A 57,671-nucleotide genomic window follows, 5' to 3' on the forward strand; every position below is an offset into this window, starting at 1 on the left:
TTCAAGGATAAAGACATGTCTGCAAGCACAAAGGACAAGTTATTATTCAAATCGGGTCTGCAGCTTGTGGAAACCTGGTCGGTCTATGAGCAAAATAAAGCGGAAAGAGCGAAGACCATTCCACCCAAAGAGTCGCCAAAGCGCAATATTCCTGAGAAAAATGAACAAGCTTCACCCCATGCAGCTTCCATTGAAGACAAACTTCAGCGTTTAATTGCTGCACTGCCTCCCTACCCTTCCTTGCCGAGTGAGAGCTGCGAAATTCAAACCGGCGATAAAGAAAGCTTTCTGCGGGACGTTGATCAGCTTATCGAGAATCTGGAAAAGCATGCGGAGAAATGGAGAAAGATCAAAGACTTGGCGATGGCTAAAATTTAAGCGAGAGTAGGATGTACGGGAATGTCCAAAATGATGCATGCAATCATGTTAAACGATTATAACGGGAGCTCAGGACTCGACTACAGGGAAATCCCGGTTCCATCGATCAACAACGATGAAGTGCTAATTCAAGTTCATGCCGCTTCGATTAACCCGGCCGACTTGCTTTTCATCAACGGGAATTATGGAATTAAACGCGATCTTCCTTGTGTCGGTGGCATGGAGGGATGCGGGACGGTTATTGCGACCGGAAACAGCCTGGTAGCAAGGATGCTGAAAGGTAAACGCGTAGCATTCGTATCTGAGAACTACGGTTCATGGGCACAGTATGCGAAAGCAAGCGCGATGACCTGCATGGTTCTTCCTGATGGCGTCACAGACGAGCAGGGAGCCGTTTTCTTCGTCAATCCGGCAAGCGCCTTGGCGATGATCCGAATTGCCAAAAAACATAAATCCAAAGCGATCGTTCAAACAGCCGGGGCAAGCGCGCTTGGCCGAATTTTAGTAAAGCTGGGTCAAGAATACGGTATACATATCATCAGTATCGTGAGAAAAGATGAGCACGTAGAACTCCTTCGGAGCAGCGGAGCCGCTCATATTGTGAATACACAATCCGCAACATTGGACAGGGACTTGCAAGCGTTATGCCACAATCTTGGGGCAACCGTATGCTTCGACGCTGTAGGCGGCGATTTAACAGGAGTGGTTCTTTCCGCAATGCCCAATGGCTCTACCTTGTATCAGTACGGAAGATTGGGCGGGAGTACTACGACAGTGAACGCGGATGATCTCGTTTTCCACAGAAAAAGAATCGATGGCTTCTGGGCGTCCGACTGGGTGAAAACACAATCGATCTTCAAGCTCTTGTCATTGCAAACCTCGATGAAGAAATTCATCGGCTCCAGTATTCAAACGGAGATCAGCCAGACCTTTCCGTTAGAACAGACGGCTTCCGCGATCAGCCAGTATCAAACTCAAATGACTGCGGGAAAAGTACTTCTTTATCCTTCTAAAAGCTAGAACCAACAATAAGGCCCTGAGGCAGCATCTCAGGTCCTTTTTAATGTTCACTTTGTTCGAAAATGTTCGTATAATCAACGCCAGGCAAATCCATACTATGGGAAATAAAGATCAATGCGAGGCTAGTATGCTCATCTCTTTTTATATTTCCCTGGTTTGGTTTCTTTTTGCAAGTACAGTTGCCACGCATAAAAAATTTCCTCACAAGGATCTTGCCTTTATGTTTTTGAGCGTCGATTTCTTAAATACCAATTTATATTATTTATTCGACGATGCTTTCCACGTCTTCGATCTTTCGAAAGATCCCTCGCGTTATGTATCCTTTGCATTGCTTCAAAGTTTGATCATACCGAATGTTATTGCGATTTTGGTTAATCTTTCCATTCAATCTCAGGCTGTTACAAGAAAACTGGTTGTTCAATTAGCTGCAATTGGTGTTCTGGTTGGCTTGGAGCTGATGAGTCACCTTTTACTGTTAATTACTTATCATGGATTCCTTAAGGCGATTTGGTTAAGCTTATACCGAGTGGCGCTCTTTTACATGGCTTATTTTGCTTTGAAATGCTTCAAAAGGATGTGCAGCCATGCTCATTTATGAAGGCAACTTTGGTTTAAAAGACTATTTTCTGCTTTCAAGTATTGCCATAATATATGGGATCGTCTATATAATGCCAAAGCGTTTTTCAATTTCCACATCGTTGCTCCTGTTTATTTACAGTTCCAACGCTGCTTCCATGTTGGATAACTCAATTGGGGGTGGTCCTATTGACCTTTACGATATTATGGGCGGTCCTGCTTATTCCGTGATGGACTTCGTCGTTTATTTTCTTTATGCACCCTTTGGGTACTTTTTTATTTACTTTTATGACAAGTTCCATTTCAAGGGAATGAAAACCGCCGGTTATATCGTACTTTGTTCATTGATTGCATTAGCTTTTGAATGGATTTGCATCCAAGTCGGAATATTTCAATACAAAGACTCTTACTTGATTTATTATTCATTTTGTATCTACCTGTTCTCACAAACTAGCATCATTTTATTTTACCGCTATATATCGAAAACAGAAAACGACCGCTAATGATATGCGGTCGCGGTCGTTTCGATACTGAGCCTTGTGTTTATTTGCCTCCAAATTGCTTGTAAAAGGTTTGAAAAAGCGAAGGAACTCATGATCTACAGCCGGCTATCCCTGACGTCCATCGCCGAAAAGATCGGCTACAGCAGTGTCTTCGCCTTCAGCAAAGCATTCAAACAGTCGGAAGGCGTGTCTCCGAGACAGTTCATGCAGACGTTCCCAGGTGTCTAGCCGAGTGTCCTTGAACACAACTAAGGCCGTCCTTTAGATCTGAAAAGATCTGACGGACAGCCTTAGACGGTTGATTGTATGAATGAAATTCCTTACGTATATTTAATGATATTGGCGAAGATGACAAAGATCGCTCCCAGAACAAGCCACATGCACATTAGCGGCCAGAAGAACCTCACCCATTTTTGATAAGTAATTCCCGAAACGGCCAAGCTGCCCATTAATGCAGAGGAGGTCGGAAGGATCATGTTCGTAATGCCGTCACCTAGCTGAAATGCGAGCACGGATGTTTGCCTGGTTACACCGAGCAAATCGGACAACGGCGCCATGATCGGCATTGTTGTCACAGCCATTCCGGTTCCCGAAGTAATAAAGATGTTCATGACGTTCTGGAAGACGTACATCCCGAGTACCTGAACGGATGCAGGCAAGTCGCCCACAAGAATCGACAAGCTGCTTACAATCGTATCGATGACATTGCCTTGCTCCAGCACGACCATAATGCCTCTGGCGAAGCCGATAATGAATGCTCCATATGTAATCGAACTGGCGCCTTTAATAAATTCCTTGGCCATTCGACTGGGACCGAACCCTGCGCAGAAGCCGGCGGCAACCCCCATTGTCAAGAATAGTGCGCCTAGCTCCTCCATCCACCAGCCTTTTTTGGATACGCCCCATATCAACAAAGCGAACCCGATAATGATCGCCGTAATGGTCAGATAGTGCTTGAGCTGCATCGTCGGCAGCTTGGATAAATCCAATTTCTCCCCAGCAGCGCTTTGCTCCAGATCGTATATCTGTCCTTGCGTAGGGTCCTTCTTCACTCTGCCGGCATAACGAACCAAATAAAGACTTGTCACCGTGATCAAGCAAATTAACAAAATAACGCGCAGCCAAGCTCCTGAGAACATTGGGACTTGAGCGATCGCTTGCGCGAGCCCAACATTAAACGGATTCAAGATGCCGGCTGTAAAACCGCAGGATGCCCCTAATGAAATCATGGCCGTACCCGTCAGGGCATCGAAGCCGAGTGCACGGGCAATGGCGATTCCGATCGGTACGAACACCATGACTTCCGTCGACATCCCCATCGTGAAGCCGCCGACCGAAAATAAGGTGATGAAAATCGGGATCACCCATCTCCCTTTATTGGAAAATGTCTTCGCCACCCTCGATGTAACCGCTTCAATCGTACCTGTGGCCGTGATGATTTGAAACGTTCCGCCAATAATAAAGATGAAGAAGACCACGTCCGCCGATGCAATCAATCCGTGCACGATCGATTTTGGAATTTCGAGCAGACTAACCGGACTCGGGTCAACATGATGATAGGAGCCCGTGACCAAAAGGGATTTTCCCGTCACCTTATCTTTCACGCGTTCGAACTTTCCTGACGGAATCGCATAAGTGAGCGCCGCCGCTACGAAGACTAGTATAATTAAAATAACTAAAGTATGCGGCATTTTGAACCATTTGCGTGAATTCGTTTTTACTGTGCTATCCATGTCCGTTGCCCCCGTTTCTATTCTGCTTCCATTGAACAAATTCGCTGCGTACATGCTGTATGGCATCTTTATCTGTGCACAGGTCGAATACGGTCATCGCCAATGCCTTGGCCGCCCTATTCAGCTCCACCATGCCCTCTTCCGCTCCTGCTAACCGCGCAAATTCCGGTGTATGCGTCGTTGCATCGCCTAGCCGGATATAAGGGTGAATCGCTGCCGTAATCTGGCTTACATTGCCGATATCAGAGGAGCCGACGCCTCCTTTTTGCGGCGGTTCGGACACTTCGATGCCAAGCAGCTCCAGGTTGCGTTGAAAATATCCGGCCAATGCCTTGTTGTTATTGCGCTCTGCGTAAATAAGCCCTTCCGTAATATCCACTTCAGCTCCGACGCCTTCAGCGGCATGCCGTACGGCTCGATACACTTTTTCCCTAACCATCTCAAGCTCTTCTACAGTTGATGCCCTCAAAATAAATACCGCTTCGCACAGCTCTGGCACAACATTTGGCGCATCCCCGCCTTTGGTTATGATCCCGTGAATTCTCACGTCTTCTTTGAAAAATTGCCTTAGCGAATTGATCGCCACGTAAGCGTTTACTAGAGCATCCAGCGCACTGATCCCTTTCTCAGGGGACGAAGAAGCATGAGCTTGTTTGCCATGGAATGTGAAAGTCGCGTCAACACAGGCGAGCGCTCCTCGCAACACCATCGTTTTGCTTTGCGGATGGCACATCATGACGGCATCGATATCGTCAAAGACGCCAGCGCTACACATGATGATTTTGCCTCCGCCTTCTTCTTCTGCAGGCGTGCCCAATACGACGATCTTACCCGGCAGCTCCGGGAAGGCATCTTTTAATGCGAGTGCTGCTCCGACCGAAGCAGTGCCAATCAGGTTGTGCCCGCAAGCGTGGCCGATCGCCGGAAGCGCATCGTATTCGGCAAGTAAAGCCAAAGTAGGCCCTCCTGCTTGGCCTTCCCATGTAGCGTGGAACGAGGTTGCCAGCCCTGCTATGCCTTGCTCCATCTTGAATCCGGCTTCCCGCAAAGGTTCCATCAGCCACCGCTGGGCTTGATGCTCCTGGAAGCTGAGCTCGGGATGAGCGTGGATTTGCAAGGCGATGCGCCGCAATTGTTCGTCACGCTTATCAACGGCTTGTTCAATTTGCCTTTTAGGCAGCCTTAAATCTTCTTTGCTCAATCAATTCCCCACCTTTAAATACTCTGAATATTTAAGTAACTTTACGAATCATTCTATCGGCCTTGCCGTGATAAGTACAATCAATTGTTTTTTGGGCTTCCCTTAAATTTTTTTTATAACCAAAATGAAGAAAGCCCTGGCCGAAGGCCAGAACCTAATTTAAAATCGTACGTTTGGAAACGAATTTGTCTTTGTTCAACCCTCCATCGCCTCATGCAGTTCCCCTATTGGTGCTCGGATTTCATAAAATGAACAAACCGATTCACGATCGCAAGTTCCAGCGACGGTTCCCGATAGAGCATCCACGTATTCCTTTTGATATACTCCCCGTTCTTTCGGACTAGCTCCAAGGTATGCAATCTATCCTGCGGCGACACAAAAACACCCGGTACGATCGAATAGCCGAGCCCCTGTTTCACCATTTCCTTGCAAGTTTCGTAGGTATCAACTCGCATCGTAATCGTAGGCGGGCTACTAAACCGCTCATGCCACCAAGATTGAATTGTCTCACTTAATGGGGAATTCGTAGAACTCGCCGCCTTAATCTTAGGCTCTTTATAGTGGATATGAGGCAGTTCCGGAAGCCGTTCCAACACGATCTCTTCTTTGGAAATGATGTAAATATGTTCATCATGCAAAAGGTGTTTGGAGCCGAACCAAGGGTACTCTCCCCTAATGACGCCAACATGGATCTCCTCTTGATGCAGCAAATCGAGAATCTCCGGACTTAGAGCGGAAGTTACATTGATTTGGACATCAGGACAGTATTCCTTAAACTTTTTCAGCAAAGGGGGAAGTTTATATAAGCCAAAATAACTGGATACTCCCAAGCGGAGCGTACCTTTGACCTCATTTCGCATATTCGTGATGTAATCTTTCATTTTATTCAGATCGATAAGTGTCTTTTTCGCAAATGCGACCAAATAGTTTCCTTCCGGGGTAAGCCTTGTTCCTTTGGCTGTTTTTACAATAATGGGCACGCCGTATTCTTTTTCCATCTGCTGCAGCCTATAGGTTAATGCGGGTTGAGTGATATATAGACGCTCTGCCGCTTTCGTCAGACTTTGTTCTTCTGCTAGGTACAGCAGCATCATGCAATCCTTCTCGTTCAAGCTTCCCCCTCCATTCCGTATGAGAATGAATCCCTCTGTTTTGTATAATAATAACATGAATTGTTCTTGCCAAATGAATAATGGAGGAATTTCTATGGATCAAAATGAATTGCATAAAAAACTGGGACGACCTTTGAGCTGGGCATTGACTGCGAATACGTCTGAAGAAGAGACTGCCTCGGGACAGGTGGAACATACAGATGAGGGAATCCCTTCCAACTATCAGTCTATGGGTGAAAGCTACAGTGACACGACCAACTTTGAAGTGAATAAGGAACCCGGCCGTTTAAACTAAGGTGAAATTGTACAAAAGCACGTATTATCGGTCCTCCCCATACAATAGGAAAAATCACCTTACCGATTTTTTAAAAATGGGGAGATATCGATGATCGTAATCGCCGATAACAGCGGGGAGGCCCTCTTCGTTGAAGGAATGTTAACCGCATTAGAACGAAACATTTATCAAAAAAAGAAAAACAGTTCCGCTCAGTACAGGTACGATTCCGTTAAAGACCTGTTATTTGAGCTGCGTATGCGGGCCCATATCATGGATTCCTCTCTGGCGTTGAGCAAGAGCGGCATCTATTTTGCAGGTTATAAAAACTCTCAATGCAACGAGGCCTATTGGTACCAAACCAATCAGGGAAAATTCCAGCTTAGGAACGGAGTTTCCCCGCAGGAAGCGATCCGGGATATTTTTAGGAACGGAAATTTATACGCATTTGAATGTGCTACAGCAGTCGTCGTCATTCTGTATAAAGCCATATTGGAGTCAATCGACTCCCAGCAATTTGATACGTTGTTTTCGGATCTATTATTATTTGATAGGAACTATAACAGGAGCTTGCATCTGATCGACCGATCAAATATAGAAGAAGCCGTAACCGGAGATGTACTCTATTTTGACAATCCCGAGTATTCACCCTTAACGCCTTGGTGGAGGGGACAAAACGCCATCCAGATTGAGGACGGCCTTTATTACGGACATGGCCATGGCAACGGAATCGTATCCGCCGATGAAATCATTACGGTCCTGAATACGTTCAGAAAGCCGAATAGTATACAATCTGCGTTCCTAACGCAACCGCTGGTTCATCTTGATTTTTCCTTCTTCTCGAGGTTTCAGGCTAATAATCCGAATACGCCTATGATTGCGAAAATTGGAACCTGGACTTATGTCGATTAAGCCCATTTTTCCTAGACATGTGCCTTTCTTTCCCAGATTTGCATAGGATGGGGGGAAGCCTATTCCAGAAAGGGGAAAGAACATGATACAAGAAATTTTATCGTCGGTGGAAAACAACAATGTGCAAGTAATGCCTTCAAGAACTGAGGGTATGATCAAGGTGCAACAAGCACCAACTCCTATTCTCCCGATTCAACAAGCTCCTGCTCCAGCGTATACGGAGGATAACCTCCCTATCCATCAAGCTCCAATCCAACCATCTATGGGAGAATATGTCCCGATGCAGCAGCCGATGCAGCATGTTTATCATCCACATCATGCCTATCATCCGCACCATCACCATGCCTACCATCCGCTTGCCTATCATCCACACCATCACCATGCTTACCATCCGCACCATCACCATGCCATGCATCCACATCATCATCACGCATATCACGCCATGCATCATCATCCTATCGATCCACCTCCTTATCATGCTTACCATGCTATGCATCATCATGCCATCCATCCGTACCATCATCATCTTTTCCATCCACACCATCATCATGTTAGCCACCCTTACCACCATACGCACCATCATCACGATATGAAATAAAAAGCTTGCACAAAGAGGGTCAGCCAGATCGTCACTGGTTGACCTTCTTATACCGAACAGGAAATCTTGACTCAGACTACATAAAATCCGACTTCCGTATGATTTAGTCAGATTCTGGAAACATTAACTTTGCTCCCCATATCCCAAGACAGGTGGTGAAACTCGATGTCTGAACAACAATCCGAACAACAACAAACCGCAGAAATTCAAGCACATAACGCTGTAGCCGATGCATTGAGCGCATTGAATAAGGCACAGACTGCTAATAATAATCGCCGCCAAGCTATCCAGTCCGCGCATCAACAACTGGATCAAGCCCATGCCCAATTGGCAGAAGCCCGGACTTCAAATGCGGATAGCGCCGATGAAGAAACTCTGACGTAATTCATATCATTTGTATGGCCTTCAGCCCGAAACAACCCTCGATACAGCTCGAGGGTTGTTGCTTAATACCTATCGTATCCATAACGCCTGCTACACCTTTCACATTGGCTTCATGATAATATCCCACCCTCAGCCTTTGATTGATCCTGCCGCTACGCCTTTTATCATAAATTTTTGCAGAAGCAAATAAAAAATGAGCAGTGGAGCGACGGATAGCGCCAAGCCTGGGAACAGCAAAGACCAATCGGTTATATGTTCACCAACGAACGTATAGAGTTCGATCGTGATCGTACGATGGTTTTGGTCGTTTAAAAACAATAAAGGGACAATAAAATCGTTCCAAACACTTAGGGAGGTTAATACCGCAACCGTTGCTGTGACGGGTTTCATGAGCGGAAATATCGTCGTCCAGAACGAGCGGAAGATGGAGCAGCCGTCAATCATCGCCGCCTCTTCCAGCTCGCGGGGGGTAGATTTAAGAAAACCGGTATACAAAAAAACGGTAAACGGCAAATTCAAGGCGACATAAATGAGAATGACCCCGTGATAAGTATTCACCAGATGCAGTAGATATACAAGCTTATAGAGCGGCACCATCGCCGACTGGAAAGGGAGCATAATCCCGCAAATGAAAAACATGTACAGAAAGAAATAGGTTTTCTCCGATCTTCTGGCAAGCGGATAAGCTGCTGAAGCGCCTAAAATAATTAACAGCGCGATCGATAAAGCTGTGATCAGCAAATTGTTAGCAAACACCGTTGGAAAATGCATTTTGTGCCAAACTTGCATATAGTTGTCCAAGTTAGGCTGAGTCGGGAAACTTAGCGGCGAACGCGCCATCTCTTCATCAGACTTGAATGTCGTGGAGAAGATGAAGTAGATGGGATACGCGAATACAAGCGCAATGATCGCGGTGGCGGCTTCACTCCCGTGACGGATCCATGCGTCCCTTCGACCTGTCACTAGAACGCCACCTCCCTGCGTCTCAACAAAGACAATTGCAGCAAGGAAATGGCTAAAATAATGACAAAAATAACAACGCCGATAGCCGTTCCATAACCGAAACTGTCTTCGCCGAAAGCGGTGCTGAACATCAAGGTCGTCATTGTCTCCGTCGCATGATAAGGACCGCCTTTCGTCGTTACGTACACGATATCGAACGCTTTCAATGTCCCGATCGTTGAGAGCACGACGTTAATGGTCATTGCGGGCGCTAAGAGCGGGAAAGTGATGTGTCTGAACCTTTGCCATTTCCCTGCCCCGTCCATGCCGGCCGATTCGTACAAATCTTTCGGAATCGTTTGCAAATTGGCCAAATAGATCACCATGGAATAGCCGGTATATTGCCAGATCACAATGAAGACGATACTAAGCAGTGCGATCTGCGGATCGCCTAGCCAACTCTGCGTCCAAGAATCGAGGCCGAGCTCTCGCAAGACAGCATTCAATAAACCTTGATTCGGTTCATAAATATACAACCACGTGTAGCCTACGACGAGCGGGCTCAATACAGCTGGGGAAAAAAAGATAACGCGCAGCAAGTTTCGGCTTCGGATTCCTGTATCCAATACGATGGCCAAAGGGATGGCCATCGCATTTTGCAGAATCACAACCAGTACGGCGAACTTCAACGTATTTTTAAGCGCCGCCAAGAAAGCTTTGTCAGCCAGTAATTCTTGATAATTCCTTAAACCGACAAAGTCCATCGTTCGATCGATCCCGTTCCAATTCGTCAGGCTATAAAAAAGGCTGCTCAGAACAGGGCCGAGAAAAAGTACCGTATATACAATTACAGCCGGTGCGAGAAAACATGCATAGGCCAGGTGCAGCTTCTGCCGAAAATTGAGGCTTCTCATCTCCATATCACACCGTCGCTTTATTTTTGGTTTTTAGCCGCTTTATCCCAAGCGTCGTCCATATTTTTCAGCATTTGCTCAGGCGTCAATGCCTTCAAGTAAACCCCTTGTGCGGATTTCATCATTTCACTGTTAGCTGCCGTGCTCTGATCCCAGTCTGGAAAACGTTGGCTTTTTCCAGAAGCGAGCGAGTTGGCAATCAGATCAAAAACGGGGTCAACTTCACCTTTCTTGCCCTGCAGGGTAAGGAATGCGCCTTGGCTTTTCGTCCATGAAATCAACGTTTCTTCTTTCGCCCAGAAAGCCATATACTTCTTGGCAGCTTCTGCTTTCGTCGTTTTGGCATTAACGACCCATGTCGTTCCCGTGGATGCCGAGACAACAATAGGCTCTCCTTTTTTATTGGCCGGCATTGCGAACATGCCGAACTTCAGATTCGGGTTTTTGCTTTTAATGCCCCCCACGGACCAAGATCCGTCGATATACATGGCCGATTTTTCCTGAGCGAAATCTTGCTGCGCCTGTTCCAGGCTCACCCCAGTGCTTTTTGGCGTCAAGTAGCCTTTGTCGGCCAATGCATACCAGTTTTTCACCGATTCATCCCACGTTCCGGCAAACTTCACTTGGCGCGCATTCAATTTGGCGTCGAAATCAGCGTCTTTGCCGTAAACCATTGTAGCCGTCATTTCTAACAACGCAGCCAACGTCATCCAACCGTCATTATTGCCAATCGCGATCGGATTCACGCCAGAGGCTTTGATTTTTTCACAGGCAGCAAGAAACTCATCCCAATTCGTCGGCGGTTGGAGCGCTAATTTGTCAAAAATGGCTTTATTATAATAAATGCCAAGCAAAACCATGTCATTCGGTATCCCGTATGTTTTCGAGTCCGAGCTTGCCTCGCCAATGGTCGATTTGGTAAACGTTTGTACCCAAGGCTCGCCGCTTAAATCCATTAAATAGCCGGCTTTGGCATACTTGACGACTTCCGATCCGGGATGCAGCATGATGACGTCCGACGCATCTCCGGCTGCAAGCCTTGTCTTGATGTAATCGGCGAATTGCCCCCCGGGCATTCCTTCGTAAGTAACTTTGATTTCGGGGTTTTCCTTCATAAATTTGTCATTGATTTCCGGAATGGAGCCCAGCTCCGATCCTGATTTAAATCCGGATACTTTGAGTTCCACCACTTTCTTCGGTTGATCGGCCGGTTTAGAGGACGCTTCGGCTTTTTCCGATGATTTTGGGGTCGGCGTTGGCGTAGCTGCCTCCTTCTGTCCCCCGCATCCGCTTAACACTACGGTCAAACTGAACATGGCGGCCAGTAATATCATCATTGTCCTTCTCATTGATAAGACCTCCCTATAAAATTTATTTAGGTTACAAGCCTATCTTATCTAAAAGTAAAGCGCTCTCAAATGACATGAAACTCGTATTTCTTCCACTTTTTTCGGAAATATCAAATTGTCCGGTCGCGATATTCGGTTGGCGTCAGTCCATAAATCCGTCTGAATAACGTGCTAAAATATTTCGCACTTGTGTAACCGACCCGCTCGGCAACCTCGTACGTTTTGAGATTCGTTTCCCGCAGCAATTGTTTGGCGGCATTCATTCTCGTCTTCGTCAAATAATCGATAAAATTATCACCGGTAACCTGTTTGAACAGCTCGCTAATGTAATTGGTGTTCATGTATACTAATTGCGCAAGCGCTTCCAATTTAAGTTCCGGATCCTTATAGTGCTCGTTTATATAAACTTTGACGGTTTCAATCACCCTCCTCGTTTCCACCTTTTGTTCCAAAGGCTCCAGATTCAGCTTAGCAACAAATTCCTCCATCGTTGCGGTAAGCGAGGCAAGTGAATACGGAGGTGAAAGCTTGGCCAGCAGCCAAGGAATTTCACGTTGAAAGATTAGGCTCAGCTTCGTATCGATGTGGGATAAAACACGGCTTCGAACAAAGGAGAAAAAATAAAAAAGCTGAAACGAGGCTGCCGCTATATGGCTGTGCGGAGATTTGTTCAAATCGCCCGCCCATTGCCGGAGCAACGATTGGGTCAGCGTCATATCGTTCGTCTCGATCGCAGTGATTAACCGCTCCTCCATTTCACTAATCCGGATTTCTTCCCATGCGACTTCGTCTCGCATTCGTCCCATATCTCCGTTCTTCGCCCTCTGTTCCAATCTACTTTCAATTTTGCGCAGAGCTGCAACCAATTCATTGCGTTCCAGCGGTTTCAATAAATAATCGGCAACGTCATAGCGCAGCGCGCTTTGTGCAAAAGCAAATTTGTCGTGGCCGGTCAATATGATTTTGTATATATCCGGATAGTGTTCGAATAAATATCGGGCCAATTCCAAGCCCCCCATACCTGGCATCGAAATGTCGATGATCATCAGATCGGGCTGCTTTTCCTTCAACAGTTGAACTGCCTGCTCGCCATCCTCCAGACGGGCGATCACTTCCCAGTTAGGAGACAGCCGTTCAATAATTAGCGCCAATCCTTGACGAATCGTTTCCTCATCGTCAACAATCATCAGTGTTGGCATGGTGATCACTCCCGTTATCCACGTATTGTACAATCAGTTCAGCGACGGTTCCCGCTCCCGGTGCGCTGCTAAGCATTAACCCGCAGGCGTCACCGAAGTAGATTCGAATGCGTTCGTGGACATTCCTCAGTCCTATATGGGAAGTCTCGACCGCCGACTCTTTTAACACCTTGCTATGGATGCGCTGAAGCTTTTCCGGTTCGATGCCAACCCCATTATCCGTGACACGAATTCGGACGTGCTGCCCGTCCCTTACGCCCTCGATCCGGATGAAACCGATCCCCTTCTTGGGAGCAAGTCCATGAATAAACGCGTTTTCCACAAGCGGTTGAATAATCCATGGGAGCGTCCGCGAATCTAACAGTTCCTCAGACATTTCGATATGAGCACTCATTTTCGGATAACGCAATTTTTGCAGGTTGATGTAAACCTGGATAAACTCCATTTCTTTGGCGAACGTAATCAGTTCCGAACTTCGATTTACCGACATGCGGAACAGTCTTCCGAGCAAAGAAATCATGTCCGCCACTTCGTAATCCCCATTCACTTCCGCCTTCATATTGATCGATTCGAGCGTATTGTAAAGAAAATGGGGATTGATTTGACTTTGCAGCGCCTTAAAATCAGCTTCTTTCTTCAAAATGTTCATGGTCAATTCGTTATAGACCAATTCATTAATTTTTTGCACCATGATATTAAAACTATGCCCGACCTGACCGATTTCATCATTTGCGGGCGAGCGGTACTGAACTTTATAGTCGCCCTCTTCGACCCGGCGCATCAAGGCCCTGATTTTTTTCAGTGGCTTCATCATGTTCGACGTTAGAACAGCCGATATGCTGATCGAGATCAACAGAGTAACCCCCGCTAACGTCCATAGGAGATTCAACAATATCGTAGAATCCTCGGTCAATTCCCGAATCGGAACGAGGCCGACGATTTTCCAACCTGAGAAGGAAGAAGTCACATAATTGACCATCATGGTCTGTCCATTAACTTTCGTAATGAAAGAATCCTGCTGATTGGGCAAACTCAGCGGGAAGCTTTTGGTGATTCGATCTTTAATGGGATGATAAATAATCTGCCCCTCACTGTCGGTAATAAATAATTGCCCTTTTTGTCCATGCTCAACTTGCTGCAAGATGTCGGCTAAGCCTTCTATACTCACATCGATCAATAACACGCCAAACGATTGATGGTTGCTCACGTCAATCAGAGAGCGGGCGTAAGAAAATACGAACGGACCTGACTCCGAACCGTTGCGGATGGAATGAGTCGGCATCAGTAATCCCTTGCCGTCAGCCGCAAGCACATGCTCGAACCATGGATCCCTGGTAAAGCTGCTGTAATCAACGTTTGGCCCTGACCCATATTGCGAGAAAATTCGGCCGTCCTTAAATAAATAGGCACCCATGATGTCCTTTAAAGAAGCGCGCATCAAAATTTTCATCGCTTTATCAATGGAAACTTTCTCTTGAAACTCGCTTACGGAACCGAGATCGTTTTTGCGGCTTGATATTTCCGGCAGATCGTCTTCCAGATAAATGGATAGCGAAATCCGATCCAGTTCTTTCAAATAATTGTCTACATTTCTTCCGATCTGTGCCAATAATTGAAGGTCGAAGTCACCTACTTTTTTTTTCAGATTTTCATTGTATCTCTGAAATCCAAGCAGCGTCACAACCACAACCGGCAGTAAAATCATCAGCGTGTATAACGCGTTTAACTTTTTAACCATGCTCCAGTCCCGAAAAGCTCGCAATCCGGTCCGTTTTTTCATGGGCGTTCTCCTCATTTCATGAATGGGCATCGTAGTGATTTAAATGTAAATCATCGCCTCGCAGTCATCAATCACCTTACGTAAAAAAGAGAATGTTTCCGAATATTACAGTCTATGATCTTCCATGTTGCTGATATATAATGACGCTGTAAAACGCTTTCAAGTTAGATTTTATACAATTGTAGAGGAGTTGATAGAACCTTTTCCCAGTTTTAAAAACGAAAAGAGGAGGTATTGAGATGAAGATGAGTAAAAACATGCTGCGTGGATCACTATTATCGCTTGTTTGCGCCTTTGCTGTTATTTCTAATAGTATAACGGCTTCTGCAACCGGAACTGGAAGTTTTGAAATTGGAGGCTTCATTCAACCTGAGAACAACCCCGTGGATCAAAACACAGCCGCAAACTGGGCCAATATTGCTGCAACAGGAATTGATACCATTGCGGTTCACGGTCTTGGCGGACCTTACAGCAGCACGCTGAATAAATCGAATAACGAAACCGGAATCGCGAACAGCAGCGCAAACAATGTCAAGCTTCTGGTTACCGATTCGGGCATTTACGGCCACCCCATCTATACAGCGGCAGACTATGCGGCTCTAAACTCGGCTTTGACCCCCTATGTGAATGATGCCAGGGTTGCAGGCTTTAGTCTGAAAGACGAACCTTGGCAAACCGAATTTGAAGGGTATGCCAATGCATACAAGTATATCAAATCGCTTAAACCTGGCTGGCAAACGTACATGAATTTCATGTCTTGGGAGGGCAACGGCTACTTAATTCCCGGCAAACTGGTCTTGTCCAACTCCAAAGCAAAAGAAAACGGATCTTACGTAAGTTCTACCAATTCCATCGGACAAACGTTCAAGGTTCCGGCTAATGTGACGTATATTGACGGGATCGAAATGCTAATTGACAGCAGTCAGTGGTCTTCCAGCGAGATACTAACCTTAAAACTGTGGAACAGTCCTTCCAAGACAACTTTGCTTGGGCAAGCTGCGATCACGGGAACAGGTCAATCTGGCGAAGATCACAATTATCCTTATTTTCCCGTCCATGCAACTGTAACGTCCGGGACTACTTATTATATGGAATTGACACATAACGGCGGAGGTGATAACAGCGTAGGCTGGGTTGTCCGCTCCAATTCCGACGTGTACGCAGACGGCACCGGATATGAGGCCGGAGTTGCCAAGCCTTATGATTTCTTCTTCCGCTTGTACACCACTCGCTCCAACATCGGAACCAATTTTGAGAATATTTGGGATGACTGGCTTGGCATGAGCGGTGCCGATTATATTCTCCATGACATTTATCCGTTCAAGGCAGACAGTAATGGCAATCCTTATGATGATCCAAATTATTTCTCTATTTCCGAGATGGTGCGCGACCGAGCTTTAGCCAATGATGTGCCTTATGGCGCCTTTTTACAAAGTATACACATTAAGAACCCGACTACCGGTATGGATACTTACCCCGATCCTAATATGAACATGCTTCGGTGGAATGTGTACACATATTTGACTTACGGATATAAAAAAATGTATTGGTTTACCTATTGGAGGCCGAGAGCGAACAGCGGCGAAGCCTATTACGATACCCCTGTCGACTTTGACGGTACCAAGCTAACCAAATACGCCCAAATTCAGACGCTGGATTCAGAAATGAAAAATCTTAGCGGGACTTTAAAAAATTTGACTTCCAGAAAAGTTTACCATACCGGTTCATCCATTCCTTCCGGTACAACGGCTCTTCCTTCCACCTTCTTCGTGAAACCGGCAGATTTGACGCAGCCGATGATTATTGGACATTTTACAAATTCAAGCGGACGCTCGTATGTCATGCTCACAAACAGGGACTATAACAACAGCAGGACACTAGACTTTAACTTCAGCTCCAAACCGTCAGGCTTGACCGAAATCTCCAAAACGACCGGAGCAGAGGGTTCACTGGCACAGGGCACGTATAACGCAACAAACGGAATTCTCAATATAACGCTTCTTCCGGGCGAAGGCAGATTGATCGCACTGCCGGCAGGGTCTCAGCCTTATGCGAACCTGGCTGCAAATGCAGCCGTAACGGCAACCAGTTCTCTTGAAGCCACGGCTTGGGGATGGGCACTCAATCGGGTAAACGATGACTTAAGGAATTCGGCCAACCGTTCGTTTGGCTGGTCCAGCAACAGCAATACGTCGACCAATCATACCGAATCGGTTACGTTCGATCTTGGTTCAAGCAAAACGGTCAGCGAGGTAGATTTGTATCCGCGCAATGATACGTCGGGTCATATCGGAACGGGGTTCCCGCTCAATTTCAATATTCAAGTTGCAACCAGCCCGGGAGGTCCGTGGACGACGGTCATAACGAAAACAGGCTACTCGCTCAGCGGGAACTACGTCCAGCCCTTCACATTTAGTCCGCAGACAGCTAGATATGTGAAGGTAGAAGGCACAAGCTTGCGGCAAATTGCCGATGAATCCGGTCAGCCATACAGGATGCAGCTGGCCGAGGTTGAGATTTACGGTTCGAATCAACCGCAGCCGAATATGATCGCGAATCCTGATTTTCAAACGGGGACACTGGGGCCCTGGTCGGCAGAGTGGCATCCATCAAACGGCGGGGTCGAAGCCAACTACCCCCATAATACGATGAATGATGGCTACTTATGGCCGACAACATCAGGCGATGTTGCCATCTACCAGACTTTTACCGCTCCTGCAACAAAGAGCTATACACTGACCGCATACTGCGCTTCCAATATCACTAGCGGTGACGTACGATTAGGTGTTGATGCTGGGGGAACCCAAGTCGGACAACAAACGATTACTCCGAACGTCGGCTACGCTCCCTATACGATTACCTTCAATGCCACTGCAGGACAGATCGTTAAGCTATGGTATTACGGCAATGCGGCCGGAGGATGGGCAACCATAGACGATGTAGTACTGAATTAAGCTTTCCTATGTAGAATAAGTTGTCCCGTCAAGGCCTCGGATCGTGCAGTACCGGCCTTGACGGGCAGCACACGATAACCAATGGCTCTACTTTACGACTGATGCTCCTTCCAAACGGCCGAGTGTTTCCTAACCAGTTGAAGAAACATTTGAAAGGCGGAAGACTGCCACTTATTTTTATGAAACGCCAGCAACGTAAATACTTTATTACTTTGCTCCCAAACAGTTCCTGCCATCTTCCCTTCCTTCACTTCCTCCGCAACAGAAAAAGACGGTAAAATCGAAAGACCCAGACCGCACATTACGCTTTGTTTAATAGCCTCGATGCTCCAAAATTCTAAAGACGTTTTGGGCGCGACACCTTGCTCTTGCAAATAATAGTCAAAAAGCTTCCGATAACTGCACCCTTGCTGTGTAGATAAAAATGTTGAATTCGGTATTGCTTCCAGCAGTTGTAACCAGGGATAGGGATGTAAATTGGGAGGAGCAATAAGAACCAAATGTTCGTGCACCAAATTTTCCACATATAAATCAGGCTCGGCCCATTCTTCATCCAACAAAAAAACCATGTCATATTCACCATTACGCAACAGTCTCAGCGCCTCGGTATTGGAGTAGGACGGTTTCAGAATCAGTTGAACCCTAGGATATAAATGGATGAATTCTTTTATTATAGGTGGCAATCGGTATATGGTTAAAGATTCGGGAGCGGCAATCGTTAACGTGCCGGCGGGGACATGGCTGTTCGCAGAAATATTTTTTGCATTCGCATATAATTTTAACATTTCAATGGCATAGGGCATGAGCTGCTCGCCAGTTTGCGTTAGCAAGACTTTTTTCCCAAGCCGGTCAAATAAAGGGGCCCCAACCTCGTCTTCAAGCGCCTGAATGTGCGTAGTCACTGTGGATTGGGCGTAGCCGAGACTCTCTGCTGCTTTGGTAAAGCCACCTAAATCAAAAATGGTTTTAAACGTAACCAGATGCCGAAGTTCCAATTCCTATCGCCCCCTGCGTGCTTGATTTTTACAATCGTATCATAAATTTCGATGATTTCAATCATAACTATCAATTTTACTAATCGTATCTCCGAAGGTATTCTGTAAACATCACCGTTGCAGACTGCGATACGAGGAGTATGATGTAAATGAACAAATCATGGATGATTATTGTCGCCATTACAATAACATTATTGTTATGGGCATCTGCATTTGTAGGAATAAGGGCAGGCTTGAAAGTATACTCGCCGATACATTTGTCGTTGTTGAGGTATGCTACAGCTTCGGTTGTATTGCTTCTGTACGGCTTTATTGGAAAGCCTCGACTTCCAGAAAAGAGGGATCTGCCCAGAATCATATTAACGGGTTTTGTTGGATTTACTCTGTATAACCTGGCATTAAATGTTGGAGAATTAAGTGTTACAGCCGGAGTAGCGAGTTTTGTAGTCAACTCGGTTCCTATATTCACGGCCATACTAGCCGTGTTGATTTTGAAGGAAAAGCTCACTTATTGGGGATGGGGCGCTATTTTAGTCAGTTTTATCGGGGTATGCATCATATCCTTGAATGATATTCGAAGCTTGCAGGTCAACAGAGGGGCGCTGCTGCTTTTAATTGCTGCAATCTCACAAGCCTCTTACTTTGTCTTGCAAAAACCTTTGCTGCAAAAATATCGGCCTATTGAAGTTACAACCTACGCTGTATTATCGGGAACCGTGTTTATGCTTCCTTTTTCGAATCATTTCATTGAAGGAATTCAGCATGCACCGATCGCGCACACCATGGTTATCATTTATTTAGGTGTATTTCCAGGTGCTTTGGCTTATTTGTCGTGGTCGTATGCTTTGTCAAACGTACAAGCTTCCAGCGTATCGAGTTTTCTTTTCCTCGTACCGTTATTGACTTTGGGCATCGCCTGGTTTTGGCTATCTGAAATTCCAACGGTGTATACGTGGATTGGAGGAATATTGATTTTGGCAGGCGTTGCAGGTATGAATACGGTTGGAAAATACGCTCCCAGAAGATAGTGATTAAGTATAAATGAGAAAAACCTGGCCTAAAATTAGAAAAACCCAAACCGCGGTTTCCCGCGATTCGGGCTATAAGTTGCCAGTATGTCAGTATCGTTACCTTACACTTGATTTACGGATCGCCATGAAGCATCGATATCCTGAATCAAATCATCCGGATTTTCCATCCCGATATATAGCCGGACGATCTGTCGTGAAGACTCGTTTGGTCCGCCAGGTTCGATCGGATTCACTGTGACCAGACTTTCGAAGCCGCCCCAACTGACGCCAATGCGGAAGTAGCGCAGCCGGCTCGCCCATTCGCGAAGCTTCGCGAGCGGCTCCTGCGATTCAAAGGAGAACAGGCTGCCGAAGCCGCTCATTTGCGTCCGCGCCAGCTCATGCTGCGGATGAGTGCCGAGTCCCGGATGGTTCACCCGGGCCACGTAAGGCTGTGTCTGAAGGTGCAGCGCTACCTTCAGGCCGCTGCTCTCATGCCGCTGCATCCGCAGTGGCAGCGTCCGCAGCCCGCGGATAACGAGCGCTGCGGTTTGCGGCGTCATGATGCCGCCAAACAGCATGTACTCGTTCTGGCTAAGCCGATCGACAAGCGTCCCCGCGCCGATCACGACGCCGCCGAGGCAATCGCTGTGCCCGGAGATGTATTTGGTGATCGAATGCACGACCAAATCGACGCCGAGCTCGAGCGGCTTTTGAAAACAAGGCGTCGCCCAGGTGCCGTCGATGACCGTCGCCGCTCCGTTGCTGCGGGCAAGCCGAGCAACAGCTTGCAAATCCTGGAGCTCGAACTGCATCGTTGTCGGGCTCTCCAGATAAAATAGCTTCGTATCCGGGCGTAGAGCCGCCTCCCAATTCTCGATTCGGCTTCCGTCTATAAAGGTTGTTTCAATACCAAACCGTTCCAGGTAGCTCCCTAAAAATTCCCGGGTAGGTCCATAGGCTTGATGAACGCAAATAATGTGATCGCCATGCTTCACAAAAGAAAGGATGGAAGCCGTGATCGCTGCCATACCGGATGCGAAGCATTTGGCGGCTTCCCCGCCCTCTAATTCCGCGAGCTTATGCTCCAAGAATTCGACGGTCGGATTGTTTCCTCTCGAATAGACGTGATGAGCGAGCACTTCGCTCATCGCTTTGTCAAAATCATCATAATGTTCAAAGGCGAACAAGCTGTTCTGATAGATGGGGATCGTGATTGCACCATAGTGGCGGGCATCGTACGGATCATCCGCTGTCATCGTAAATTGGAGTTCTCGATTCTCCTTGCTGCTCATGTGCACCCACCCTTTCTGCTCCGGAGTCTGGATCATCCTTTCACTGCCCCCTGTGTCAAGCCTTCAACAATAAACCGTTGTGCGAACATAAAAAGCAGCACGGTAGGAATGACGGATAGCACCGTTCCCGCCGACATCGCTCCCCAGTCTACATCGAATTTCAAAATGAAAGAATTCATCGCGACAGGCAGCGTCTTTAAGGACTCTTGGTCGACGAACATGACGGCCAAAAACAGTTCATTCCAATTTTGAACAAAGGCAAAAATAAACGTCGAAGCGATGCCGGGAAGCATAACGGGAATAATAACCCGCAGCAGTGCGGCAAGCCGTGAGCATCCGTCGATCATTGCAGCTTCCTCTAAGCTGGAAGGAATACGTTGAAAGAACCCCCGCAAAATAATGGATGAAAACGGGATTAACCCGACGGTATACATAAGAACCAACGCGATGCGGCTATTGATCAAATGCATGTGTGTCATCATCAAATATAGCGGAGCCAGTGATACGAATCCCGGAAGCATTTGGGTCGCGAAAAAGGCCAGCATGATCTGCTTATGCCCGCGAAAACGGAATCTGGCAAGCACATACGCGCTCATAATCGCGATGACGATCACGATCAATGCGGATAAAACCGAAATTAGAAGACTATTTCCGATGTAAACATGAAATTTGGAGATACGAAAGATATTCACGTAATTCTGAAAAGTAAAGTGTGCAGGCCAATACTGAAGCGGAAAGGAGAATATTTCGTTTTGCGGCTTGAACGAAGTCACGACAATCCAGTAAAGCGGGAACAGCATCACCAATAAATGAAGCGTAAGAAACAATAGTTTAGCGGTTTTTTGCAGATATACCTTCATGTTTTAGAAATCCCCCGCTTTCTCCGACTTCGTTACCGCCAAATAAAACACCGTATACAGCAGAAGGATGCCGATCATAATGACGCCTACCGCAGATGCAGCGCCGTAATCTCCTCCATAGATGATCTTATCCAACATAAACGACGATAAAATATGCGTGCTTCCTGCAGGTCCGCCGTTCGTCATCCCATATATGATTGTCGGGTCATTGAAAATCCAAATGACTCGAAGCAGCGTTGTCGTTATGATCGTAGGCATAATATAAGGCAGCGTGATGCTCAGTAACTTACGTGTCCCGCTCGCGCCGTCCATTTCTCCAGCTTCATATAATTCGCTCGGTACAGACTGCAAGGCGGCTAGCAGCATGATCGCAAAAAAGGCGATGCCATACCACACATTCGCAACGATAACCGATACCATCGCCCACTTGGGGTCCGACAAAAAACCGATTCGCTGATCGATCAACCCGATTCGAAGCAGCAGGTCGTTGATCACGCCGATTTGCGAGTTGAACAGCCATTTCCAGATCATCCCGATCAGAAAGCCGGATAACGCCCACGAGTAAAAAACAAGCCCTTGATATAAGCCTCTTCCACGGAATCGTTTGTTAAGAAGCAGGGCAAGCGTCAACCCCAGAAGAAATTGAAACAGGAGAGAAAAGAAAACCCAGTAGCCGCTGTTCGTTAAAGCCATGATAAAGTTTGGATCCTTGAAAATGTCAGCGAAATTGCGAAATCCAACGAAGTGAACATTCCTCAGATTGAACAATTTGTAGTCCTGGAAAGCCATCACAACGCCCTGTAGAAAGGGATAGTAGGTAAAAATCAGAATGAGTACTAGGGCAGGCAACAAGCTGAGTAAAATAAATGTTTTCCAATTCTTCATGGTACACCGCCATATTTAGGGATCTTTGTTTGGAGAACAAAGTCTCTCCTTTTCCAGATAAACTGCGGATGGACAGCTTATGGCCGTCCATCCGCTCACTTGCCTCATTTTTTCATTTGCGCTTTCTGATCTGCCCAGTAGGCGTCCCATTTCTTCAACATCTCATCGCCGTTCGATTTGCCCAGCAGATACATTTGCTGCGACTCCATCGATACCTTGTTCCACTGCCCGGTTCCCGGATATTGGAACGGAGGTTTATAGTTGACGAAAGTATCCGGCTTGTTGGTCATATCCAGCAGCGTTTTGTATGGACCTGTTTTAAAGAAATCATCGTTAGCTGCGCTGGAATGCACCGGTACGAGGCCGTAGTTTTTGGAAAAGGCTGTGTTTTGCTGCGGACTGGACAAGAACGCGATTAATTTCCAAGCTTCTTCTTTATTTTGCGAATAAGAGGTGATTCCCCAACCCGCTCCGCCGGCGGAAATGAGCGCTTTACCGCTAGGTCCGGTCGGCATAGGCGCCGTGGACCAAGTATCCGGTTTCATTTTCTCCTGCAGAGATTGAATAACGTCCGGATCTTGCAGCAGAATCCCGGTTACGCCTGAAGTAAACGCTTGCACTTGCTCTTGAAAAGCCCAGTTAACAGCATCAGGCGGTGAAGCTTCTTTATATAATTTAAAATATAAGTCCATGGCTTGCTTTGCTTCAGGCGTGGAATAGATCGTCTTCCCGCTTTTCAGAAATTGGGAATCTTCCAGATTTACCTGATCCGCATTGTAAGAAAGAACCATCGCATCCGTGATTCCCGCCGAACCCATCCCTCCTCGGAAAGAGAAGCCGTATCGGTTCTTAGCCGGGTCGGTTAATGCTTTCGCAGTATCGAAAAGCTCCTGCCAATTCGTCGGCACCTTCAGCCCTTTTTCTGCAAACCAGTCCTTGCGGTAAAACATTTGTCTCTCATAAAGTCCGTTGGCGATGAAGTACAACTTGTTGTTAATCGAGCCTACTGACTTAGGTACGGCGCCGAATGTAGCCATATCGCTCCATTTACCAGTAAAAGCGTCAAGCGGTTCGACATAACCGTTGTTGACCATTTCCGCCACATTCAGATCGCGAACCTCCAAAACATCGAGATCCTGTTTGGCCGCCAGCATCGTTTTAATTTTGTTGTCCGCCTGATCGAACGGCGGCGAGATAAGCTCTACTTTGATGTTTGGGTTCTGGCTTTCAAACTGCGTAATCATCCCTTTCAGCAAATCGGTTCTCTTTGGACTTGTTAAGCTTTCGATCATGTGAAGGGTGACTTTTTTTTCTGTTTTGTTCCCGCCTGCAGCATTTGTTGCTGCCGGTGTCTGATCGTCCTTCCCACTGCTGCCGCAACCGGCTATAACGCCTGTAAGCAAGACTAGTGAAAGAAAAGAACCCCATGATTTTTTAGACCCAATACCGCTCATGAACGTTACCCCCTCAAAGTGATTGTTATCATCCAGTCTCCCTGTCTGATAGGTTAATCATAAGGGAAGCGCTTCCCTTCGTCAAGAAAAATTAGTTCAATTTTCAAACGATTTGATCAATTCTTCGATGCAATCCATATGCTTGTTGAATTCCGCCATCGCGCTAACGGGATCGTGGCTGACAATGGCCTCATACATTGTCAAATGAAAGGGATACGTCGCATCGAACAGACGCTTGTTCCCCAGCGGTTCGTTAAAAAACTTCTCATATAAGCCCGAAATGGATCCAAGAACGCTTTCCAAAATCGGATTCGACGCCGCTTTCATAATGTGCCGATGGAAGGTCAGGTCAATCTTGGAAGTATCCTGTCCGGAATCTTTCAACCTGCGGTATTCCCCGACGATTTCGCCGAGTTCCGCTATTTGTTTGGAGGTAATATGCCTCGCTGCAAGCTCGACCGCTTTGCCCTCCAAAGCTCGCCGCACATCTAGAATCGACAGCAAGAACCGTTTCTCATTTTCGATCTTCACACTTCCGGTAAATCGGAATGTACCGACTTCACTGACAAAAATTCCTTTTCCGTTCTCCACCTTGACCACAGTGACAGCTTCCAGATAACGCAGCGCTTCCCGCAAGGATGAACGGCCAACTCCAAACATTTGCGTTAATTCCTCAACCGAAGGCAGTTTATCGCCTTCTTTCAACTGTTTCTCTTCGATATATTTCTGAATTTCTTGAGCCACCAATTCGTGCAAATGCACCTTTTGTATTTTTTTTGTCACGCCAGATCCTCCAACCTTTTCACCTATCAGATAGGATGAATCATAGTTGATCTCCAGCCAACTGTCAAGTACAGCAAGCGATTGGAACAGATCTCGATAGGTTTCAAGCGTGAGAAATTAGGCCACCGACAAGATCCCCTCAGTCTACAGCCAAAAGTATAAGTGTGACGACGCTAATGCTTACGATGAGTGGTTCGGTGCGGCTTTAGTCGCAAAGACTTCAGTTTTCACTGTATGATCGGACGCAGCCATACGAAACTTAAAGCGTTATTTATGAAAGCTCCTTCAGATTACCACAAGGCTAATCTATGAATCAGAACCAACAACGAGTTGACCCTATGTGAAACGAATGGGGTTATCATGAAGCGGTCAATAGGTGATCACAAGGCTTTAAGTGAATTTAAGAACAAAGGTCGTAATTAAGGCATATTGGAGACGCAAATGATGGTCAGATAGATTCGTTTCGGCTCCGAACGAACAAAAGTCCATAAACAGAGAACAATGTTCGCTGTTTTTGGACTTTTATTCTTTAACCACCTCTCAGATCAAATCTCCCAATTATTAGCGTCACAAGGTTCTTTATTAGAGCACTGTGGGACGCAAATGGGCAAAAACTTTCAACTACTCGGCAGAAGCCGCTGTTCCCAGAAGATCACTGACTACCTATTACTCTAAATAAATGGGGCTGCCCCGTAGATTTATCTGCTTATGGGACAGCTCCCGTACACAAGCCTTTTATTGCTCCACCAATATGCAGGCGCCTTCCGGCACGCCGGGATAGCGAATGAGCAGCGTGCGGGAATCGGGATCCCAGCTTCGCGAGCTCACATTTTTCCCGTCCACGGTTATGCGCCGGGGCTCTCTTGACAGGAAAAGCCTGGTGCTAACGGTTATGCCTGTCGGTGCCTCGGAGACAAATCGGAAAACTGGGTCTCGGTCTCGGTCTCGGTCTCGGTCTCGGTCTCCGACTCCGTCCCCGTCTCTGTCCCTGTCCCTGTCCCTGCCCTCGCCTCCGACCCCGCCCACCTCTTCCTCATCCCGAATCCGGGATGAACTCACAATAACAGCCGGCGCTTTCTGCGAATGCGCAGTCATATCATACAGCAGACTGCCCGAGCCTTTAGCAACAACGGGGCTTTTAACAATGGATAGACTGGCATCGAATAGGTTGATAAATGTGCCAGGAATCGTAACAGCCTCCTCCGAGAGCGATTCCGTCATAACGCGGGTTGCGATGTAAGGGCCTCGGCGAATTTGGTGGTAATGCTTCTCGCGGAACGTTTCTGCCTCGCCACGAATGACGAGCGCACGTTTCACGGTCTCTCGCACCCAATGCGCTCCTTCTTCGGACTCAGCAAGGCTGGCCGGATGTACACGGCGAATGATGACGCTCCCATCCCCAACGCGGAATTCCCCGTCCTCAGGGCGCCGCCCAAGTCCTAATGCTTCAAAGAGATGATCGTCAGGCCGCTCGTAGACTTTAGTGCCTTTGTTCCACCATTCTTTCACGCTATGGAACGGATCGCTGCCGTCGCCTACATAGATCAAGATGCCTCCTTCGCGGATCCATTGTGCCAATACTTGATGCAGACCTGCATGTTCCGGTTTCATAAACTCGTAGCTTAACAGCAGGACCCGGTAGTCGTCGAGATACCCTGGGAAATGGAGCAAATTGTCCAGTTGAACGGGTCTCAGCGGAATGCCGTGTTTGACAAGCGGCAGGGCCATACCGTAAAAAGACGACCAGTTCAGCAAAGTTTCATAATGCTCCGAAGGCAAGATCAGCGAACTGATCGTTCCGTCATACCGGAAGTCGTCCTCGCCTGCCCCAGGCTCGTAATCACCCCGTTGGAACATAGCTGAATTAGCCAAAAGAAGTCCAATACCGTTCGTTTGTTCACCGGAATCCGTTTCTTCATGGCGGTGCATATCCCGCAGCACATGCATCACCGTCAGCAGTTCGGTTGCATAATCCGGCGGAATCATTTCTTTACCGCTTCCATCTTCCTTTGGATAGGCCACCTCGAACACTCTCCGGGGCCATGGGCAAATTTCGTAATGGCTTACATATGGATGCAGCAGTGAAGCTACGACCGTATCTTCATAATTAAATTTGTAATCGGACCAGGTATAATTCGGATTGTCTTCGATCGGGTCGTGCAAAAACCACATATCGCGGCCTGTGCCCCGCACCAGTTCCTGCATAACGCCGTATTCAAGAAAGGCGGTTTCGAACGTCCGCTCCTCCCTCACACCGCGATACACATTCCGGGTACGGGAGGTTCCCGTCCATATTTGAGCGATAAATCCGTCGCAGGCCGGCATATTCACAAGCAGCGCTTCCGGGCTTACGATGCGCCACTGCGTATAATTGATCAGACTGTGCGTCGGGACGTAAAATCGGACGGAGCGCCCATAGTTCACTTCGGCGTACTCTTTCATTTGCGCGCATAGTCGATCGAGCGCGCGATAGTAAAGGTACGCCTTCAGCTTGGATGCCCGGTACTGAGCATCCGGCGACTCATGCGGCGGAATCCAAGGCTCCTTGTAGAAGATGCGCCATTCCCGCTGAAAGGCCTCTGAATAGCCGCCGGCCGCCCAAAATTCCGGCTCTTCCAGATGAACAGCCTCTACGCCGCAGTCGATCGCCCTTTTAATGCCTGCTGCAAGGTATTCGCTGAGCGATATCGTTGGTACCATATACGGGACATCTTTGCCGTGAAGCAAATGGTCTCCCTCACGGTTCATCTGCGCTTCGTCCCAATGATCGCGTCCGTCATACCCTCCGTACAAGTAATCTTGGTATTCCCCCCAGGACACGCCGGTCATCAAGTGGATGATGTATCCTCTTTCTTTCCAACCGGCAATTCGCTCCTCCAGATCGTCCGAAATCCCGTAGACCATCACGAAGTCGCTGCGCAAATCATAGTTGACTCCATAGGGCCGTGATTCTTGAAAACCCGTCCATTCCTGCCGTTGCTTTGCCGTTCTTGACAAGGGAATCTCCTCCTTGAGGCCGCCAGGACTCTATCAATTAGTTAGGCATTTGGAACTTCACAACTTCTTTGCCTTTAAGCGTATCGTTTGTGAATTTCATTGCTTCCCGGTATCCCGTTTTTTCCATCTGTCCGCGTAAATCATTCAAGATCTTGATTGCGGCTTCATCGGATTTGGCGAAAATCGCTTCTTTCCATGCATCGGTTGCTTTGTCCATCGACGGCTTTAACGTTTCCCATTGCGGCGCCTTCGTTATCACATCCCAAGGATTGAAAGCCGAAATCACCTTGATGCCGTTCGGACGCAAAATTTTGCGCGCTTTCTCCAGCGCCGCCAAGCGGCTTTGATCCGCCCAAATATCGCCGTTGCCTTTGGAGTTGATACGATCCAGCCCAGTCAAATTTTCGTAGCCTACGCCGATTCCTTCGTTCTTTTTCAGCTTGCCTGTTTTATCATTCACAAATTTATCGAACCATTCCTTTTTGGCTGTCGGTTTTCCATTTTCCATATCCCAATGAACGCCTTGAACCCCGTAACGGGTAAGCAAGAACCCTTCATCGGAAGCGAGGAAATCCAGCAGACGCAGAGCGGCGTCAACATCTTTCGCTTGCTTCGTAATAACGGTTACGTTATTGCCTTGAACCCCCAGATCCACGGGACGGTTAGCCTCAGCACCGGCTCTTTCAAGAGGTCCGACCGGCACATAGTCACTGCCCGGGTGTGCCTGCACGTAATCTTTGGAAGCATCCAGGATCGCCGGATAGTGTGCGGCTAATACCGCTACACGGCCTTGTTTCACTTTTTCGTTAGCAATCGGATCCGTCTGAGTGAACGCTTCCGGATCGAGCAAGCCTTGTGAGATCAATTTGCGATAGTACAACGTGTAATCTTCATAGGCTTTGGTAAAGAAATTGTTCTCCAGCGTGCCGTCCCCTTTATCCAGGAACCCGGTTCCCATGAACATGGTATCCCCGATACTGACGGCCCATCCGTTATGAAATCCGCCAAGCGGGATCACGGGCTGTCCGCTCTCTTTGAGGCCTGCGTCTTTAATTTTCTTCAGGAAATTATAGAGATCGTCCTTGGTTTTAACGGATTGCGGATCGACGCCTATTTTATCTGCTATATCCTTACGCACATAGAATCCGTACAACCAGTCCATCGCATCTTTATCCGTTGCCGGATGGTTTTGATACAGCAAGTATTTTTTGCCGCCATAAGCGTCTATGGCTTTCTCATATAGGGCCGGCGGTACGTTTTCCTTGGCAATTTCTTTGGCGAGGTTGGGATAATTGGCCAATTTGCCGCTAATGTCGATGAGCTGGCCTTCTTTTGCGGCTTTAATAATGCCATCCAGCTCGCCGCCCCACGCCGGTCCGGTATATATGTCCGGCAGATCCTGAGTCGCAAAGATCGTATTGACCTTTTCAACTTCGCTTCCTTTGGTGTACTCCATTTGAACCGTTACGCCGGTTTTCTCTTTAATCACTTTGGCGACGGCATTCATGTCGTTTTCAGAGCCGCTGGAACCGTTCCAGTTATTCAAAATTTTAAGCGTAACTTCTTTCTTGGCCGGAGCTGCCGCTGTAGTATTCGGGCTTGTGTTTGAACTTGCGCTTGGACTTACAGACGGTTCTTCCTTCTGGGTACACCCGATTAAACTACCGGTAAGCGAAACGGCTACTAAGACAGAAGCACCTTTTGACCACAATTTTTTCATGAAAACCCTCCCTCAATTTTTTTATGATAAGCCCTCCGGATGGCGGGCAACTATCCGTTATCCCTTAACGGAACCTAGCAGGACGCCTTTGACGAAATATTTCTGCAAGAAAGGGTACACGCATAGTATCGGAAACACTGTGATAACGAGCAGCGCCATACGGAGCGATTCCGGCGTCGAGCCGGCGGGATTTGCACTGATCGTTTGTCCGCCTTGCTGCGCAGCACGCTGCATGGAGTTGGAAAGCGCTTCCGCTTCTGTGAGCATCTGCTGCAATAGCGTTTGAACGGGGATTAGATTTTTATTGGACACGTAGTAGGCACCCGAAAACCAGTCGTTCCAATGGGCCACTCCGATGAATAAGCTGATCGTGGCGAGTACCGGTCCCGATAACGGCAATATAATTTTCAGGAAAATCATGAAATCGCCGTACCCGTCGATACGGGCTGATTCATCCAGCTCCTCCGGGATCCCTTGCAAGAATGTCCGAATGATGACAATATGCATGAAATTAAACAGAATCGGAATGATGTACACCCAAAACGTATTGATCAAATGAAGCTTCTGCAAGGTGATGAAATAAGGAATGAAGCCCGCACTGAAAATCGTTGGCAGAAAGATGTAGAACGTGAAGAACGTTCTTCCCGGAAGCGATTTCTTTGCGAGTGCATACGCCATAAGCGTGCACAACAGGACATGGAGAAAAGTACCTAGGATCGTACGCATAAGCGTGATCTTGTAGGCTTGCCATATTCGCGGATTGTGGAAGACTTGCGCATAATTATCAAAAGTAAACTGACGAGGCCAAAAATACAGAGCGCCCTGCATAGAATCATTTCCATCGTTCAGCGAGTAAACGAGAATATAAATGAACGGGTAGATCATCGAAAATCCAATCAGCGCAAGGACGATATAGTTCAGGATGCTGAACAGGGAAACATCGCGCTTCATTTCATCACTTCCTTAGCCTTAAAATAAGGAAACATCGCTATATTTCCTCGCCAGCCGGTTGACAGCCAGAATCAGGACGAGGCCTATGAAGCTTTGGAACAATCCGACGGCTGCCGCATAACTGAGTCGGCCGCCATTAATGCCGGAGCTGATCACATGCACGTCGAGAACGCTGCCGATGCGTGCCGTTGCCGGACCGCTCAGGAGCAACAGCTGCTCGTACCCGGCACTCATCAAGCCTCCGACTGAGAGGATGAATAGAATAACGGCGATGTTGCGAATTCCCGGTATTGTCACATGCCACATTTGTTGAAACCGGTTCGCCCCGTCGATCTTCGCCGCTTCGTATAACTGCTGATCGATTCCGGCAATAGCGGCCATATAAATAATGGAGTTCCAGCCGATATTTTTCCAAATATCCGAACCGACGATCATTTGATAAAACCAGGTTGTGTTGTAAAGGAATTGGATCCGCCCTATACCGAGCGAGTCAAGCAAGTCATTCACAGGTCCGCCATACGGAGTCAAAAGACGCTGCATCAGCGTCACGACTACGACCCAGGAAACGAAATACGGCAAATAGGATAGTGTTTGGATCACTTTCTTAAATCTTCGCCGGCGAACTTCATTCAAGAGGATCGCAAGGATAATCGGCATCGGAAATCCGATAAGCAGCTTCATCATGCTGATGATGATTGTGTTGCGAATCAGCTCGGCCGATTGATAATAATTAAAAAACTGCCGAAAGTATTTCAATCCGGCCCACGGACTTCCGGAGAAACCGCCGTTAAACGTAAAATCACGGAAAGCCACTTGAATACCGTATAGGGGCACGTATGAAAAAATAAAAAACCAAATGATGCCAGGGAGCATAAACAAGTAGAACACTTTATGCTGCCAAATGCGCTTCAGCAGCAACTGCTTAAATGATGCTGACCTGCGCTGAACTTCGGGAACTGAACGAGTCATAGATTCCATTGTAAGCGCTCTACCTCCTTTTGAGACTGGCTGTTGGGTTCCATCCGATATATTCATCATAACGCCGGCGGACAGCCACTCGAAAGTCCAAATATTTATGCCCATGTGTCACTTTTTTTAGGCAATGCACCGCTCATGCATGCTTCACTTTTTCCCGGAACTGGGTCGGCGTCAGGTTGTAATAATCCTTAAACACTTTAGTAAAATAGCGGTAACTCCGGTAGCCGACCTCGTCCCCGATTTGCGCTACGGTCAGAGACGTTCTTTCCAGCAATTCCAAGCTTTTTTCCATGCGCAGACGCACGAGAAAGTCCACGAAATTATAGCCCTTCTCCTGCTTAAACAGGGCGCTGTAATAAGAGGGGCTCATGCCGACATAATCAGCGATCTCCTGGAGCGAGATATCTCTGTCCAGCTTGAGCCTCATGTATTCGATGCCTTTGGCGATAGGGGTCAGCGTCAATCCTTCGATGGCGATCGTTTGCAGCATGAAACGAATCAGCTCCTTCGCCTTTTCGGCAAGCTCCGGAAACGTTTCTTGTTGACGAATTTCCTCGATGAAGGTTTCCATCACCTCGCTCGTCACGGGCAAAGATTTAACTTCCCTCAGCTGGCGGAATAAGCCTACGAGCATCTCCCCCACAGCGAACCGGATCGAATCCGCCGATTTCCCCCGTTTGCCCAAGCTCTGCAGAAATTCATTGAAATGTACGAATCCTCCATGTTCGTCGCCTTGTTTAAACGCAGCGATAAGCTTCTTTTCAAGTTCGCCGGGATAGCAGCAATCTCTTAATTCTTGTAAGGATGGATGAAATACGTTCACGGAGCTTTTACCCGAGAAAAATTTATGTTGTAACGCTTTAACGGCTCTATCGTAAGCATCAGGCGCATCGGAAATATCAGTAAACGGCGTGCTGCAGCCAACGGAAAGACGAACAGTAAACAACCGCAAATAGTTATCCAGAGCATCCTGAAAAGCGAGTCCCGTTCGCAATCCCTGATCCGTATCTCCGTCAGCAGTGTCGTCTTCCAAGAGAAATACATACCGGTTCGGGGCTAGCCACACGGAATCCAACCCGCCATGGTTTTGAGCGATTTCGTTTAAAATATTGTGGACGATAAACCGGCAAAGCTTCTGGTCATCATCATGGTAAAGTTCGGTGAACTTGGCATAATCGTCGAATTCTGCGACAACCATAAGAAACTTGCCGCTGCCTGTAACCGTCTTGCATGGGTGAATCCACTGCTCGGTAGAAATCGGCCTTTCTTTGCGAACAAGCCAGCGCTCGTAGAATTGTGCTTTTTCCAGCAACGTTTTCTCTTTCTTCATCTGATTCGCGTATAAGAGCTTATTCGCTTGCAAATGACCCTCGTCGAGCCTGTGCGCAATCGTCTCAAATATTTCCGTCAACTGCTCTTTCGTTGCAGGTTTCAGCAAATAATCCCTAACTCCGAGCTTTATCGCCTGCTGCGCGTATTCAAATTCCCCAAAGCCGCTCAAGATGACGATTTCCACCGTTTCTCCAAGCAGAGAACGAATGCGCTGCGCTAGCTCCAATCCGTCCATATTCGGCATGCGGATATCTGTCATCACCACATCTACGGCGGGACCGTGCTGGAGGAACTCCCAAGCTTGCTGCCCGTCCTCCATGATTCCGATCACTTCAAAGCCGTTTTGCTCCCAATCGATGACCTTGGCGAACCACTTGCGCGTTGATAATTCGTCTTCCACAATAAGCAGTTTATACATGGTTAACCCCCTTCAAGATCGGCAAAATCAGTACGACATCCGTCCCCTGACCGGGCTCTGACCTTAAGGTCAAGCCATAATCGCTGCCAAAATACATCCGAATCCGGTTAGTCACATTACTAAGCCCGATCCCTTTGCGGGCCGAATCATTGGCAAACAAAGCATCTGCCTGCGTTTTCGTCATCCCGACCCCGTTATCGCGTATCGTCAACTGAACCGCCTGCGGCTTCAACTCTCCAATGACAGTAACCATACCGCCCGATATCCCTTTCAACCCGTGCTGAACCGCGTTCTCAAGGAGCGGCTGCAAAATGATTTTTAACGTGTACAGATTGTAAATTTCCGGATCAATGGCCCAATTCACGGAATAATTGGCGCCGAGGCGAATTTCCAATATTCTCAAGTAGCATTTGGCGTGATATATTTCCTCCTCGAAACGGATCGTATTGCTGCCCTTGGAGACCGATATCCGAAAAAGGTCAGCCAACGCGACGACCATCCCGATGGCGGTTTGCTTCTCGTCCATATCAATTTCGTTCTTAATCGCATCCAGCGTATTGTATAAAAAATGGGGATTAATCTGCGCTTGCAGGAAATTCAGTTCCATTTCCCGTTTTTCCAGCTTTTCCACATAATTTTGGTGGATGAGATCTCGTAAATTATCCAGCATATTATCAAAATTACGGTCCAGTTCATCGATTTCATCCCCCTTCACTCGGACTCGCCGATTCGTAGACAATACGCCCCTGCCTGCACGGGAGACTTTGGCATGAAGTCGGCGGATTCCCCGTGTCAGCTGACGGGTTATCAATAGCGTGAGGAAGGAGAAAATAATGGCGCTTATGATGCTGACCGTTAAAACGGTTTGCCTGATTTCATTGACTTTGGATTGAATGAGCGATTTCGGCACAAGAAGATACAGGGTCCAATCTACGTTCTGAAGTTTTCGGTACCACATTACGTAATCAATCCCTTGAATCTGAAGACTTAGCTCAATATCGGAGCTGCGAACCTCGCTCGTTCGATCTATGATTTCCTGTGGAACCTGCTTGCCGAGCTGCTCGGAATCGGCGTGGTACATCATGGTGCCCTTGCTGTCAGCGATGATCAAGCTTCCGCTTGAGCCTGCCCGGTCCCCCTGCGTTTCTTGCACATTAGTAACGGAAGGAATCTGGATCGTCAGCTTGATGTAACCAATTTTCTGGAACTCTCCAATGCTATAAATCGGACGCACCAATGCATAGTAATACTTGCCATTCGATTGCTCCAGCACCCAAAATTTCGAATCGGGAATCTCCTGCATACCTAGAACGCTTTGGAGTCTCTCGACCGGGAATAAATACACGCCGTCAGACATGACGTCCGGAGAAGTTGAGAAAAATTCGATGCTCTCGACATCGGTCGCTTGATAAGTTTGGATGAATCGGACCGCCCTGTAGATTTCCCGGTTCATGATGATGACCCCTTTTTCCCGGTACACTTCCGGTTTCGCCAGCACGTTTTGAACCGCTTCCGACACTGTCAGATTATCAAGGATACTTTCGTAAAAACGAATGTTGTAATAAATCCCGCTGTTTGACTGACTCAGTATTTTCTGATACGAATCGGAGACATACCTGATGATCAAGTCCGAGGTCTGGTTCAAAAAATAGTTGGTTAGTCCGACGATCGGGAGCAGAATGGTTACCAAATAAACGAGCATCAGCTTCTTATGCAGTTTCATGCATGCGGTCCCCCTTGGCTTATGTGGGTCGTTATCCCTGTCTTCCTTCCCTAAGAGGGCGAGTATTCCCTTTTTGAAAAATTTTCCTGGTGCAGCCAAGAAAAAAATCAGCCATGCTGCAGTTCTCGGATGGCTGATCTTCGATGGGCGATGCCGCTAGTGCGGAAATCAAGATTTGATGGGTCGGAATGTGACCGCTTTCTCTTGTTGTTCGTATTATACGATATATTAATTTTATGTTCAATATAACATTTAATTCATTTTTGTTTGGGAAATATTTCCGATTCTGCACCCAAGGTCCTATTCTTATCCTGAATTTTTAGCTGCTATGCAGAAAATGTCTATTTATGTTGAATACATCGAATAGCGCCCCTAGAGTCTCTAATTAGAGAACAATCGTTCCAACGATGCTTCCCGCTGTGACCTCAAATACAAAAAAAAGCCCCGAATCCCGGGGCTTCCTTCATGATTCAAAAGTTAGTTTGTTTAGGTCCAGTCGTTTGTCTGATAACTAATTGAGGTTCTAAGACCACCTTGTTATAAGACACGGCTGATTGCGATGGCGCCTTTATTTGGCCCAGCAAAGTCTGAGCAGCTTGAACACCCATTTTCTCTTCGGACTGAGCCACATAGGTGAAATAGTTGAATTCTTCAAAACCCGGCGAAGGATCGTCAAACGTTATGATCGAGATGTCTTCAGGGACCCGCAAATTCAGATGTTTCGCAATCAAGGCGATGTGCAGACCGAGCTTTCCGTTCAACGTGATAAAAGCGGTCGCCATCCGATTTTTCATATACCGGTACAGCGCATGATCTTCTTCGATTTGTTTGTAATCGATATGAAATTCCGTCAGCATCAATGCCGGATTGATCAAGGCTCCTTTTTTCTTCAGGGCATCCATATAACCGGCTATCCGGTCTTCCACGGTAAATGTCGGCAGCGGAGAATCGGAACATATGGCGATGTCCCTGTGCCCAAGTCCCCATAAATGATCGACCGCCAATTGCGCTCCCTGAAACCCGTTGGAGCAAACATAATTCGTCTCAACACCCGGGAAATAGCGATCCACGAGCACAAACGGATACTGCCTGAGCTTTAACGTTAAAATCTCTTCATTATAGTTTTCCGCATCCGATGGAAAGATGATGAGCCCGACGGCTCCTTTTTGCACCAGTTCGGCAATTCCTTCTTTTTCCCGTTCAATGGAATTGTAAGTAAACAAAATGACCAGGTAATAGTCCGTGTCGGCCAAAACTTTATTAATGCCTTGAACCAAACGGATGGCAAAGAAATCTTCCATCGACGGAATTAAAAAACCGATCATTTTGCGGCGGGACACGCCAGAAGTTTGCGGCAGAGGAGCTTCTTCTGGCTTCGCATCTGTCCTAATTTGCTCGACCAACGCTCGAACCCCTTGATTAACAAAGCTGCCGCGCCCCGGAATCCGGTAAATCCATCCTTCCTTGGCCATTTCCGCCAGTGCGTTGGCTACCGTGATCCGACTGACATCGAACTGCTCCATGAGCTCTTTTTCCGACGGGATTTTATCATTTTCAGACAGCTTCCCCGATGCGATCAGCGATTTAAAATGCGTTTGTATTTGTATATATAGCGGTTGTCTTTCATTTTGCAACAAGTGCCGCCCCCAAACCCCATATCATAGATGGGTCTAATTATATCAAATATGTCTTTTCCGTCAAGCCGCCCGCTGTCTACGATATAGATAAAACCTGGACAGCAGGCGAAAACGCATTGCCGTCCAGGCTTGTAGGAATCATTCAATCGTTCAGCCACGCAATCTCAATCGTCTTAATTTCAAACGGCGTGAAATGCAGCTGAATGCTGTTGCCATTGCTCACTAACTGCTCCAGCTCATTTTCCATCAAATCAACAAGATTTGCCTTCCGATACGGAATGGCTATGCCCAGGTCCGTCGACACATGCGACCCGGATGCTTCATAGAGTCTGACGATCAGGGACTCGCGATCCTCTGTTTTTTTAACAGCCTCGATCATGACATGGGGCGATTGAAGTGTGAAGTAGGCCGTTTCTTTAGGTAAAGCACCGACATTCGCAGCCACAGGAACCGCTTGGAGCGGCACATTGAACTCGTAACCGTTTTTATAGACTTGCGCTTGCACGAAATCCCCTAGATGTGGCAAAAGGGCATACGCGAATTCATGCTGAGCGCGGTCGCATGTCGGATCCGGATAAGAAGGGCTGCGGAGCAAATGGATGTCCAGCACATTCTGATGGGCGCTGAAACCGTACTTGCTGTCATTTAAAAGCGCCACCCCGTAGTCGGGTCCGGATAAGTCGATCCACTGATGCGCACAGATTTCGTCTTTGGCATAATCCCAAAGCGTGTTCCGGTGCGTCTGACGTTTCAGATGGCCGAATTGAATTTCGCAATTCACGTGCTCTGTGTAAACTTGCACCGGGAATGAGGTGCGCAGCATTTTACCATCTTCCTGCCAATCTGCCTCGGTCTTAAAATCAATTCTTTTACTGCCCGAAGTCAGAACGATCTTCTGAATCAGCAACGATTTACCGTAAGCGTAGTGCTGCTCTACTACCGCCCGTGGACCCTCGACATAAGCCTTCGTATCCGTCAATTTCATTGTGGCTGCCTGTCTTTGCGCGTAATCCTCCGGGAAATCCCAGGCATCGCCATCATCATGGTATACAGCGAGTACGTTTGCTTTGCTGCCGGTGGCGAGGGTCTCTTTGTTCAGTTCCTTGTCAAAGACCGACCGAATGCTGCCATCCTCGTTGAATTGCACGCGCACCAACCCATTTTCCAACATATCCCTTTCCGCATACAAACCATTCACGTTCATACTCCGGTCAGGGGCCGCTGCAATGTCAACGGTCTTATACCCCATTGAAGGAACCGTGACCTCGGCCCAATTCCCTTTAACTTGAACCCATTCTTTACGCTCCCAAGGAAGGGAGTTGAAGACGACCACCGGCTGTTTCTCTTCTGAAGTATCCACTCGGCTGGCCAGTTGGGAATAATACGATTGTATAAGTTCATGAATGCGAAACAGCAGTACTTCGTATCTCGCCAGCGATTCATCATACACACGCTTAATCGACGATCCAGGCAAAATATCATGGAACTGGTACAGCAGCACTTCTTTCCAAATCTCATCCAGCTCTTGGCTTGGATAAGCCGCTCCAAAAGGCAAATTTAGCGCAGCTGCAAATTCAAGCTCCCGAAGCGCTTTTTCGATTTTGCGGTTGTATCTTTTATTTCTGGCTTGGCTTGTTAGTGTACCTTGATGCTTCTCCAGGTAAAGCTCGCCTTTCCAGGACTTAAATCGATCGCTCTTTCTCTCTAACTTTTCGAAAAAGTCCAGAGCAGGCTCTTGCTGCACTGGCGCAAGTCCCTGGAGGTTTTTTTCACGCTTCAGCCGTTCCAAATGCTCCTCGCCGGGCCCTCCTCCGCCATCGCCAATGCCGAAAAGAAGCAGGCAATGATCGGATACGTTTTTATCCACGTAATCCCGTTCCGCTTTCAGAATCGACCGCGGTGCGGCAGGACCGTTGTATGTATCTTCCGGAGGGAGGTGCGTAAGTACTCTGCTGCCATCCAACCCTTCCCACCAAAAAGTGTGATGGGGATGATCGTTATGTACGCTCCAAGACAGCTTCTGCGTCATCATGTAGGTCATTCCTGACTTTTGCAGCAGCTGCGGCAGGCAAGCGCTATAACCAAAAATGTCCGGTACCCATAAAATCTTCATATCTTTACCGAATTCCTGCAGGAAAAACCGTTTCCCGTATAAGATCTGCCGCACCAAAGCTTCGCCGCCGGAAATATTGGAATCCGGCTCTACCCACATGCCGCCTTGAACTTCCCACCTTCCTTCAGCGACCCGCTGCTTGATTTGTTCATACAGCTTAGGGTGCTCTTCCTTGATCCATGCATATAGTTGCGGCTGACTGGCTCCGAAAACATAGTCGGGATACTGTTCCATCATCCGCAATGCCGTCGCGAACGTGCGCGCCCCTTTGCGCTTCGTCTCCCGAATCGGCCATAACCATGCAAGATCGATATGCGCATGTCCGACTGCACTCACAGACAGCGTCGGATCTCCTCCCCGCTTGGCTAATTCAACCGCAAGCAGCTCACGGGCCTTCCTAACGGTTTCATCCGAAATTTCTACAAGCAGCAAATGCGCATCGTAAAGCGCCTGCAAAATGCGCTGTTTTCTCGCTGAGTAATCTTCCAGGTGCGCTGCTAATTCCACAAGCACCTCGTAATCGTAATACAGTTGTCTCGTTTCCTCCGAACAAATGGCGATATCCGCTTCCTTCAGCGTCCCGCTGCGATAACGGCCGAACAAATCGTTACAGCCGGCATCGCCCCAAACATCTATGGTTTCGCCTCCGCTTGCTTCAGCGCTGACAGGTACTACGCGTTTGCCGGGCAAGCCGAGGGAGAGGTCAAATTCGGAGTTCACATTCGTCAGCCCTTGTACGGGAGTTCCCTCTTCATCGAAGAGACACAGCTCCCCGTTGATATCAATTAAAAGTACAACTTTACTGCCAGCAGCTGATGCGGGAACCGTCCCTTGAAAATGAAACCATGCGCAATCCCACAGCTCTCCCCATTTGTCGCCGGGGTTCAACCGCAATTCTTTTCCGGAAGTTCTTAACTCGTAAGATACCGGCTCATTTGTCACATAAGCCGTGACCGATAAAGCGGAGACAGGAGCATAAATATGGGCTTCAATCTTTTGTAACGTTTGCTTGAGCCGGTCCATGTTTATGGTAACATGTGGCATTACAACACCATCCTTTATCATTATCTAATCCAATCCTACCCAATCCTCAAGCTTCACTATATATCATTTATAGTAAATAATTCAAATGTTTTTTGCGCCTTTCAAGCAAATTAATCAAAGATAAACCCCTTTACATTTAGAAATTAGAGAAATACGATTGTTTTACACATAAAATATATCATATATAACTATTAATGCTTATTCTTGAAGGCGCTAAAGGCGGCGAAGCAGGCGAATTGATTTATTACTTCTACCAATAAAGCAAATAGAGCCGTGCCCCTGGTTTGATCAACCTTGGAGCCGGCTCTTTTCATGCGGCTAAATCACTTTAAAATCGGGTTTAACCTTCGTAAAATGCGGGTTTTCTCCGCTAACCATGAGACCCATGCCCCAATCAAAGTGAACATTTTCCGTAGGGAAATCACTGGCGTCACGGTATTGAAACAACACATTTCTTCTCGTTCTCGTACTGCGGTTCGTTTCTGACCCGTGAATCGTCAAATAGTTAAAGAACAGCACATCCCCCGCCTCCGCCACACACGGCGTTCCTTCCCGGATCGGATATTCTTTATGATTCAAATAATAGGATCCGACATGAGGCAGCGTGCCTGTCTTATGCGAGCCCGGGATCACGCGTAGGCACCCGTTAGTTTCATCAGCATCGTCCAGATGCACGCTTGCGGCCAGCATCGTATGCTTTTCGTGCGGAAAATACGGATAGTCCTGGTGCATGGGAAATGCGGCGCCGTTTTCCGGAGGCTTGACCAGCATTTTGGAATGATGCAGCTGCACATTAGGCCCAATAATTTGTGTCAAAACAGCCCTCATATTGGGATGCACGACGGCCCGCGTGAAAGAAGCATCATGATAGTGAACATCATGAAATCCTTTTAACACCAGCTTCTTCAACTCTTCCGGAGGCAGAAAATCTCCCTGCCAAGCCGCATTGCTATCTGCTTTAGACTGGGCAGCGCGGGCAATGATTTTATCAACCGCCGCCCTCATCTCTTCCACTTCCTGTTGATTAAAAACCCCCTTGACCAGCAAATACCCATTCTCTTTATAAAATTCAACGTCCTTTTCGTTAATCATTTTCATTCCTCCCTGTTTAGATAGTGGATCTAATCCCTTCATTCACTTATAATTATAGGAAAATAAGTGAAATCTGTCTTTTTTCAAATCGGACATTTTTTTATAAAATAAGGACATTTTTTCATAATAGGGATGAAAGCAGCCATGTATCTATGCAAAGAGACAAGTTCCATGTTGAATGAAAACGCAATCGTGCTTCAAGGAAGCGAGGCCAGCTTCAAAGTCCATTACTGGGGCGTAGTCCCTCAATTGTTCGACAATCCGGTGCATAAGCATTCCTTCTTTGAAGTTTGTTATGTCCTGGAAGGCGAAGGCGAGTATACCGACGATGGCATCCATTTCCCGCTTCGGGCGGGGACGCATTTTTGTTCAAGGCCGGGGGTTACGCACCAAATTCGCACCCGGGACGGTTTATTTATCTTGTATGTTGCCTTCGAATTGGATGAGTCCTTGTCGAACGACTCGATATGCGAAGCTTTCCATGAGCTTGCTGAGCATGCGGAAGTATGTGTGCAAGAAGCGGACCACAGTCCAACCGCCCTGTTATGGAAATCGCTTCTGCAGCAAGACGGCGATAGAGGCACGCTTCCCACGGCAGCAATCCCTCCGCTTGCCAACGCATTGCTGCTTTCTTTTCTAACTTTTTTTGGAGGCAAAAAAGTAAAGCAGCCGAACCTGCGACGCAAGCATACTCATCTGCTGCTGCAGCAAGCCAAGCTATATATTCGGGATAACTTGGCGGAGCCGCTCAGTCTCCAGCATATGGCCGATTATTTGAACGTATCGGAGCGCCATCTCTCCCGCTTGTTTGCCGAAGGCATCCATGAAAGTTTTTCGGATTTCATCCGCAGCGAACGAGTTCGCCAAGCAGCTCATCTGTTGATGACAAGCGAGCTCTCAATTAAAGAAATTGCAGAAGCTACCGGCTTTTCTACCGTGCATTATTTTTCACGCGTATTCATGGAGGAGAAGAAGCTCCCGCCGGGGAAGTTCCGGAAGATGGAACAAAATAAAGCCTAATTAGACAGCACTTCGGCTGTTTAATTAGGCTTATATATAACAAATATGTGAGAATCCCATCCCTTTACAACAAAAGAATGCTAGGTCCTCTATGGACTTGTGCTGTAGCTGGCCGCGGTAGCACGGACTATGACGCCTTTTTTTTGGCGATTCGCGCATGAGGAGGATACAACGAACAAAGATCGTTAATAAGGATATAAATTGACGCTAAATCATCGAAGGTATGGTTAAATTCCTGCTCGATAGAACAATAGTCTTTAAATAGAGCACCTCGTTCTTTAATTATGGAACATTGCTCTATATAACCCTATTTGGTGTACAAACTCGAAAAATTAACGACTCTTGAGTGTTCTATTAACGAACAAAGGTCGTTGTTGACGGAGAATCCCTATACATCAAATAAATCCAGGTCCTCTGAGGACTTGGTTTCCTTGGTTTTCTTGGGTTCTTGGATACTCCTTTGCAGCCTCCTGATGACATCCGATCTGCCTATTTCGCAGGTAGCTTTTGAGTCCGGATTTTCTTCCTACCCTACATTTTCACGCGCCTTCCATCGCATCAAAGGGATGACGCCGCGTCAATATCGGGAGCAAAAAAGCAGGTCCACATCTCTGTGACCTGCCCGCTTATCATTCATTGCCAGCTATATTCTATCCTTGTCGGCCTTCCAAGTGTTAATCGACTTTTTGATATCATTTGAGCTTAAATGCTGTGTGGCCGCCTTCCGGCAAAGGTCAGGAAACTCGGCATCGCTGGCAAATCGCAAAGCAGTAATTTGTGCAAGTGTAAGCCTTGAATCCAGCAATTGTCCTGTCAACACGTAGTGCCGTAGATTTTCCTCCGCTTTTATGGCTCTATCCTGCGCTTTTAACGGATAGCTTCTCACCAAGATGAAGCTTACAGCGATAAAAACGAAAATAAGCAAGAATAGAATCGAAGCAAGGCTCAGTCCCTCTCTAATGACAAAAATGATAATTCCAATCAAGGTTACGAGTAGAAGTACGGGTAAGAAATAATGATAAACGGGGTGGAATCTGCGGTGATTTTGAAAGTTTTGGCTAGACAATAGTTTTACCTCCTTCAAGAATTTCTTTTAATTTTTTCAAATCCTTATTGTTAGCCCGCTTCATCATCGTGGACATAAACGGAGCCAATAATTTGGAAAATCCAGTAGGGTTCCCTCTGTTTCGTAAAGTCATCCGGGTTGAATTGCTTGTGACCGACTCCCAAGTGTACGTTGTCTCCATAGGGAAAGGTCCGTCAGCGGTTCTCATCATTAGTATTTTTCCTGGCGTATACTCCACGATTTGGTATATGTACGCGAGTTCTCGTCCTAAAAATTGGGCTTTAAATGCAATTTGAGCGCCAACGGCTAAAGGTTTGGCAGTCTTCCATTCTGCCGATCTAATATTCACATACCACTCTGGAGCATGATCAGGATTCGCGGCATAATCGGAAACTTTTTCGCGAGGACACTCAATCATTATTTCTGTTCTTACGTCTACCATCACGTATATCCTCTCTAGCTATGAAATCCTTACTTAAGGTTATTATATCAAATCTCTAACGAAAACAGACGAAAACATAGTGAGAAAATCTGGCCGTTGGCCAGCTCCTTGTCTCAAGCCGTACGTTTTGGAACGAACTTATCTTTGTCAATCCTCCATCTTCTCATCTGGAAAGATGAAGAACATCGTTATAGGCACGATCGAAACATCCCCACATGTTTGTTACGATGTTAAACATCTTTCCAGCTTCGCTTAGCGTGCAAAGATGCTCTTTTTCTCTTCTGTGAGCATTCAAAACATCGTTAGGCACACGACTTCATTTCCCCTCGCCACCTATAATGATGAAAAACCCCCTTCCAGCTGTGCATTTGCTATTTGTTGTCGTACCCTTTGCCACTTTCATGGGGGCTAGCCCCTTATTCCGGGTGCATCTCCTTAAATGATCTGTTAAAAAAGCCGTCCCAAAGGAAGTTCCCTTGTAGACGGCTCTTCTATTATAACCCGGCAGCGTTATAAATCTTATCGAATCCTGTTTTAGATCGAAGGATAAGACTTTCTGGCGAGTCTGAGGGCGGGGATGAAGAAAGAATCTCTTGGGCGATAACGCCTTGATAGCCAATACGATTAAGCGCTTGAACAAAACCGGACAAGTCAATTACGCCTTCACCGGGATACAACCGCCCGTTGTCCAGCGCCTCTTCGACAGGTACATCAGGAGCATCATTGATGTGTACATGAACAATTTGTTCTGCACGAAGCCGCTCAATATCCGCCGTCGTAGAACCATTGGTATACCAATGGTAAGCGTCGAATAGTAAGCCTACATTGCGTTCACCGATCGCATCGATCCAATCGAGCGTTTCTTCAAGCGTCCAAATGAAAGGATGCTTCCATCGCGTGCGCAAATGATGCGGGCCTACGAATTCCAGTCCGAGGCAAATGCCGTATGCACCAAGGATTTGCGCGCAGGTACGCAATCTTCGTGTAGCTAGCGCCATGAAATGGGCTGCTTTCAGATCTGTCGAAGGTAAAATGTAGGTGCAGCAGGTGGTGCATCCCAGTGCCGAGGCTGCCTCAGCCGATTCCGCAAGCTTGACTAAGCCTTCGCGAAAAGCCTCCTCCGTTGTTCTCCATTCCACGGGAAGTCCAATGGAACCGATGACGATGCCATGTCGACGAAGCAGCGCGCGCGCCCCTTCAACGCCATGGTCTTCCACCAGCTTTAACGCGTCCAAATCCACCGCATGAAAGCCATACGCTGCCGCTAGTTGGATGAAGCGTTCGTCGCTCTCGATGCTGCCGACTCCCGCATAAGTTAAACCCCTGAGCATAGGTTGACCCCCTAATCTAAATTCCAATCCAACTTGACTTCATTTCCCGTCCGGGACGATTCATAAATAGCATCCAGCACCAGGTTGTTGGTAAAGCCGCTTAACGCTGAAGTGATAGGTTGCTTCCCTTCACGAATACAAGTCAGGAAATGACGGCTTAACCGCAGTCGCTCGCCTTCATCGTTATCCGGTTTGATCAGCTCCGTCTCCATCGCGCGGTCAAATTTCTCCGTAAGCAGTTTACCTTTCGAACCTCGATAACTGGCACCGCCTTCAGAGCCCATCAAATGAACGAACGGCGTATTGTCCGTATCCATATGGACCGCCCAACTCACCTCAAGTGTCAAGGTGCTGCCGTTGTCCATTTTGATCAGAGCCGTAGCCAAATCTTCAACGTCGTAGACGCCGTTCCAGTCGGGTTTTCCCCAGGTGCCGATCCCTTTTTTGCGGGGCCCGAATTCCGCGTAGGTTGCCCCGTAGACGGATACGGGCTTAGGATTACCCATTAAGTACAAGGCCAGATCCAGCATATGTACGCCAATATCGATTAACGGACCGCCACCGGATTGATCCATTCGGGTAAACCATGTTCCCCAGCCTGGAATGCCCTTGCGACGGAACCAGCCGGTTTTAGCCGTGTAAATGTTGCCGAGTTCGCCTCGCTCAATTTGCTCCTTGATTTGCATCGGTACCGCTTCAAAGCGCATTTGGTGACCGATCATCACGACTTTGTCCGATGCTTCGCTTGCTTTCAATATGTGTCTGGCCGCTTCCGCGTTAATGCCCATCGGCTTTTCCAGCAGCACGTGCTTGCCTGCCTCAATGGCTTGTACGGCAAGTGGAGCGTGGTGCTGATTCGGTACGCCGATAATGACCGCGTCCACATCCGGACTTTGGATCAATTCTTCCGGCGTCGACGCAACTTTGGCAATGCCATTCTCTTGGGCTCTCGCTTCTGCCAGCGGTAAATAAGCATCGGTGATCGTAGTGATTTCACACCAATCAGCCAACTTAGAAAATTCCTTGATGTGAACGCTGCCAATGTTGCCGGCGCCAATAATCCCGATTCTGATTTTGTTCGTAGTCGTCATGCTTTTTTTCCTCCTAAGCTACTATGCGTCAGCTTCCAGCATATCAAGTGGTTCGACTTCTATGGTAAAATAAAATGATGCCGAAAGCGCTCCCCGTTTTTCGAAAAACGTCCCAACTTTTCGGAGGAATCATCGTAATGACCTACTTTCCCGATTATTTAAAAACATATCCGAACATGCATACGTCTTCACCGCTCCATCTCAGCCGAAACCGGTTGAACAACGGCTTCCGGGCACATCGCCACGATTTTTTGGAGTTTTCCTATGTGGTCGATGGTAGCGGTTACGAAACGATCAACGACGTGCGCCATCCGATGACACCGGGTACGTTCACCTTTGTGCTGCCTTACCAGGTTCACGAGCTTTTCACCGATCCCGGCAGCACATTGATCTTATATAACTGCATGTTTAGCATGGATTTATTGATGGAACCGGGATCGAGCGACGGCTTATCCGGTCTCATTAACGATACGAGTCCGCTGCCGGCATATGTCCATCTGGCCGGGCAGGAAATGGAACGAATGTCTCTTTTGATCGAGGATATGTTCCGGGAATATACCGGCGACGAGCGCCATCGGCGAACGATTCTTCAGATCAGATTGAAAGAAATATTAGTTCTATTTGATCGCTACCGGCGAATGGATACAGCGTCGTTGAAGGATGTAAGCCAGATGTCCAAAGCGAGTCCGTCAGTTTGGCCGATCATTCACTATATCCATCGCAACTATCAAGAAGAGTTGACCCTAACGGATCTAGCGAATCTATTCACTATGAGCATATCCCGAATCAGCGAGGTCATTAAACAAACCACAGGGCAAACCTTTGTCCATTTCCTGCACGATTTGCGCCTGCGTCATGCTTGCAGTCTGCTTGTTTCTACGGATATGAGCGTGATGGAAATCGCCCACGAAGTCGGTTACGGCTCCTACAAAACGTTTGCCCGTATTTTTCGTGAAAGCAAAGGCATCGCGCCGAAAGACTATCGAAAACACAAAACGGCTGGGGCTACGTAGTGTAAGCACCCAGTTTGCTTCTTGAAGCTAAATACGTGAATTAGGAGGATCCTAGATGAACAAGAAGGTGGATCAAGCCTTTGATACGATGTTAAGAAACTGGAATTCCATGTCCGGGTCGGCAAACGACGATGCGGAAGCGACGGCGAATGAATTTGAAGCCTCCTTTTACGTGTTTATCGATGCACTGCGGGAATGGGTTAATGAATTGGATCCGCGGCCGCAGTCGTTGGAGGAGTTGTTAGCCCTCCCCGTGATTCAAGAAATGGCCGATCGACTGCCGGCGCCATTGCTGCTAAATTTTGAAACCGAAGCCGAACTTATTGTTGAGCGTTTCATCAGAACCGAAGAAGATAAGTACGATTAGTCCAAATGTCTTGGTTAGTTGGCTTGCCTCCTGCAAAAGGGAACGCGGTTTATCGTTCTTCTTGTAGAAGATTCCAACGATAAGTCGAATTTCGGTTAAGTTAGTTCTTTGTACTTGGGAATGGAAGCACTTTCGACGCTTGGTAATTTTGTTATTTAATGTGAATATCGGCAGATAAGCCTGTCCAAAACTGCAGATTGATGATCCATGTAGAAATTCTTACAATGGTCAATTCATTCAGAGGAGGAACTCATTCACATGCGCAGTCGAAAAGTGCTCACCCTGGTCTCATCTATTTTGCTAGCAGGAACTATTCTCACCCCCTCTTCCATTTTTGCACAATCGAAAAGTTTCGAGACCAACCCATCCGTTCAGGATATCGGTTCCAAACTTCGGGCCGAGTCGCTCACCGATGTTAAAGCGTCAGGCCGGTTAGATTTATCCGGAGATACAGCAGAGAGCGGCACTCCTGCCGTACAGAGCCGCAGCACATTGGCTTCATCCGATGTAGGCCTTGTGAAGAAATGGCTAACGCATAACGATTATACCAGCAAATATGCACTGACCGATTTCACGTTGCGAGCTGTTGGCACTTACGGCGAAGTCTGGGTCGCAAATAACCTCCAATACCCAAATGGTGACCCTCGCAATGCCATGGTTTCGATTACCGATGAGCAAGTCAAATATTTGCTGAATGAGTTCGATACCCGGATGTATCAAAAAGAAGTCGAGTTTTTCGGCCCTCCGAAAGAACGCAAAGGCGAAGCAGGCTATAACGGCTGGTACAAAGACGATAGCGGCCGAACCGTTATTCTCATCGATAACATTAAAGACCAGAGCTATTATAATGCCGCTTACCCCAGCTATATCGCGGGCTATTTCTCCCCAACGATCAGTGACTTTGCTGACCGTAATATCATGACAGTCGACGCTTTTGACTGGTTAAACCGCACCGGACCTAATGCTCCTAAACCTTATTTGTACGAGGGCACGTTCGCCCATGAGTTCCAGCATCTGCTGCATCGCGACTCGGATTCCGGCGAAGAAAACTTCATAAACGAAGGACTCTCGGATTTCGCCCAGTATTTGGTCGGATACGGACATCCGCAAGGACATGTCGATTTCTTTATGAATCACCTCCGCAATTCGCTTACATTATGGGGGGATCAAACTGACCTGCAGATACTTGGCGATTACGGGAACGCCTACTTATTCCAGCTGTATCTGTATGAAAAATTCGGCGAAGCTTTTGTCCAAGAAGAATTTAAAAGCCAAAAGCATGGCGTCGACAGCATTAATGCTGCATTAGCCAAGATTGGTGCAGCCAAAACATTCGACCAGGTTTACGCCGATTACATGACAGCCATCCTGCTCGACGGCACCTATAAGGGCGATAGCAAAACTTACAATTTCAATGCCATTGATCTGAATCCGAACGTAGACGGCTCGATACTGGCCGATAACACGGCACCGGCATGGGGCACTGACTTTAAATTGATAACACCTGATAAAAAAGTCGACCATCTATATTTTAAAGGGCTCGACTTCCTCGGAACGAACTGGACAACGGCTCAAGATCCTGCGCACGGAACGGTTCTCTGGGGCAATCAAGGCGATCAAGCCGATAATTTCCTCATTAAAGAGCTCGATCTGACGAAGCTGACGCAGGCATCGCTTTCTTTTGATACGAGTTACAAGATTGAGGAGCAATGGGACTTCGGAAGCGTTCAGGTTTCTACAGACAGCGGTAAAACATGGACCTCTCTGGCAAATAGCAACACCCGCTCCGACGTCGTAGACAATGGTTATCCGAAAATCAAAGCGAACCTCCCTGGTTTTACAGGGAATTCCAATGGATGGAAAACAGAAACATTCGACTTGAGCAAATATGCCGGACAGAAAATACTTCTTGGCTTCCGGTATATGACCGATTGGGGCACTACGGAATCAGGCTGGTACTTATCTAATTTGAAACTTAATGGAACTACGATTGATCCAATGACTTCTACTTCAAGTTTCATGAGCCTGGAGCAAGCAACACGCGAATATATCAACTATCAGGTTCAATTTATCGGTTACAAAAAGGGGCAAGCAAAGGGCAATGACAACCATTTGAATGTCATTCGCTTCCCTGACCTGCTCAATATGTCGGCCCAGGATCAGCTTGATCTGCGCGAGATGCTTCACAGTTCGCAATATGATCAAATCCTGATGATGACCACCTATGCCGCTCCTGAAGGCAAGAACGGCAGTGTCACTTACGACTACAAGGTAGAGATGAAGTCAAACAAAACAAAAGTAAAATAAGCGGCTGACCAAATAAGACCTGTCCCATTCAAAAGGGCAGGTCTTATTTATTATTAATTGAACTCATGCGGCTACGCCGCTGGTTTCCTCTCCCCCACGCTTGCGCTCCAACAATAGCTGGCCACTGTGAAAAAACGGAAAAGCAATGAAAGCTAGCAGCATCAGGATACCGAAGATGGCGGGACCTTGCCCGAACCCTAACGTTTTCAGCAAGATCCCCCCCAGCCAAGCACAAATACTTTGCCCGATAAAAGCGAATCCGCTGGCACCGTAATAAGCGCCTCTCAGATGTTCGGGGGCTATCTCCCCGATCAGCACGTCGCCGATCACGAAACATAAGATTTCGCCAATCGTGAACACCACCATCGATAGGGTCAGCATCAGCATATTGTGAAAGATACCGAATCCGAACAAGCCCAACCCGAACAAAAGACATCCTGCTTTAAGCGCGGTCAGCGAAGAGAAACGCTTCATCACCTTCGCCAGCGGGTACTGGAACACAAGTACGGAAAGCGTATTGATGATGAACAGAAACGAATACGCCTCGACCCGATCGTGGCCAATAAATTGCGATAACGTTGTATCCAAATGGGAGTAGGCGCCCGCCACGAAGATATTGCCTAACAGGAAGTAGAGAAATATTTTATCTGTAAACACGATTTGCATCATTTGCTTTATCGAGACCGGGGCCGACTTTTCCTGAAACTTCTGTTTAAAGATCAGCATGAGACTCACAAGGGCGATTGCATAAACGAGGTAAATTCCGGCGCTCACCATAAAAGGCAGGAGTGACGAAGAACCTCCGATACCAAGCTTTAATCCCACCAACGGGCCGATGGCTCCGCCGATGTTAATGGCAAAATATCTCGCATTAAATGCATCGGTGCGTCGCTCAGCAGGCGTGACATCGGCGAGCAGCGCTCTTGCGGTCGGTTCGAAGACGCTGCGGCAAAGGCCGTTGCATGCGCTCAATAGGAAAAACATCCAAGTAGCATCCGCAAAAGCAAACCCCACAAAGACAAGGCTCCATATCGCCATTGACGAGATCATAACCGGATATCGTCCCAGACGATCCGATAGCGCCCCACCGATAAAACTGCACAAAGTCCCGACGAATAAACTGACCGCAAGTATGGCTCCGATCGTAGCAGGATCGATGCCTTTGACATTGCCTAAATATATGCCCAAGAAAGGCAGTGTCATAAAAAAGCCTGTGCGGGATAAGAAGGTTCCGATGATGACCCCCCAGGCAACCGGATGAAAAGCTGGTATCTTCATTTGTTTATCCTCTACTTTCTGTTTGGCTATCCTCTTTGGAGACGTATTGTTATCTTTAGTATAGCTATCCAAAAGGGGATGAAAAGTGTATGATTTGAATAAATCACTTCACCTTTTACAAAAGAAGCGAGGTTGATCGGACATGCAAACGGTTCTTCAATATTTGGAGCTGCGCTTATTTTTTCACTATGTGACGCTGCATACCCCTTTCCCTGTAACCATAGAGAAGCTAACTGGAATCTGGCATTGTACCCCTCGTTATACCAAATTAATCGTCCGCAAGCTGACTGAATTAGGCTGGGTTGATTGGAAAGCGGGCATAGGCCGCGGCAACACCTCCATGTTGACGTTCCTGACGGAATCCGAAGATATCCTGCTCCAGGAAGTCAAGAGCCGAATGGAGCAAGGCCATGTCAAAGAAGCGATGGAGCTGATGAACCGCTTTGGGAATGAAGCCGCCAAAGACCAATTCATGGATTGGCTGTCGGAGGGAATGGGGTTCACTAAGCAGACCATTTCGAATACGATGCAGGATACGCTGCGTCTGCCCGTCTACCGGACCATCACCACCTTGGATCCCGGGCTCGTTTATTACGCTTTTGACGCCCACATGATTGGGCAGCTGTTTAATACGCTGGTCGAATACGACGCTGAGAGCCGGACCGTCCTTCCGTGCATCGCGCATTCGTGGGAGAGCAGTCATGACGCCCGGGAATGGACGTTTCATTTGAAAAAAGGCGTGATGTTCCACCACGGGCGGGAGCTGATGGCCCATGATGTCGTTTTTTCAATCCAACGCCTGCGTTCAAGTCCGGATCTCTATGAAACCAGTTGGATGTTCCAAGACATTGAGCAGTTGGAAATCCTTGATCAAAGAACGGTTAAAGTTCGCTTAAAAGAGCCGAATTACTTATTCCTGCGGTTTCTGTGTGCAAGTGCCTCCAGCATTGTGCCTGAAGATATCGTCCGGAAAGCCGACATTGATTTTGCCAAAGCCCCAATCGGAACAGGACCGTTTCGATTGGTTCGCCTGGACGATGGCATTTGCGTTCTCGAAGCATTCCCTCAGCACTTTCGTGGCAGGCCTCACTTGGATCGTGTCGAGGTGCTCATCTTCCCGGAAAAGGAAAGCGGACGCTTGAAGGAACCTGACTGGACGTCAGTCATGTCTTCAAACGGAGACACTTCCCAATCGCAGCGAGAATCCATCGCCGCACATAATGATGAATGGTGTGATGTGGAGACATTGTCTTCCTGCTGCAGTCTGCTTGTGTTTAACAGGCGGAAGCCGGGGCCGCAAAATCACCCTCTATTCCGCCAAGCGCTTCATCATATCCTGGACCGGAATCAAATGATTGCCGACCTGGGGGATGATTTAATTTATCCGGCTGTCGGATTTCGCCCGTATCTTCTATTGGCTGGTGAACCTACGATGTCGATGGAGACAAACCCAACGCTTGAACAGGATGAAATTATGGCCTTGTTGCAGGCGAGCGGCTATAACGGTGAAACGTTCCGTTTGGCGACAAACGCCTATCATGAAGCGGACGCTGCCTGGATTAAAGAACGCTGCAGTTCGTTTGGCATCCGCATTGAAACCTTTGTGAAGAATGAAGATGTTTACGGGAAAGATCATCCCTCATCGCTGGACCATGACGGCAGGTTATTTGGGGTTGTGCCCCGCAACAACGAAGTCCGCGAGTTGGAAATGTATGCGCAGAACAATTATTTCTTACCCTCATTTGATACGCAGATGGCAAAAAACGTTGCGGAGATCATGAAAGCCATTTTTCGGGAACCTGATGAAAAGGAACGTCAGAAGAAGCTGGCGATGCTAGAGGATTTGTTGAGACAAACGCTTGCAGTCCTTTTCCTTGTCCATAAAAAGAGCAACACCGCATTCCATAAATCGGTTCGCGGCGTGAGCATCAACGCATATGGCTGGCTTGATTTCTATAAAATATGGTTTCACCCGCAAGTCAACAAGTCGTCTTAGGTAAGGTAGGTGGTAGCGAATGTCATACATGAACATCCCTTATAACCTGGGGGAAAAGTCCGCTGTACCCCTTTGCAAATTTATATCCATTTGGAAAGTGCAAGCAAACCATGCTTATCAAGTGAGCAAAGGAGAAGGATTCGCGGCCCCCGGCTTGTTCATCACCTATGAAGGAAAAGGGATCTTAACCCAATCGGCAGAGCGACATGAATTGCGCCAAGGGACATTTTTTATTGTCCAGGAATCGATCCCATGCGCTTATCGTTGTCAAGATGATGATTGGAAATTTTATTTTCTGGACTTTAGCAGCTTAGACATGGCCCGCTTTCTCAGACTTCCCGTAGGAGAGGTCGTTTCCACGGAAAAAGTGCCTGAAACCGTTCAACTATGTGAGCGATTAATTGACAACCTGATCCTACAATCGGCCGGATACGCATATTCCGCTAACATCTTCCTGCAGGAGGTACTGCTCCTTTTGGCCCGGGAACAATCGGCTCCCGGTACCACCGGTCATGCCGATTTGGATAAAGTGCTTTACTATATGCACAAAAACATTGACAAACCGCTTCAAGTTAATGACCTCGTTCAAAAAAGCGGCTTGTCCCGGACTGCTTTCTTTTCGCGATTTCGTACTATGACCGGACTTTCTCCGAGCGTTTATATGTTAAAGCTGAAGCTAGAGTCGGCCAAAGCATCCCTCGAAACGACAAACATGTCGGTGAAAGAAATCGCATCCGCGCTGCATTTTTATGACGAATTTCATTTCTCAAAGCTGTTTAAAAAACATTGCGGCCTGTCGCCAAGCGCGTATCGCCGTCAGCAAGATAGCTGACTAAATGATCTTTGCAGCAACGTCCACGTTATTTAAAGTGTCCCCGCGGTCTCTTGCCGCTCCATCTTTCATCTACCGTCTCATTAGCCGATTGGTATCTAGCATCTACGCTGAGCCGGTACTGATTCGTCGTATTCTCAAGTGAACAATGAAGTAAATACATGCCGAATATGAGTACGTCTCCAGCTTCAAACGTCGTCGTCGCCCAGGTCCCGCCGAACTTTTCGGTAATGACAAGCGGATCATCCGTATAGTGGCCGATACCGTCCCGATCCGAATCCTTCGTGCCGTAAGACGCTTTCAAATCTTCAAAACGATGGGAGCCCAGGCATATCGCCAATCCGCCCATTTCATACGAAACATCTCCCAGCGGAGACCATACCGTATAGACGTTATGCGTTCCTCTCCCCATATAAACGATGTCGTAGTGAGCCCCTGTGAAATCTCCTTTGCCTACCGCGCGAAGCCATTTGTAATGATAGGTAATCGAAGGTTCGCCCAGGAACTCATCAAAAAAACGCATCATATGTGCTCCGTTTAAAACATTGAGCAAAGCCGGTAAGTCTTCATTCGTTCCCCCCATAAAAATGCTTTTGCTGCCGTCAGCCATAACTCCCTCTTCCAGCAGCGTGTCTCGGTCCAACTTCCCCATCCGGTCCATTTTTCCCAAAATGCTTGTGCGGGCGCCAAGCACCTGATCACGATCATGGAAGCCGCGGATCAGCAGGAATCCGTCTTCCTCCATCCGCTCGCGAAGCGCCTTTACGTCATGCAAAATATCATTCGAGCTTCTTAGCTCCGTAAGATGCGGGCCACCCATTTCCAATTCGCGACTGCCTACCTTTACCATCATTTGCACCTGCACTCCTCATCTTATTCGTATCGAAGCCATCAAGCACTCGGCTTGGTGCTTATAATCAAAGTGTAGGTGATACGAACGAGCGAAGCCATGGATCGTTGTATGTTCTTCATGTATAATCGTACGGAGCTGCCATTTTCAAAAAGTCACGAATTTGAAATAATTTCTTTTTTAAAACTGCTGTCAAAAGGTGTAGAATAAAGAAATACGGTAGAATCCAATTGTGTCATGTTACAGACGTTTTCTTACATACTAAGCGTTTGCCGCACTGCAAGCACTTATGTGAAAAATGTTACAATCTTTGGGAATAACGTCTTTCGTTCGTCACACAATCGCGACAGCACCTATTTTTCACATCGCAAAGGAGGATTTTTCAGATGACACAGACACCTGCTGTTCAAGAAGTAGCGGCAACACTTGCTGCGGAACCAAAATCGTTAGACGTACTCGATCAATTACTGAAGCCTGAGGTGCAACAATCTCTGATGGTACTGGTCGATAACCTGCCTAAGTTGGCGGAAATGGTGACCTTGTTAACCAAAGCTTACGATTTCGCGCAAAGCGTGGCCACTGACAAAGTTCTGATCAACGATTTTGCACAAGGTATTGGCGAATTCGTCAAACCGGTGCAAGAAAAAGCAAAAGACATCGCCGCGGCAGCCATCGAAGCCGGCGAACGCTCGCAGGCAGAAGCAGGAACAACCATCGGTCTATTCGGTCTGCTGAAAATGCTAAAAGATCCTGAAGTGCAAAAAACATTTCGTTTTGCTCAAGCATTCTTGAATGTACTCGCTGAACGCAAAAATTAATACGGACAAGGGATGATAACGATGTCAAAACAAATACTTATTCTTGGCGGCGGATACGGCGGTCTCTTGGCTGCGCTCACTGCCCGTAAACATTTGACGGCTGCGGAAGCTAACATAACGATCATCAACCGTTTTCCAACTCATCAAATTATTACCGAGCTGCACCGATTGGCTGGCGGTACCATTAAAGAGAAAGCTGTTGCGCTGCCGCTTCAAAAATTGCTCGGCGACAAAGATGTGAACATCGTTGTTGATACCATTAAAGAAATTAAGCCGAATGAGAAACAAGTCGTTCTGAACAGCGGCGCGGTTCATACCTACGATGCACTGGTCGTTGCCCTGGGCAGCGAAACCAACTACTTCGGTATACCTGGGCTGGAAGAGAACAGCTTCGTTCTGAAATCTGCATCTGACGCCAACCGCATTCGCGAACATGTTGAAGCTCGTCTGGACGCATATAAAGCTTCCGGCAACAAAGCGGACGCTACAATCGTCGTTGGCGGCGGCGGTTTGACAGGGGTTGAGCTTGTTGGCGAATTCGCAGATAAGCTTCCTGAAGTTTGCCGCAGCAAAGGCATTGATTTCGGCGATATTTCGATCTACTGCGTAGAAGCCGGCCCAGCCGTTCTTCCGGTATTCCCTAAAGTACTTATTGAGCGCGCGGTAACGAGCCTTGAGAAACGCGGCGTAACTTTCCTTACAGGCGTTGCGATTACAGAAGCTACGAAAAACTCCGTATCGCTGAAAAACGGACAAACGATCGAATCGAACACGATCATCTGGACGGGCGGCGTCAAGGGCAATCCTGTCGTCGGAAGCTGCGGAATCGCAGAAGATCGCGGCCGCGCTACGGTTACATCAACACTGCAATCCACATCTCACGCCGATATTTTCCTGGCAGGCGACTGCGCGGTTGTATTCCCTGAAGGCAGTGAGCGTCCATACCCTCCAACTGCTCAATTGGCTTGGCAAATGGGCGAGACGGTTGGTTACAACCTGTCCGTTCAACTCAAAGGCGGCGTGATGGACACATTCACTCCTGTTTTCTCCGGAACGCTCGGCAGCCTTGGCCGTAAGGACGGTATCGGCACGATCGGCGGCAATAATACGCAGCTCAAAGGCTTACCGGCTTCGCTTATGAAAGAAGCGAGCAATATTCGTTATCTCTCCCATATTCATGGCCTATTTGCTCTTGCCTACTAATAAGAGCATAGGATTCAAATAAAAAGGATGTCCCTAGCCATACGGCTTGCGGGACATCCTTTTTCATTTTCTTCTAAACCCATCCCCGATATCGGGAGGCTTCTGCAAATTTCCGCAGACCTACTATGTAAGCCGCCAGCCTCATATTCACATTTTTCCGTTTAGCCAATTCATAAACTTTATGAAAGGAAGAAGTCATCAAAGTGTTCAACCTGCTGTCTACTTCCTCTTCCGACCAATAGTACCCTTGATTATTCTGCACCCATTCAAAATAGGAAACAACGACCCCGCCTGCATTAGCGAGTACATCCGGTACGATCAGCACGCCTCGCTCCGTCAAGATGTCCGTCGCCCTAGCCGTTGTCGGACCATTGGCTGCTTCCACGACGACCTTCGCTTGTATGCGTCCTGCATTGTGCTCCGTAATCTGGTTCTCAATCGCGGCCGGAATCAAAATATCGCACTCCTGAATGAGCAATTCCTCATTGGAGATCCGGTTCGGGAATAAGTTCGTAACGGCGCCGAAGGAGTCTCGCTTATCCAACAGCGTGCCGATATCCAGTCCGTCCGGATTATACAACGCCCCGTGCGCATCGGAGATCCCGACAACCCGCGCGCCTGCGTCGTGCATGAACTTCGCCAGATAGCTGCCGGCATTGCCGAAGCCTTGAATGATCACTCTAGCGCCAGTAAGCGAGATACCGAGCAGCTCGGTAGCTTCTCTTGCCGCTATAGCTACGCCTTTAGCGGTTGAAGATTCTCTGCCGATCGAACCGCCAAGCACTAACGGCTTCCCTGTAATAAAACCCGGTGAATCGAATTCCCGGATATGGCTGTACTCGTCCAGCATCCAAGCCATAATTTGTGCGTTCGTAAATACGTCGGGTGCAGGAATATCTTTGGTCGGACCGACAATCTGGCTGATCGCTCTAACATATCCG

50 protein-coding genes (2 of these 50 running past the window's edge) are annotated in these 57,671 nt (G+C 47.5%); 20 read left to right on the top strand and 30 right to left on the bottom strand.

The window, feature by feature from the left end; translation table 11 throughout:
* The 5 genes from ACFQZT_RS03500 to ACFQZT_RS03520 form a co-directional block, all read left to right on the top strand.
* Window positions 1–378 carry the 3' portion of a ParB/RepB/Spo0J family partition protein gene (locus ACFQZT_RS03500; RefSeq protein ID WP_379296573.1) on the top strand. The gene continues 609 nt to the left of window position 1, outside the view, so the window shows 378 of its 987 coding nt (coding positions 610–987); its start codon lies beyond the left edge, outside the window; its stop codon occupies window positions 376–378.
* 21 nt (window positions 379–399) lie between these two features.
* Entirely contained in the window at window positions 400–1,398 is a 999-nt protein-coding gene (locus ACFQZT_RS03505) for a zinc-binding dehydrogenase (RefSeq protein WP_379296575.1), read from the top strand.
* Window positions 1,399–1,495: 97 nt separating this feature from the next.
* A complete protein-coding gene (locus ACFQZT_RS03510; protein ID WP_379296577.1) occupies window positions 1,496–1,996 on the top strand; it encodes a hypothetical protein in 501 nt (166 codons plus the stop codon).
* Window positions 1,983–2,477, top strand: a complete 495-nt coding sequence (locus ACFQZT_RS03515; RefSeq protein ID WP_379296579.1) for a hypothetical protein — start codon at window positions 1,983–1,985, stop codon at window positions 2,475–2,477. Before ACFQZT_RS03510 ends, ACFQZT_RS03515 begins: the two co-directional genes overlap by 14 nt.
* 36 nt (window positions 2,478–2,513) lie before the next feature.
* Window positions 2,514–2,705 (top strand): helix-turn-helix domain-containing protein, encoded by a 192-nt coding sequence (locus ACFQZT_RS03520; RefSeq protein WP_379296581.1) that lies wholly within the window; start codon window positions 2,514–2,516, stop codon window positions 2,703–2,705.
* Window positions 2,706–2,797: 92 nt separating this feature from the next.
* Here the strand turns inward: ACFQZT_RS03520 and ACFQZT_RS03525 are convergent, their stop codons facing one another.
* From ACFQZT_RS03525 to ACFQZT_RS03535, 3 genes are all read right to left on the bottom strand, one after another.
* Window positions 2,798–4,210, bottom strand: a complete 1,413-nt coding sequence (locus ACFQZT_RS03525) for a YfcC family protein (RefSeq protein ID WP_379296583.1) — start codon at window positions 4,208–4,210, stop codon at window positions 2,798–2,800.
* Complete coding sequence (locus ACFQZT_RS03530) at window positions 4,203–5,411, bottom strand: M20 family metallopeptidase (RefSeq protein ID WP_379296585.1); 1,209 nt, start codon at window positions 5,409–5,411, stop codon at window positions 4,203–4,205. The genes ACFQZT_RS03525 and ACFQZT_RS03530 overlap by 8 nt, the downstream gene beginning before the upstream one ends.
* A 224-nt stretch (window positions 5,412–5,635) precedes the next feature.
* Window positions 5,636–6,523, bottom strand: a complete 888-nt coding sequence (locus ACFQZT_RS03535) for a LysR family transcriptional regulator (RefSeq protein ID WP_379296587.1) — start codon at window positions 6,521–6,523, stop codon at window positions 5,636–5,638.
* A 94-nt stretch (window positions 6,524–6,617) separates the two neighbouring features.
* Between ACFQZT_RS03535 and ACFQZT_RS03540 the strand changes: the two genes are divergently transcribed.
* The 4 genes from ACFQZT_RS03540 (at window position 6,618) to ACFQZT_RS03555 (ending at window position 8,691) form a co-directional block, all read left to right on the top strand.
* Window positions 6,618–6,818 (top strand): hypothetical protein, encoded by a 201-nt coding sequence (locus ACFQZT_RS03540; protein WP_379296589.1) that lies wholly within the window; start codon window positions 6,618–6,620, stop codon window positions 6,816–6,818.
* 90 nt (window positions 6,819–6,908) lie between these two features.
* Window positions 6,909–7,709 carry a protein-glutamine gamma-glutamyltransferase gene (locus ACFQZT_RS03545; protein ID WP_379296591.1) on the top strand — a complete coding sequence of 267 codons (801 nt, stop codon included), beginning with the start codon at window positions 6,909–6,911 and terminating at the stop codon, window positions 7,707–7,709.
* An 82-nt stretch (window positions 7,710–7,791) separates the two neighbouring features.
* Entirely contained in the window at window positions 7,792–8,307 is a 516-nt protein-coding gene (locus tag ACFQZT_RS03550; RefSeq protein ID WP_379296593.1) for a hypothetical protein, read from the top strand.
* 165 nt (window positions 8,308–8,472) lie between these two features.
* A complete protein-coding gene (locus ACFQZT_RS03555) occupies window positions 8,473–8,691 on the top strand; it encodes a hypothetical protein (RefSeq protein ID WP_379296595.1) in 219 nt (72 codons plus the stop codon).
* A 129-nt stretch (window positions 8,692–8,820) separates the two neighbouring features.
* Here the strand turns inward: ACFQZT_RS03555 and ACFQZT_RS03560 are convergent, their stop codons facing one another.
* From ACFQZT_RS03560 to ACFQZT_RS03580, 5 genes are all read right to left on the bottom strand, one after another.
* Window positions 8,821–9,654: a carbohydrate ABC transporter permease gene (locus ACFQZT_RS03560; RefSeq protein WP_379296597.1), complete on the bottom strand. Its 834-nt coding sequence runs from the start codon at window positions 9,652–9,654 to the stop codon at window positions 8,821–8,823.
* Window positions 9,654–10,547 (bottom strand): carbohydrate ABC transporter permease, encoded by an 894-nt coding sequence (locus ACFQZT_RS03565; protein WP_379296599.1) that lies wholly within the window; start codon window positions 10,545–10,547, stop codon window positions 9,654–9,656. Before ACFQZT_RS03565 ends, ACFQZT_RS03560 begins: the two co-directional genes overlap by 1 nt.
* A 20-nt stretch (window positions 10,548–10,567) precedes the next feature.
* Window positions 10,568–11,896, bottom strand: coding sequence for an ABC transporter substrate-binding protein (locus tag ACFQZT_RS03570; protein WP_379296601.1), 1,329 nt, complete (start codon window positions 11,894–11,896; stop codon window positions 10,568–10,570).
* A gap of 110 nt (window positions 11,897–12,006) precedes the next feature.
* Entirely contained in the window at window positions 12,007–13,095 is a 1,089-nt protein-coding gene (locus ACFQZT_RS03575; RefSeq protein WP_379296603.1) for a response regulator transcription factor, read from the bottom strand.
* Window positions 13,073–14,875, bottom strand: coding sequence for a cache domain-containing sensor histidine kinase (locus tag ACFQZT_RS03580; RefSeq protein ID WP_379296605.1), 1,803 nt, complete (start codon window positions 14,873–14,875; stop codon window positions 13,073–13,075). Before ACFQZT_RS03580 ends, ACFQZT_RS03575 begins: the two co-directional genes overlap by 23 nt.
* 239 nt (window positions 14,876–15,114) lie before the next feature.
* Here ACFQZT_RS03580 and ACFQZT_RS03585 point away from each other — a divergent pair, with 239 nt between their 5' ends.
* On the top strand, window positions 15,115–17,829 hold the full coding sequence (locus tag ACFQZT_RS03585; protein ID WP_379296607.1) for a discoidin domain-containing protein: 2,715 nt from the start codon (window positions 15,115–15,117) through the stop codon (window positions 17,827–17,829).
* Between the two features lie 92 nt (window positions 17,830–17,921).
* On the opposite strand, the gene ACFQZT_RS03590 is transcribed toward ACFQZT_RS03585, so the two are convergent.
* The gene (locus tag ACFQZT_RS03590) at window positions 17,922–18,824 is read right to left on the bottom strand and encodes a LysR family transcriptional regulator (protein WP_379296609.1); all 903 of its coding nucleotides are present in this window, start codon (window positions 18,822–18,824) and stop codon (window positions 17,922–17,924) included.
* 149 nt (window positions 18,825–18,973) lie between these two features.
* Here ACFQZT_RS03590 and ACFQZT_RS03595 point away from each other — a divergent pair, with 149 nt between their 5' ends.
* Window positions 18,974–19,852, top strand: coding sequence for a DMT family transporter (locus tag ACFQZT_RS03595; RefSeq protein ID WP_379296611.1), 879 nt, complete (start codon window positions 18,974–18,976; stop codon window positions 19,850–19,852).
* Between the two features lie 104 nt (window positions 19,853–19,956).
* Here ACFQZT_RS03595 and ACFQZT_RS03600 read toward each other — a convergent pair whose 3' ends face one another.
* From ACFQZT_RS03600 to ACFQZT_RS03665, 14 genes are all read right to left on the bottom strand, one after another.
* The gene (locus ACFQZT_RS03600) at window positions 19,957–21,165 is read right to left on the bottom strand and encodes a trans-sulfuration enzyme family protein (RefSeq protein ID WP_379296613.1); all 1,209 of its coding nucleotides are present in this window, start codon (window positions 21,163–21,165) and stop codon (window positions 19,957–19,959) included.
* Window positions 21,162–21,989 (bottom strand): carbohydrate ABC transporter permease, encoded by an 828-nt coding sequence (locus tag ACFQZT_RS03605; RefSeq protein ID WP_379296615.1) that lies wholly within the window; start codon window positions 21,987–21,989, stop codon window positions 21,162–21,164. Before ACFQZT_RS03605 ends, ACFQZT_RS03600 begins: the two co-directional genes overlap by 4 nt.
* A gap of 3 nt (window positions 21,990–21,992) precedes the next feature.
* Window positions 21,993–22,874, bottom strand: coding sequence for a carbohydrate ABC transporter permease (locus ACFQZT_RS03610; RefSeq protein ID WP_379296617.1), 882 nt, complete (start codon window positions 22,872–22,874; stop codon window positions 21,993–21,995).
* Window positions 22,875–22,978: 104 nt separating this feature from the next.
* The gene (locus tag ACFQZT_RS03615; RefSeq protein WP_379296619.1) at window positions 22,979–24,328 is read right to left on the bottom strand and encodes an ABC transporter substrate-binding protein; all 1,350 of its coding nucleotides are present in this window, start codon (window positions 24,326–24,328) and stop codon (window positions 22,979–22,981) included.
* Window positions 24,329–24,424: 96 nt separating this feature from the next.
* Window positions 24,425–25,111 (bottom strand): FadR/GntR family transcriptional regulator, encoded by a 687-nt coding sequence (locus ACFQZT_RS03620; RefSeq protein ID WP_379296621.1) that lies wholly within the window; start codon window positions 25,109–25,111, stop codon window positions 24,425–24,427.
* A 735-nt stretch (window positions 25,112–25,846) separates the two neighbouring features.
* Window positions 25,847–28,108: a hypothetical protein gene (locus ACFQZT_RS03625; RefSeq protein WP_379296622.1), complete on the bottom strand. Its 2,262-nt coding sequence runs from the start codon at window positions 28,106–28,108 to the stop codon at window positions 25,847–25,849.
* 37 nt (window positions 28,109–28,145) lie between these two features.
* The gene (locus ACFQZT_RS03630; RefSeq protein WP_379296624.1) at window positions 28,146–29,828 is read right to left on the bottom strand and encodes a type 2 periplasmic-binding domain-containing protein; all 1,683 of its coding nucleotides are present in this window, start codon (window positions 29,826–29,828) and stop codon (window positions 28,146–28,148) included.
* Between the two features lie 57 nt (window positions 29,829–29,885).
* Entirely contained in the window at window positions 29,886–30,779 is an 894-nt protein-coding gene (locus ACFQZT_RS03635; RefSeq protein ID WP_379296626.1) for a carbohydrate ABC transporter permease, read from the bottom strand.
* Window positions 30,780–30,797: 18 nt separating this feature from the next.
* On the bottom strand, window positions 30,798–31,757 hold the full coding sequence (locus tag ACFQZT_RS03640; RefSeq protein WP_379296628.1) for an ABC transporter permease: 960 nt from the start codon (window positions 31,755–31,757) through the stop codon (window positions 30,798–30,800).
* Between the two features lie 133 nt (window positions 31,758–31,890).
* Window positions 31,891–33,507, bottom strand: coding sequence for a response regulator (locus tag ACFQZT_RS03645; protein ID WP_379296630.1), 1,617 nt, complete (start codon window positions 33,505–33,507; stop codon window positions 31,891–31,893).
* On the bottom strand, window positions 33,500–35,230 hold the full coding sequence (locus tag ACFQZT_RS03650; protein WP_379296632.1) for a sensor histidine kinase: 1,731 nt from the start codon (window positions 35,228–35,230) through the stop codon (window positions 33,500–33,502). Before ACFQZT_RS03650 ends, ACFQZT_RS03645 begins: the two co-directional genes overlap by 8 nt.
* Window positions 35,231–35,700: 470 nt before the next feature.
* A complete protein-coding gene (locus ACFQZT_RS03655; RefSeq protein WP_379296635.1) occupies window positions 35,701–36,864 on the bottom strand; it encodes a GntR family transcriptional regulator in 1,164 nt (387 codons plus the stop codon).
* A 145-nt stretch (window positions 36,865–37,009) separates the two neighbouring features.
* On the bottom strand, window positions 37,010–40,024 hold the full coding sequence (locus ACFQZT_RS03660; protein WP_379296637.1) for a glycoside hydrolase family 38 N-terminal domain-containing protein: 3,015 nt from the start codon (window positions 40,022–40,024) through the stop codon (window positions 37,010–37,012).
* A gap of 318 nt (window positions 40,025–40,342) precedes the next feature.
* Window positions 40,343–41,116, bottom strand: a complete 774-nt coding sequence (locus tag ACFQZT_RS03665; protein ID WP_379296639.1) for a phytanoyl-CoA dioxygenase family protein — start codon at window positions 41,114–41,116, stop codon at window positions 40,343–40,345.
* 171 nt (window positions 41,117–41,287) lie between these two features.
* On the opposite strand from ACFQZT_RS03665, the gene ACFQZT_RS03670 reads away from it, so the two are divergent.
* A complete protein-coding gene (locus ACFQZT_RS03670) occupies window positions 41,288–42,136 on the top strand; it encodes a helix-turn-helix domain-containing protein (protein ID WP_379296641.1) in 849 nt (282 codons plus the stop codon).
* Window positions 42,137–42,609: 473 nt separating this feature from the next.
* The gene (locus ACFQZT_RS03675; RefSeq protein ID WP_379296643.1) at window positions 42,610–42,753 is read left to right on the top strand and encodes a helix-turn-helix domain-containing protein; all 144 of its coding nucleotides are present in this window, start codon (window positions 42,610–42,612) and stop codon (window positions 42,751–42,753) included.
* Between the two features lie 26 nt (window positions 42,754–42,779).
* Here the strand turns inward: ACFQZT_RS03675 and ACFQZT_RS03680 are convergent, their stop codons facing one another.
* The 4 genes from ACFQZT_RS03680 to ACFQZT_RS03695 all read right to left on the bottom strand — a co-directional run bounded on the left by ACFQZT_RS03680 (window position 42,780) and on the right by ACFQZT_RS03695 (window position 46,066).
* Window positions 42,780–43,202 carry a DUF6526 family protein gene (locus tag ACFQZT_RS03680; protein ID WP_379296645.1) on the bottom strand — a complete coding sequence of 141 codons (423 nt, stop codon included), beginning with the start codon at window positions 43,200–43,202 and terminating at the stop codon, window positions 42,780–42,782.
* Window positions 43,195–43,644 (bottom strand): SRPBCC family protein, encoded by a 450-nt coding sequence (locus ACFQZT_RS03685; protein WP_379297940.1) that lies wholly within the window; start codon window positions 43,642–43,644, stop codon window positions 43,195–43,197. Before ACFQZT_RS03685 ends, ACFQZT_RS03680 begins: the two co-directional genes overlap by 8 nt.
* 494 nt (window positions 43,645–44,138) lie before the next feature.
* Window positions 44,139–44,975 carry a sugar phosphate isomerase/epimerase family protein gene (locus tag ACFQZT_RS03690; RefSeq protein WP_379296647.1) on the bottom strand — a complete coding sequence of 279 codons (837 nt, stop codon included), beginning with the start codon at window positions 44,973–44,975 and terminating at the stop codon, window positions 44,139–44,141.
* A gap of 11 nt (window positions 44,976–44,986) precedes the next feature.
* Window positions 44,987–46,066 (bottom strand): Gfo/Idh/MocA family protein, encoded by a 1,080-nt coding sequence (locus ACFQZT_RS03695; RefSeq protein ID WP_379296649.1) that lies wholly within the window; start codon window positions 46,064–46,066, stop codon window positions 44,987–44,989.
* A 137-nt stretch (window positions 46,067–46,203) separates the two neighbouring features.
* Here ACFQZT_RS03695 and ACFQZT_RS03700 point away from each other — a divergent pair, with 137 nt between their 5' ends.
* The 3 genes from ACFQZT_RS03700 to ACFQZT_RS03710 all read left to right on the top strand — a co-directional run bounded on the left by ACFQZT_RS03700 (window position 46,204) and on the right by ACFQZT_RS03710 (window position 49,753).
* Window positions 46,204–47,079, top strand: a complete 876-nt coding sequence (locus tag ACFQZT_RS03700) for a helix-turn-helix domain-containing protein (RefSeq protein WP_379296651.1) — start codon at window positions 46,204–46,206, stop codon at window positions 47,077–47,079.
* Between the two features lie 55 nt (window positions 47,080–47,134).
* Window positions 47,135–47,446: a hypothetical protein gene (locus ACFQZT_RS03705; RefSeq protein WP_379296653.1), complete on the top strand. Its 312-nt coding sequence runs from the start codon at window positions 47,135–47,137 to the stop codon at window positions 47,444–47,446.
* Between the two features lie 258 nt (window positions 47,447–47,704).
* The gene (locus tag ACFQZT_RS03710; protein WP_379296655.1) at window positions 47,705–49,753 is read left to right on the top strand and encodes a choice-of-anchor J domain-containing protein; all 2,049 of its coding nucleotides are present in this window, start codon (window positions 47,705–47,707) and stop codon (window positions 49,751–49,753) included.
* A gap of 63 nt (window positions 49,754–49,816) precedes the next feature.
* Here ACFQZT_RS03710 and ACFQZT_RS03715 read toward each other — a convergent pair whose 3' ends face one another.
* On the bottom strand, window positions 49,817–51,031 hold the full coding sequence (locus ACFQZT_RS03715; RefSeq protein ID WP_379296657.1) for an MDR family MFS transporter: 1,215 nt from the start codon (window positions 51,029–51,031) through the stop codon (window positions 49,817–49,819).
* Window positions 51,032–51,173: 142 nt separating this feature from the next.
* Between ACFQZT_RS03715 and ACFQZT_RS03720 the strand changes: the two genes are divergently transcribed.
* Both ACFQZT_RS03720 and ACFQZT_RS03725 read left to right on the top strand, forming a co-directional pair.
* Window positions 51,174–53,027, top strand: coding sequence for an SgrR family transcriptional regulator (locus tag ACFQZT_RS03720; protein ID WP_379296659.1), 1,854 nt, complete (start codon window positions 51,174–51,176; stop codon window positions 53,025–53,027).
* 19 nt (window positions 53,028–53,046) lie between these two features.
* Entirely contained in the window at window positions 53,047–53,859 is an 813-nt protein-coding gene (locus tag ACFQZT_RS03725) for an AraC family transcriptional regulator (RefSeq protein ID WP_379296661.1), read from the top strand.
* A gap of 28 nt (window positions 53,860–53,887) precedes the next feature.
* Here ACFQZT_RS03725 and ACFQZT_RS03730 read toward each other — a convergent pair whose 3' ends face one another.
* Window positions 53,888–54,712 carry a phytanoyl-CoA dioxygenase family protein gene (locus ACFQZT_RS03730; protein WP_379296663.1) on the bottom strand — a complete coding sequence of 275 codons (825 nt, stop codon included), beginning with the start codon at window positions 54,710–54,712 and terminating at the stop codon, window positions 53,888–53,890.
* Between the two features lie 383 nt (window positions 54,713–55,095).
* On the opposite strand from ACFQZT_RS03730, the gene ACFQZT_RS03735 reads away from it, so the two are divergent.
* Both ACFQZT_RS03735 and ACFQZT_RS03740 read left to right on the top strand, forming a co-directional pair.
* The gene (locus ACFQZT_RS03735; protein ID WP_379296665.1) at window positions 55,096–55,527 is read left to right on the top strand and encodes a helical membrane plugin domain-containing protein; all 432 of its coding nucleotides are present in this window, start codon (window positions 55,096–55,098) and stop codon (window positions 55,525–55,527) included.
* 21 nt (window positions 55,528–55,548) lie between these two features.
* Complete coding sequence (locus ACFQZT_RS03740; protein WP_379296667.1) at window positions 55,549–56,730, top strand: NAD(P)/FAD-dependent oxidoreductase; 1,182 nt, start codon at window positions 55,549–55,551, stop codon at window positions 56,728–56,730.
* Window positions 56,731–56,803: 73 nt separating this feature from the next.
* Here ACFQZT_RS03740 and ACFQZT_RS03745 read toward each other — a convergent pair whose 3' ends face one another.
* Window positions 56,804–57,671 carry the 3' portion of a Glu/Leu/Phe/Val family dehydrogenase gene (locus tag ACFQZT_RS03745; protein ID WP_379296669.1) on the bottom strand. The gene runs 410 nt beyond the window's last position, so 868 of the gene's 1,278 nt are visible here — the last part of the coding sequence; its start codon lies off the right edge, out of view — the gene reads right to left on this strand; it ends in the stop codon at window positions 56,804–56,806.

Origin of the sequence: Paenibacillus sp. GCM10027628, from assembly GCF_042676385.1 — a bacterium.
Classification (GTDB): domain Bacteria; phylum Bacillota; class Bacilli; order Paenibacillales; family NBRC-103111; genus Paenibacillus_E.

Coding starts and splice junctions, on each gene's coding strand:
- ACFQZT_RS03505 (WP_379296575.1), top strand. CDS start 400: ATGTCCAAAATGATGCATGCAATCATGTTAAACGATTATAACGGGAGC.
- ACFQZT_RS03510 (WP_379296577.1), top strand. CDS start 1,496: ATGGGAAATAAAGATCAATGCGAGGCTAGTATGCTCATCTCTTTTTAT.
- ACFQZT_RS03515 (WP_379296579.1), top strand. CDS start 1,983: ATGCTCATTTATGAAGGCAACTTTGGTTTAAAAGACTATTTTCTGCTT.
- ACFQZT_RS03525 (WP_379296583.1), bottom strand. CDS start 4,210: ATGGATAGCACAGTAAAAACGAATTCACGCAAATGGTTCAAAATGCCG.
- ACFQZT_RS03540 (WP_379296589.1), top strand. CDS start 6,618: ATGGATCAAAATGAATTGCATAAAAAACTGGGACGACCTTTGAGCTGG.
- ACFQZT_RS03545 (WP_379296591.1), top strand. CDS start 6,909: ATGATCGTAATCGCCGATAACAGCGGGGAGGCCCTCTTCGTTGAAGGA.
- ACFQZT_RS03550 (WP_379296593.1), top strand. CDS start 7,792: ATGATACAAGAAATTTTATCGTCGGTGGAAAACAACAATGTGCAAGTA.
- ACFQZT_RS03555 (WP_379296595.1), top strand. CDS start 8,473: ATGTCTGAACAACAATCCGAACAACAACAAACCGCAGAAATTCAAGCA.
- ACFQZT_RS03565 (WP_379296599.1), bottom strand. CDS start 10,547: ATGAGAAGCCTCAATTTTCGGCAGAAGCTGCACCTGGCCTATGCATGT.
- ACFQZT_RS03570 (WP_379296601.1), bottom strand. CDS start 11,896: ATGAGAAGGACAATGATGATATTACTGGCCGCCATGTTCAGTTTGACC.
- ACFQZT_RS03575 (WP_379296603.1), bottom strand. CDS start 13,095: ATGCCAACACTGATGATTGTTGACGATGAGGAAACGATTCGTCAAGGA.
- ACFQZT_RS03580 (WP_379296605.1), bottom strand. CDS start 14,875: ATGAAAAAACGGACCGGATTGCGAGCTTTTCGGGACTGGAGCATGGTT.
- ACFQZT_RS03585 (WP_379296607.1), top strand. CDS start 15,115: ATGAAGATGAGTAAAAACATGCTGCGTGGATCACTATTATCGCTTGTT.
- ACFQZT_RS03595 (WP_379296611.1), top strand. CDS start 18,974: ATGAACAAATCATGGATGATTATTGTCGCCATTACAATAACATTATTG.
- ACFQZT_RS03600 (WP_379296613.1), bottom strand. CDS start 21,165: ATGATCCAGACTCCGGAGCAGAAAGGGTGGGTGCACATGAGCAGCAAG.
- ACFQZT_RS03605 (WP_379296615.1), bottom strand. CDS start 21,989: ATGAAGGTATATCTGCAAAAAACCGCTAAACTATTGTTTCTTACGCTT.
- ACFQZT_RS03610 (WP_379296617.1), bottom strand. CDS start 22,874: ATGAAGAATTGGAAAACATTTATTTTACTCAGCTTGTTGCCTGCCCTA.
- ACFQZT_RS03615 (WP_379296619.1), bottom strand. CDS start 24,328: ATGAGCGGTATTGGGTCTAAAAAATCATGGGGTTCTTTTCTTTCACTA.
- ACFQZT_RS03630 (WP_379296624.1), bottom strand. CDS start 29,828: ATGAAAAAATTGTGGTCAAAAGGTGCTTCTGTCTTAGTAGCCGTTTCG.
- ACFQZT_RS03635 (WP_379296626.1), bottom strand. CDS start 30,779: ATGAAGCGCGATGTTTCCCTGTTCAGCATCCTGAACTATATCGTCCTT.
- ACFQZT_RS03640 (WP_379296628.1), bottom strand. CDS start 31,757: ATGGAATCTATGACTCGTTCAGTTCCCGAAGTTCAGCGCAGGTCAGCA.
- ACFQZT_RS03645 (WP_379296630.1), bottom strand. CDS start 33,507: ATGTATAAACTGCTTATTGTGGAAGACGAATTATCAACGCGCAAGTGG.
- ACFQZT_RS03650 (WP_379296632.1), bottom strand. CDS start 35,230: ATGAAACTGCATAAGAAGCTGATGCTCGTTTATTTGGTAACCATTCTG.
- ACFQZT_RS03660 (WP_379296637.1), bottom strand. CDS start 40,024: ATGCCACATGTTACCATAAACATGGACCGGCTCAAGCAAACGTTACAA.
- ACFQZT_RS03665 (WP_379296639.1), bottom strand. CDS start 41,116: ATGATTAACGAAAAGGACGTTGAATTTTATAAAGAGAATGGGTATTTG.
- ACFQZT_RS03670 (WP_379296641.1), top strand. CDS start 41,288: ATGTTGAATGAAAACGCAATCGTGCTTCAAGGAAGCGAGGCCAGCTTC.
- ACFQZT_RS03675 (WP_379296643.1), top strand. CDS start 42,610: ATGACATCCGATCTGCCTATTTCGCAGGTAGCTTTTGAGTCCGGATTT.
- ACFQZT_RS03685 (WP_379297940.1), bottom strand. CDS start 43,644: ATGGTAGACGTAAGAACAGAAATAATGATTGAGTGTCCTCGCGAAAAA.
- ACFQZT_RS03690 (WP_379296647.1), bottom strand. CDS start 44,975: ATGCTCAGGGGTTTAACTTATGCGGGAGTCGGCAGCATCGAGAGCGAC.
- ACFQZT_RS03695 (WP_379296649.1), bottom strand. CDS start 46,066: ATGACGACTACGAACAAAATCAGAATCGGGATTATTGGCGCCGGCAAC.
- ACFQZT_RS03700 (WP_379296651.1), top strand. CDS start 46,204: ATGACCTACTTTCCCGATTATTTAAAAACATATCCGAACATGCATACG.
- ACFQZT_RS03705 (WP_379296653.1), top strand. CDS start 47,135: ATGAACAAGAAGGTGGATCAAGCCTTTGATACGATGTTAAGAAACTGG.
- ACFQZT_RS03710 (WP_379296655.1), top strand. CDS start 47,705: ATGCGCAGTCGAAAAGTGCTCACCCTGGTCTCATCTATTTTGCTAGCA.
- ACFQZT_RS03715 (WP_379296657.1), bottom strand. CDS start 51,031: ATGAAGATACCAGCTTTTCATCCGGTTGCCTGGGGGGTCATCATCGGA.
- ACFQZT_RS03720 (WP_379296659.1), top strand. CDS start 51,174: ATGCAAACGGTTCTTCAATATTTGGAGCTGCGCTTATTTTTTCACTAT.
- ACFQZT_RS03725 (WP_379296661.1), top strand. CDS start 53,047: ATGTCATACATGAACATCCCTTATAACCTGGGGGAAAAGTCCGCTGTA.
- ACFQZT_RS03730 (WP_379296663.1), bottom strand. CDS start 54,712: ATGATGGTAAAGGTAGGCAGTCGCGAATTGGAAATGGGTGGCCCGCAT.
- ACFQZT_RS03735 (WP_379296665.1), top strand. CDS start 55,096: ATGACACAGACACCTGCTGTTCAAGAAGTAGCGGCAACACTTGCTGCG.
- ACFQZT_RS03740 (WP_379296667.1), top strand. CDS start 55,549: ATGTCAAAACAAATACTTATTCTTGGCGGCGGATACGGCGGTCTCTTG.